Genomic DNA, 56,957 nt, shown 5'->3' with positions numbered 1-56,957 from the left:
AGGTGTCCATGACGAAGCCCATGTCGTGCTCGACCAGCAGCACGGTCGTCTCCAGCGCCCTGACGACCTCGCCCAGGCGGGCGCTCTGCCCGGCGTCCAGCCCGGAGGTGGGCTCGTCGAGCAGCAGCAGGCGGGGCCGGTCGGCCAGTGCCCTGGCCAGCTCGACGAGGCGCCGCTGGCCGACGGGCAGCGCGGCGGCGTACGCGTCGCGCAGCCCAGTGAGCCCGCACAGCTCCAGCACCTCGGCCACCCGCTCGCGCCGCTCGCGCTCCAGCCGCCGCCGGGCGGGCCAGCCGACCAGGTCGGCGGCGAGCCCGCCGCCTCCGCCGTGCCAGTCGAGGGCGGCCAGCACGTTCGCGGCGACGGTGAGCCGGCCGAAGACCTGGGTGCGCTGGAACGTGCGGCGCACCCCCGCCCTGGCCCGCCTGACCGCCGGCATGCCGGTCACGTCGTGCCCGTCGAGGAGCACCCGCCCCTCGCCGGGCCTGCGCAGCCCGGACACCACGTCGAAGAGCGTGGTCTTGCCGGCCCCGTTCGGCCCGATCACGCCGCAGACGGCGCCGCGCCCGACCTCGAACGTCACCTCGTCCAGCGCCCTGACCCCGCCGAACGCGACCGACACGCCGTCCACCGCCAGCATGCTCACCGCACCCCCAGGTAGGCGGCGGTCAGCCGCTCGCTGTCCACCTCGTCCCTGGGCCCGGCCCACGTGACCCGGCCCAGCCGCATGAACGCCACCCGGTCGGCGATGGCCAGCGCCTCGGTGGCCTTCTCCTCGACGAGCAGCAGCGCGACCCCGCGCTCGCGCAGCTCGGCGAAGACGTCGAAGATCTGCCGCACCACCATCGGGGCCAGCCCCAGCGACGGCTCGTCGGCGATCAGCACGCGCGGCGGCCGCACGAGCGCGGGCGCGAGCGTGAGGAGCTGCTGCTCGCCGCCGGACAGGGCGCCGGCGAGCACGGTACGGCGCTCGGCGAGGTGCGGCAGGCGCTCGTAGACGGGCGCGGGGTCGGGCAGCCAGGTGCGCAGGTTCTCCTCCACGGTGAGGCCGGGGAAGACGCCCCGTCCTTCGGGCGCGAGCAGGATGCCGGCGCGGGCCCTGCGGTGGGCGGGCCAGGCGGTGACGTCCTGGCCGTCGAGCAGGATCCGGCCGCCGGTGACGGGCAGGTCCCCGGCCGCCGCCGCGCACGTGGTGGACTTGCCGGCGCCGTTGGCGCCGAGCAGCGCGACGACCTCGCCGGGGTTGACGCGCAGGTCCACGCCGCGCAGCACGGTCACGTCGTCGTACCCAGCGACGACGCCCTCCATGGCGAACAGCGCGGGCTCGCGCGGCCCGGCCGCCGGCTCCTGCGCGGGCCGGACCGTCCGGCGCCGGCGCAGCTCGGCGAGCTGGGTGAGCACCCCGTCGGGATGCTTGGCCAGGATCATCCCGCCGAGCCCGAACAGGATGGCGCCGACGTGCGCGGAGACGTCCCAGGTGGCGAGCAGCTCGGGCACGGCGACCGCGACGAGCCCGCCCAGCACGGCCCCGCCGACGCGCCGCACCCCCTGCAGCACCACCACGGCCAGCCACACGAACCCGGAGAACGCCGGCAGGTCGGTCGCCGTGATCGACCCCTTGGAGATCGCGAACAGCACCCCGCCGAGCCCGGCGATGCCCGACGCCAGCACGAACAGCGTGATCTTCGTGCGGGCGGCCGACAGCCCGGACGTGGTGGCCGCCGCGGGGGCCGACCGCACGGCCAGGATCGCCCGTCCCGAGGCCGAGCGTTCCAGGTTCCGGACGAGCAGCGCCACCGCCCCGATCAGCAGGAGCAGCACGACCACCCGCACCCGGGGGTCGGAGGTGTCGGCGAAGCCGAACCCGAGCGCGGGCAGCGGCCAGCCGATCGTCCCGTTGCTGAACGCGTCGACCTGGAACAGCACCTGGTCGGCCAGCAGCGCCAGCGCGAGCGTGGCCAGCGTCAGCACCCGCCCGCCCAGCCGCAGCGCGGGCAGCGCCACCAGCGTCCCCACGGCGGCGGCGGCCAGCACCCCCAGCAGGATCGCCGCGACGAACGGCAGCCCGGACGCGAACGCCCACCCGCAGGTCAGCGCGGCCATGGAGGCGAAGGCGGCCTGCGCCAGGTTCACCATGCCGCCGATCCCGGTCACCACCACGAACGAGCAGAAGATCAGCGCCAGCACGAGCCCGTGCGCGGCGACGCCCACGTAGTACTCGGAGCCGGCGAACGCGAACGCCACCAGCGCCGCCGCCCCCAGGGCCCACGGGAGCCGGCGCCGCCACGGCGGCAGCCCGGCCAGGTGGTCGGGCGGCGGCACGTCCTCGGCCGCGCTGCCCGCCACCCGCTCGCGCGACCTGTTCAGCAGCACGAGGCCGGCGAACAGCAGGATCACCGGCACCGCCGTGCGCAGCCCGGTCACCTCTTCGAGGAAGTCGGTGTAGCCGGCGACCAGGTTCTGCACGACGCCGAGCGCGAGCCCGGCCGCGAACGTCCACGGGATCGAGCGCAGCCGCCCGAACACCGCCGCCGTCGCCGAGGCGAACAGCAGCACCGTGTACGCGGTCGCGTCCAGCCCCAGCACCGGCACGGCCAGCACGCCGGCCAGCCCGGCGAGGCCGGAGCCGAGCATCCAGGCCAGCGCCGAGGTGGCGTCGGCGTCGATGCCGCGCAGCGTGGCCAGCCGGCGGCGGTCCACGGAGGCCCGCATGCGCAGCCCGTACGGGGTGTGCCGGAGGAACGCCCACAGCCCGGCCGCCGCCACCGCCGAGACGCCGGACGTGATGGCCTGGTCGCTGTCCAGCCGCACGCCGAGCACGTCGAACGCCTGCGCCGGGTGCGGCCCGACGCCGCGCGGCAGCGCGGTCGCGTCCGCCGGGGGCAGCCCGGCCAGGTCCACGACCAGCAGGCCGAGGGCGGGCAGCGCGATCGTGAGCCCGATCGTGGCGACGATCTGCGCGGTCTCCCCCGCCTGGGCGAGCCCCCTGAACATCGCCTTGTGCAGCCCGTAGCCGAGGGCCGGGGCGAAGACCGCCACCGACAGCAGGGCCGCCGGCCACGCGGGCATCCCGGCCTGGCCGAGCTGGTAGAACAGCAGGGCGGTCAGGAAGCCGATGGCGCCGTGGGCGAAGTTGAACACGCCGGTGGCCGCGTACGAGAGCGTCAGGCCCGAGCCCATGATCGCGAAGACCGCGCCGGTGACCAGGCCGCTGAGCACGTAGTCCAGGATCATTTCAGCGGCACGTTGTCGAAGCACTTCATGCTCTTGGCCACCCGGAAGGCGCCGCCCTCCAGCTTGACCAGGGCGCCGCAGCCGTTCGGCTCGCTGTGGTCCTTGGGGAACTCGATGCGGCCGAAGCCGGGGTTCTCGTAGACGTACGAGCCGTTGGCCGTGGCCAGGAACTTCTCCCTGGTCAGGTCCTTGCCGGTCTTGTTCAGGACGTCGAGGAAGATGTCGGCGGCCCAGTAGCCGATGGCCAGGTGCTGGGTGAGCCGGGTGCCGGGGGCGACCCGCTCGACGTCCTGCTTGAGCTTGGCGATCTCGGGGGCGGTGGACTCGAACGGCTCGAACATGGGCGCGGCGATGACGCCGTCGAGGGCCTGGGCGCTGGCCTGGTCCTTGAGGATGGCGGCGTCGTAGCTGGTGGCGTCCGTGAGCACGCCCTGGTAGCCGGCCCGCTTGAGTGCGGCGTACAGGCCGACGTTGAACTTGGTGCCGGCGATCACGGAGACGACCACGTCAGGGGGACCGCCGTCGTCGGAGGTCATGATCTTGTTGACGTACGGGAGCCAGTCGGGGGGCGGGGCCGCGGCGGGCAGGCCGGAGTTGACGCCGGCCAGCTCGAAGCCGGCGGCGGTGAACGACTGGGAGATGGTGGTGCCGCCGTACTTGCTGCCGCTGGAGTCGGAGGTCTGGACGTAGACGCTCTTGCCCTCGGCACCGCCGAGCAGGTCGGCCATCTGCCTGCCCCACCACGTCTGCGACCCGGCTCCCTGCTTGGGGGCCAGGCAGCCGTTGTAGCCGAAGCCCGTCCTGGTGCCGCACCACTGGGGGCCGGTCGCCCAGCCGAACCACGGCACGCCCTGCTGCTCCAGGAACGCGGCGCCGCCGAAGTTGGGGGCGTGCACGGGGACGAGGGCGAACACCTGGTCCTTCTGCACGAGCTTCTTGGCCGCCGCGTCGCCCTTGGCGGCGTCCTGGCCGTCGTCCTCGGCGCCGACGAACTCGATCTTCCGCCCGTGCACGCCGCCCTCGGCGTTGGCCCGCTCGAACCTGGCCTTGGCGCCGATCTCGGCGTCCTTGGTGGAGTAGCCGCTGGCGCTGGTCTTGGTGAGCACGCCGCCGATCCTGATCGTCGTGCCGGTGACGCCGGCGGCGGCGCCCCGCGCCTGCCCGCCGCCCTGCTGCTGCGCCGCGCATCCGCTGGCCGCGCAGCCGGCGGCCAGCACCGCGACCACGAACGCCGCCGACTTCCTCCGCACCATGACGGCCTCCCCGCTCGCCCGGCCCCGCCTTTTTGGCCTAGCGCTCGCTTGGTTTAGCGCGAGCGTAAGTTTCGGCGCGCGGCCCGTCAACGGGCGTGATCGGATTTGCCGAACAACCGCTTGTTTGACAGAAGCGGTCCGGTTAGCGTGAGGCGCATGCTGATGCGCGCCGCCGTGCTCACCGCCTTCCACGCCCCCATGGAGCTGCGCGAGGCCCAGATCGACGATCCGGGCCCCGGCGAGGTCCGCGTGCGGATCAAGGCGTCGGGCGTGTGCGGCTCCGACCTCAAGGCCATCGACGGCAAGAGCCCCGTCGTCAGCAGGCTCCCCTACATCCTCGGCCACGAGAGCGCGGGCGTGGTCGAGTCCGTGGGCGCCGGAGTCACGGCGCTCAAGCCCGGCGACCACGTCATCATCGCCATGAGCGGGCCCTGCGGCCGCTGCCGCCCCTGCGCCGCCGGCCGCTTCCACCTCTGCTCGGGCCCCGCCCGCCTGCCCACGATCATGGGCGGCCTGCCCAGGATCACCCTCGACGGCGAGGAGGTGCGCCGCTTCATCGGCATCGGCTCGTTCGCCGAGTACGCCGTCGTCCCCGAGCTCATGTGCGTGAAGATCGCCAAATCCCTGCCGTTCGACGTCATGTGCCTCCTGGCGTGCGGCGTCATCACCGGCGTCGGCGCGGTGCTGAACGTCGCCCAGGTGCCGGCCGGGGCCACCGTCCTCGTCGTGGGCTGCGGCGGCGTCGGGCTCAACGTCGTGCAGGGCGCGGTGCTGGCGGGCGCCACCACGATCATCGCCGCCGACGTGGCCGAGCAGAAGCTCAAGCAGGCCGAACGCTTCGGCGCCACCCACACCCTGCTGGTCTCGGACCTGCCCCGGCAGGTGAGCGAGCTGGTCAAGGGCGGCGTCGACTACGCCTTCGACGCGACCGGCGCCCCCGGCGTCCTCGCCCAGGCGTTCGCCTCGACCCAGCCCGGCGGCACGACCGTCATGGTCGGCAGCCCGCCCGCCAGCCACCCCATGGAGCTGGACACGGGCCTGCTGTTCGCCTCCCGCCGCCTCATGGGCACCCAGGGCGGCGACGCCGCCCCCCACCGCGACCTGCCCATGCTGGCAGGCCAGTACCTGCGGGGCCGCCTCGACCTGGCCGGCCTCATCTCGGAACGGCTGCCGCTCGACCGGATCAACGAGGCCGTCACCCACGTCCGCCAGGGCACCGTCGCGCGGACCGTCATCACGTTCTGACGGCGGGACGGCGCGGGACGCTGGACGCGCCGCCGGAGCTGGGTTATGCGGTGATGCATGACAGAAACCACGCACGCCCGCTTCGCCGTCTCCCTCCCCCAGCAGATCCCCGACGGCGACTTCGATCCCGCCGCCTTCCGCGCCTACCTGCGCCGCGCCGAGGAGCTGGGCTTCCACAGCGCCTGGGCCCGCGAGGGCACCCTCAGCCCCGTCCCCACGCTCGGCCCGATCGAGGTCATGACGTACGCCGCCGCCTGCACCGAGCGCCTGCGCCTGGGCTGCGCCGTCTTCGTCAGCGCCCTGCACCAGCCGCTGCACCTGGCCAAGAGCCTGGCCAGCCTCGACCAGCTCAGCGGGGGACGCCTGGAGGTCGGCGTCGGGCTCGGCTCGCGGGACCTGCTCGCCCCCTTCGGCGTTCCCGCCGAGGGCATCGTGTCGCGCTTCACCGAGGGCATCGAGCTGATGCAGGCGTGCTGGAGCGAGCCGAAGCTCTCCTTCCAGGGGCGGTTCTGGCAGGTCGAGGGCGCCATGGAGCCCAAGACGTACCAGAAGCCGTACCCGCCGCTGTGGATGGGCGGCCACCAGCCCGCCGCGATCAGGCGCGCGATCCGGTACGGCACCGGCTTCGTCGGTGCGGGCGCGGCCACCACGGCGGCGTTCGCCGAGCAGGTGCGCACGCTGCGGGCGGAGCTGGAGCGAGCCGAGCGCGACCCGGCGAGCTTCAAGGTCGCCAAGCGCGTCTACATCTCGGTGGGCGACCCCCGCCGCGTCGAGACGCCCCTGACCCGCATGTACGGCAGCGCCGACATGGCCGTCACCGGCCCGCCCGACGCGTGCGCCCAGGGGCTGGACGAGGTGCTGCGGGCCGGCGCGGACCTGGTGCTGCTGGACCCGATCTCGGATGAGGCCGCCCAGCTCGAACGCCTGGCCGGGGAGGTGCTGCCCGCACTATTCTAAGCTTCTTTCGAATGTTGGAGGAGAGCCGCGCATGTCCTACCCCGAGCCCCGTTACCTCGCCGAGCACGGCGAGCACAGCGGCACCTTCGCCCTGGCCGACCGCGCCCCCGACCTGACGATCGGCACCAACACGCAGGTCCACTACCTGGCCACCGGCGGCACCACCAACGGCGCCTACGGCCTCTACCGGTGGGAGATGGGCCCCAAGCCCGGCGGCCCCAGCCCGCACTTCCACCGCACCATGACCGAGTCGTTCTACGTGCTGTCCGGCACGATCAGGCTCTACAACGGCGACAAGTGGGCCGACGGCAGGCCGGGCGACTTCCTGTTCGTGCCCGAGGGCGGCGTGCACGCCTTCCGCAACGAGTCGGGCGAGCCGGCCACCATGCTCATCCTGTTCACCCCGGGAGCCCCGAGGGAGGCGTACTTCGAGGAGCTGGCCGCGATCGCCGAGAGCGGCCGGCAGCTCACCCCCGAGGAGTGGACCGACGTGTACCTGCGCCACGACCAGTACATGGTCTGATGTTCCCCGAGGAGCCGATCTACGCGCAGCTCGCCCGCGTCGGCAAGGCACTGGCCAGCCCCGTGCGGCTGCGCCTGCTCGACGTGCTCGACCAGCGCGAGCGCACGGTCGAGGAGCTGGCGCGGGCGGCCGGGATCCCGCTCAAGAACACCTCGGCCCAGCTCCAGCAGCTGCGCGCCGCGCACCTGGTGACCAGCAGGCGCGAGGGCACGCGCGTCTTCTACCGGCTGGCCGACGAGCGGGTCTCGCGGTTCCTCGGCGAGCTCCAGGCGTTCGCGGGCGGGCGGCTGGCCGAGCTGCGCGACGCCGTGCGCGCCCGGCTGGGCGGCCTCGAAGGGGTGACCGCCGAGGAGCTGGCCGCCCGGCTGGAGGATCCCGGCACGGTCGTGGTGGACGTGCGCCCGCCGGCCGACTACGCCGCCGGCCACGTGCCGGGCGCGATCTCGGTGCCCATGGAGGAGCTGCGGGGCCGGCTGGACGAGCTGCCCGTCGGCGCGGAGATCGTGGCGTACTGCGGCGGGCCGTACTGCGTGCTCTCCCCCGAGGCGGTGCGCCTGCTGCGCGCGCACGGCTACGACGCCCGGCCGCTCGACGGCGGCCTCCTCGGCTGGCGGCGCGCCGAAAAACCATTGGCACGCTGAGCGATCGTGCGCTTACCGTGAGCAATGGACCTCACGGAAGGAGGCACGGTGCACATCAGACGAGTCACCACGGCCGGCCTGCTCACGCTCCTGGCGCTGAGCGGCCTGGCCCCCGCCGGCGCCACGCAGGCGCAGGCCAGGCGCCTGTACGACTTCGGCGCCCAGGGCGTCATCATCTGGAGCGAGCCCCGCGCCGGGTCGGGCCGCAACGGGCTCGGCTTCGCCGGCCAGGGCTTCCATTCCGACCGGTCGGAGGAGCACGGGCTCTACCGCTGCGACAACTTCGAGAGCACGTTGTGGCACCACGGCACCAACGCGACCACCGGCATCGTCGGTTGGGTCCCCGCCTGCAACCTCGCCGACCCCGACTGACGGAGGCCCGCCGTGACCACCGCAAGGACGCCGCTGACCAGCCCCACCGTGACCGCCGCAAGGACCCCGCTGGTCAGCCCCGCCGTGTCCACCGCAAGGACGCCGCTGCTCGCCCTGTCCGTCGCCGCTCTCGTCCTCACCCTGTCCGCCCCGCTGCCCGCCCGGGCGGCCGGGCTCCCCCCGATCATCGTCCCCACCTACACCTGCGACTCCGTGCGCGGCGACCCGGGCCGCACGGTGCTGTTCGGCAACTGCTCGGCCTCGCTGGGCGCCGTCACCGACGGCGACTTCGCCGGCGAGGCGATCGGCGCCGCCCGCGACGTGTCCTTGCGCATCAAGTGCGCCGACGGCGGCACGGCGGCGGTGCCCGACGAGGTCGCGCTGCAGACCTGCACCCGGACCCGCTGACACCCGTACCGCGGGAGCGCGCCCCGCGATACATTCCCCGCCACGATGCTGGTCGCCTGGCTGGGCACGCGGCGCGGTGAGGTGAGCGTCAAGGCCGGCCGCGATGACCGGTCGGTGGAGCTGACCGCCAAGGGCGTCAAGGCCGCCGACGCGGCGGGGGCCAGGGACCTGGCCGAGCAGGTGGTCCGCCTGCCGGAGGAGCCGCCCCTACACTCCTGCCGTGACCGGCTCCTCCCGCCGCACCGCCGGCGGCTCGTCCTCCTCGTGCCCCTCCACCGACAGGTTGGGCAGGATCCGGTCCAGCCAGCGCGGGCACCACCAGTTGAGCCGCCCGAGCAGCACCATCGTGGCCGGCACCAGGAACCCGCGGATGATCGTCGCGTCCACCGCGATGGCCACCGCGAGCCCCACCCCGAACGTCTTGACCATGGCGTCCGGGTAGGCGATGAACGCCACGAACACCGCCACCATGATCAGCGCGGCCGAGGTGATGACCCGCCCGGTGGAGCCCAGCCCCTCGGCCACGGCCCTGGCGTTGTCGCCGTGCCGCAGGTACGACTGCCGCACCGCCGTCAGCAGGAACACCTCGTAGTCCATCGACAGCCCGAACAGCACCGCGAAGAGCATCAGCGGCACGTAGCTCTCGATCGGCACCGAGAAGAAGATGGTCTGCACGTACGAGGAGTTGACCGGCGGGTCCATGCCGACGAGCCCGCTGCCGAGCCCGATGGAGAAGGTCATCGCCAGCGCCCCGAACGCCGCGCCGAGCGAGACGAGGTTCATCACCGCCGCCTTGATCGCGACGATCGGCGCGCGGAAGGCCAGCAGCAGGAGCAGCGCGCTGAGCAGCACGACGACGCCGATGACGAGCGGGGTGCGCTCGTTCATGCGGTCGCCGGCGTCGGTCAGGCCGGCGACCTTGCCACCGACGTGCACCTCGACCCCGGGCAGGGAGATGGCCCGGACGTCCCTGACGACCTGGGCGGAGCGTTCGTCGCTGGGCGCGTACTCGGGGATGGCCTGGAGCAGCACCGAGCGGCCGGAGGTGTTGAGCTTGGGGTCGGCGACGTACTTGACGCCGTCCACGGCCTTCACCTCGCGGACGAGGTCGTCCACGATCGGGGCGTCGGCGTCGGGCACCTTGGCGGGCAGCTCGGCGACCACGATGAGTGGCCCGTTGAAGCCGGGGCCGAAGCCGGTGGCCATGAGCTCGTAGGCGCGCCGCGACTCCGAGCCCCGCGTGCCGTACCCCTCGTCGAGCGGCCCGAGCTGCAGCGCGAGGGCGGGGGCGGCGAGCGCGCCGAGGACGACGACGCTGCCGATCAGGGTGCGCCAGGGGCGGCGGGCCACCCACGCGCCGAGCCCCGCCCAGCCGGAGCCGGCGGCGTGGGAGCCGCCGGCGCCGCGCAGGAGCGGGACCTTCAGGGAGTTGATGCGGTGGCCGAGCAGGCCGAGCAGGGCGGGGACGAGCGTGACGGAGGTGAGCACGGCGGCCACGACGGAGATGCCGGTGACCCAGCCGAGCGTGGCCAGCAGCGGGAACCCGGCCAGCAGCAGCGCGCTCAACGCGATGATGACGGTGCCGCCGGCGAAGACGACGGCCCCGCCGGAGCTGGCCACGGTCCGGCGTACGGACTCGGCGACCGGCACCCCTTCGGCGAGCAGGCGGCGGTGGCGGGACAGCAGGAACAGGGCGTAGTCGATGCCGACGCCGAGCCCGATCATCGTGGCCATGATGCCGGCCTGCTTGGGCATGTCCACGACCCAGCCGAGCAGGCCGATGACGCCGAGGCCGGAGGCGACGCTGATCAGCGCGGCGAAGATGGGGACGGTGGCGGCGACGAGCGTGCCGAACGCGAACACGAGCACCAGCAGCGCGCAGACGATGCCGATGATCTCGCTCGGGCCTGTCTTGATCTCCTTGTCGGCCGGGGTCGAGCTGTCGGCCGGCACCACTTCGAGGCCGGCCTCGCGCGCCGGGTCCGCGGCTTTCGACAGGTCCTGGGTGGTCTGGGCGATCTTGTCGCTGTCGTTGCCCTCCAGGCGGATCGTGATGAGGCCGATCTGCAGGTTGGAGGAGATGCCGCCGGCGCGGAACGGGGTCTCGACCTTGGTGACGTGCGGCATGGTCCGCAGCTCGTCCATGGCCCGCTCCACCGCCCGCTTGCGGGCGTCCTCGATGAGCGGCCCGTCGGCGGAGTAGAGGAGGAGCTGCACGGTGCCGCCGCCGGCGTAACCGGGGCCGAAGCCCTCTTTCATGAGGTCGTGGGCGCGCTGGGCGTCGGTGCCGGGGATGCTGGCGTCGCTGTTCGTGGGGCTGGGGAAGGCGAGGCTGCTCCCCATCAGGGCGCCTGCGGCGATCACCCAGGTGATCAGTACGATCCAACCGTGGCGCGCGCACCAGCCGCCCAGCCGTCCCAGTAACCGCGTCATCGCTCAGCCCCCACCTCGACGGCCGTCCTGTACGGTCGTACAGGACCTACGATAAGACGGGAGTTGTCCGGAAGGCTCGCTCCCGCAGGGAAATGAGACGATGACCACATCATCCGACGACACCCGCACCCGCATCCTCGCCGCCGCCAGGGAGCTGTTCGCCGAGCGCGGCTACGCCGCGACCTCCCTGTCCGACATCGCCGCCGCCGTCGGGCTCACCAAGACCGCGGTCGCCTACCACTTCCATCCGAAGGACCGGCTGGCGCTGGAGCTGCTGTCGCCGGTGGCGGGCGACATGCTGGCGCTGCTCGACGCCCCCTACGCGAGCCGGGCCGCGTTCGTCGAGGCGCTGGTGGAGTTCGCGGTGCGCTACCGGTCGGTGATCCGGCTGTTCATGGAGGACCTGGCCGCCGACGACGCCACGACCACCCCCGGGTCCGAACGGGACCAGATCGCCACGTTCCGCGACACGATCTACGCCAAGCTCGTCGGCGACGACCCGGGCCCCGAGATCCGGCTCAAGAGCTGGGCGCTGCTCGGGGCGCTCCAGTGGGGGGCGGTCAAGACGGCGGACCTGCCCGAGGAGCAGGTCCGCGACGTGCTGCTGGAGATCGCGAAGGCGTTCTGAAGGCCCGGGATCTCGCGTCCGGCAAGGCCGTTCCAGAGGCCCGGGATCTCGCGTCCGGCGCGATCGAAAGGCGCTCTAAAGCCCCAGGATCTCGCGTTCGGCGTGGTCGAGCGCGAGGCGCACCGCGCCGATGGCCACGCCTTCGTCCCCGAACGTCGAGGCCACCACCTCCGGCGCGCTCACGCACAGCTCGGCCAGGTGCCGGCGCAGCGGTTCGAGCAGCACGGCGCCGGCGCGCGCGTAGCCCCCGCCGAGCACCAGCAGGTCGGGGTCGATGGCCAGGACGAGGGCCGAGGCGCCGATGGCCAGGTTCTCGGCGTAGCGGTCCACCCGGCGCACCGCGTCGCGATCTCCCCCCAGCGCCGCCTCGAACACCTCCGCCGCCGAGGCGTCCTTGACCAGCTCGCGGGCCGCGTCCTCCCAGCCGACCTGGCGCAGCGTGCCGATCTCGCCCGCCGCCCCGGTGCGCCCGGGATGCAGCCGGCCGCCGATCAGGATGCCGGCGCCCGCGCGGTGGCCGATCAGGACGTACACGACGTCGGCGGCGTGCTGGGCGCTGCCGCGCCAGTGCTCGGCGAGCGCGGCGAGGTTGGCGTCGTTGGCGGCCAGCGCCGTGCAGCCGAACCAGCGGCCGGCCAGCCCCGCGAGGTCCACGCCCGTCCAGCCGGGCAGGGTGATCGACAGGGACACGCGGCCGGTCCTGTCCACGATGCCGGAGGTGCCCGCGGCCACCGTCCAGACCCGCCGGTGCGCCACGCCCGCGCCGTCCACGCACTTCAGGGCCGTACGCTCGGCGGTCTCCAGCCGCTCGTGGGCCGCGGCGTCGCCGGAGATCTCGGCCCGCTCCCAGGCGATCACCTCGCCGTTGAGGTCGGCCAGGGCCGCCACGATGGCGTCGCCGCCGACCTCCACGCCGACCACGTAGCCGGCGTCCGCCCGGAAGCCGAACCGCCGCGCCGGCCGCCCCATCACGCCCTCGTCGGGCGGCACCTCCCGGACGTAGCCGCGCTCGCCCAGCTCGTCGAGCACCGCCTCGACCGTCTGCCTGGACAGCCCGGTGACGCGCCCGAGCTGGGTCAGGGTGGCCACGCCGGCCCGGCGCAGCGCGCTGAGCGTGACCTTGGTGTTCACCTTGCGCAGCAGCGACGCGTCACCCGGCCGGAGCTCGGTCACTTATGAGACCCTTTCCCAAAACTTCCCTATTGACGACTACCAGCCCGGATCCTAGCATCGGCCGACATACGTGAATTGGTTACATAAGTGGAGGGGCTCGGTATGGTGGCGCTCGCCGTCGTCGGAGCGGGATCGCGCGGGACCTCCTACACCCGCCACGCCATCGCCGCCGGCCGGGCCACGGTGGTCGCGGTGGCCGATCCCCTGGACAGCCGCCGCGACCGGTTCCCCGGCGCCGTGCCGTACGCGGACTGGCGGGAGCTGGCCGCGCTGCCCCGGCAGGCCGACGCGGTCGTCATCGCCACCCAGGACCGGGACCATGTCGAGCCCGCCGTGCGCTTCGCCGAGCTGGGCTACGACATCCTGCTGGAGAAGCCGATGGCGGTCTCCGAGGACGACTGCCGGGCGATCGTGGCGGCGGCCGAGCGGTCGGGCGTCGTGTTCGCGGTGTGCCACGTGCTGCGCTACACCCCGTACACGCGGGCACTGAAAGCCCTGATCGACGCGGGCCGGATCGGGGAGATCGTCAGCATCCAGCACCTGGAGCCGGTCGGGTGGTGGCACCACGCCCACTCCTACGTGCGGGGCAACTGGCGGCGGGCCGACGAGTCCACGTTCATGCTGCTCGCCAAGTCCTGCCATGACCTCGACTGGCTCGTGCACCTGACCGGCAGGCAGGTCGCGCGCGTGTCCTCGTTCGGCGGGCTGCACCACTTCCGGCCGGAGAACCGGCCGGCGGGCGCCGCGGACCGCTGCCTGGACTGTTCCGTCGAGCCGGACTGCCCGTACTCGGCCCGGCGCATCTACCTGCCGCTCGCCGGCGAGCACGCATGGCCGCTGTCGGTGCTCACCGACGACGTCTCCGAGGCGGGGGTGCTGGAGGCGCTGCGCACCGGCCCGTACGGCAGGTGCGTCTACGCCTGCGACAACGACGTGGTCGACCACCAGGTGGTGAACCTGGAGTTCGAGGGCGGCACGACCGCGTCGTTCACCATGACCGGGTTCACGCCCGCGCAGCACAGGCAGACCCGGATCTTCGGCACCCGCGGCTCCATCGACGGCGACGGCGACCGCCTGACCGTCCACGACTTCGTCACCGGCCGCTCCTCCGTCGTCGAGACCCGCCCGAGCGGGGACGGCACGGCCAGGGGCGGGCACGGGGGCGGTGACGAAGCGCTGGTGGAGGCGTTCCTGACGGCGGTGGCCACGCGGGACCGCACCCCGATCCTCTCCTCGCCGGCCGAGAGCCTGCACAGCCACCTCATCGCCTGGGCCGCCGAGCGGTCCCGGCTGAGCGGCGAGACCGTTTCTCTGAAAGAAGGAACCCCCCGATGAAAGCCCTGCACGTCACCGCCGCCGCGCTGGCGCTCGGCGCGGGCCTGGCCGCCTGCGGATCGTCGCCGTCCCCTCAAGCGCCCGCCCAGGAGCGCGGGCCGATCACGTTCCTCGGTGGCAAGTTCGAGGCCGAGTCGGTGCAGAAGATCGTCGACGCCTGGAACGCCGCCCACCCGCAGGAGAAGGCGAGCGTCGTCCTGCTGCCGGAGAGCGCCGACGAGCAGCGCCGCAAGCTCATCCAGAACGCGCAGACGAAGTCCGACGCCGGTGACGTCATGCTCATCGACGCCGTGTGGACCAGCGAGTTCGCCGCGAACCGGTGGGTGGAGGAGCTCAAGCTGGACACCACCGGCTTCCTGCCCACCACCATCGAGACGGCGAAATATCGCGACAAGTTGTACGCGATGCCGGTCTTCACCGGCACCGGCCTGCTCTACTACCGCACCGACCTGGCCGAGCAGCCGCCCAAGACGTGGGCCGAGATGAAGCAGATCTGCGACGAGGTCCTGCCCAAGCAGAAGGGCATGAGCTGCTACGGCGGCCAGTTCGACAAGTACGAGGGCCTGACCGTGAACTTCTCCGAGGCCGTCGCCTCCGCCGGCGGCGAGCTCCTCGACGCCTCCGGGCAGCCCCAGCTCACCAGCGAAGCGGCGAAGCAGGCCGCCCAATTCCTGGCCGACGCCTTCAAGAGCGGGATGATCCCCAAGGAGGCGATCACGTACAAGGAGGAAGAGGGACGGGTCGCCTTCCAGGAGGGCAAGCTGCTCTTCTACCGCAACTGGGCCTACGGCTACGAGGCCGCGCAGAAGACCGACGGCTCCAGCAAGGTGGCGGGCAAGTTCGACGTCGCCCCGATCCCCGGGCTGAACGGCCCCGGCGCGGGCACCCTCGGCGGCAACAACCTGGCCGTCTCCGCCTTCTCCAAGCACAAGCAGACGGCGCGCGACTTCGTCGCGTTCATGACGAGTGCCGAGCAGATCAAGGCGTTCGCGCGGACCAGCTCCATGCCCGTGCCGCGCGCCGCGATCTACGACGATCCGGAAATGATCAAGAAGTACCCGTACCTGCCCGCACTCAAGGAGGGCATCCTCGCCGCCAAGCCCCGCCCCAAGGCCGTCCGGTACGGCGACGTGACCGCCGCCGTCCAGGAGTCCGCGTACGCCATCATCACCGGCGCCAAGCCGGTCGACCAGGGCCTGTCGGAGCTCCAGACCACGCTCGGGCCTTTGCTCAAGTGAAGGCCCGATCGTCGGGACGACTGGCCGCCGCCATGCTGTCCCCCACCCTGCTCGTGCTCGCCCTCGTCGTCTTCTACCCCCTGGTCGCCGCCGTGCGGGAGTCGTTCTACGAGAGCGGGCAGCGCCTCGACGCCGACGGGTTCGTGGTCGAGGGCGAATGGTTCGCCGGGCTGGCCAACTACGCCGGCGTCGCGCAGGAGCGCTTCATCAACGCCGCCCTCAACACCACCCTGTTCACCGTCGTCACCGTCTCCCTGGAGGTCGTGCTCGGCATGGCCATGGCGCTGGTGATGCGGCGCGCGTTCCGCGGGCGCGCGTTCCTGCGGGCCAGCATCCTCGTCCCGTGGGCCGTGCCGACCGCCGTCGCCGGCCTCATGTGGAAGTGGATCTTCCAGGCGGACGGCGTCGCCAACGCGCTGCTCGGCACCCAGATCCTCTGGACCGCCGACGGCCCCTGGGCCAAGCTCGCCGTCATCGTCGCCGACACCTGGAAGACCGCGCCGTTCGTCGGGCTGCTCGTCCTGGCCGGGCTGCAGATCATCCCCGCCGAGGTGTACGAGGCGGCGCGGGTGGACGGCGCCACCCCCTGGCAGACGTTCCGGCGGGTCACGCTGCCGCTGGTCAAGCCCGCGCTGCTGGTGGCCGTGCTGTTCCGGCTCATGGACGCGCTGCGGGTCTTCGACCTACCGTACGTGCTGGTCGGGCCGCGCAAGCAGTCGGTGGAGACCCTGTCCGGGCTCATCTGGGACGAGGCCACCCGCGTCCACTACGGGCCCGCCTCCGCCTACGGGACGGCCCTGTTCGTCTACATCGCGGTGATCGCGTTCGTGTTCGTGAAGCTGCTCGGGGCCGACCTGCTGAGTGACGTCCGGGAACGGCGGCTCAGCGGGCGGCGTGAAGGGAATGCACGTGTGGCGTAGGGCGGGAACGATCGGCATCGCGCTGTACTGCCTCGTGCCGTTCTACTGGATGGTGGTGTCGAGCTTCCGCCGCACCGCCGACATCCACGACACCACACCGCTGCCGAGCCCGTGGTCGCTGGAGAGCTACGAGGCGGTGTTCGCCGCCGACATGGGGTTCGGGCGGTCGCTGCTCAACAGCCTCGTCGTGGCCGGCGTCACCACCGCCGTGACGCTGCTGGTCGGGACGCTGGCCGCGTACGCGCTGGCCCGGCTGTCCTTCCGCGGCAAGAACGTCGTGCTCGCCCTGGTCATCGCCGTGTCGATGTTCCCCGGGGCGCTGCTCATCGTGCCGCTGCTCAAGCTGTTCACCGCGATCGGGTGGATCAACACGTACCAGGCGATGATCGTCCCGTCGATGTCGTTCGCGCTGCCGCTGACGATCTGGAACCTGACGGCGTTCTTCCGTCAGCTCCCGTACGAGCTGGAGCAGGCCGCGATGATCGACGGCTGCACCCCGTTCGCCGCCTTCCGGCGGGTCATGCTGCCGCTGGCCGCGCCGGGCGTCTTCACCACGGCGATCCTGGCGTTCATCGCGACCTGGAACGAGTTCATCATCGCGGTCACCATGGTCAACGACCAGGCGCGGCAGACGGCGACCGTACGGATCGCGCAGTTCACCGGGGCGGCCAAGTTCGACACCCCCTTCGGGACGCAGATGGCGGCCGGCGTGCTGGTCACGCTGCCGCTCGTGCTGCTCGTGCTGTTCTTCCAGCGGCGGATCGTGGCGGGGCTGACGGCGGGTGCGCTGAAGTAGCCCCCGCCGGAGGCCCGGCACCGGAATACTGGAGGGTCAGACCGCACCCCAGAGAGGGGGCCCGCGCTTGCGCACGTGGTTCGAGCCCGAGGAGACGGCACCGTACGAGGCGGCCAAGGCCATCCTGACCAGGCGCTGCCTCGCCTGGGCCGACGCGCACGGCCGCCCCGCCGACGGCCCGCTGGTCGCCGCCGCCCTCGACGCCCGCCACCACAGCCGCGACGGCCGCCTCGCCTACTGGGACGAGCCGCAGATCCGCCGCTACCTCCTGGCGTGGGTGCCGAAATACGTCGTCACCCCCAGGGACATCCTGGAGATCGCGCCCGAGATCCTGCGCACGTTCCTGCACTACCTCGCCGCCACCGGCCTGCGCGACCCGCGCGGCGCCACGCCCGCGCAGGCCGACGACGCCATCACCCGCACCCTGCCCGACTTCCGCAACGCCCTCGACGACCCCCACCTGCAAGGGCCGGCCACGTTCTGGGCGCAGACGGCGCTCGACCACGGCAGCGACCTCACCGGCCCGGGCGCGCTGCGCGACTTCGAGCTCGACCTCGACGCCGGCCGCATCCGCTACGACCGCGACCTGCTCGACCGCCTCCTGGAGGCCCGCCACACCCGCACCGACCTCGACCTCGAGGAGGAGCGCGCCTTCCCCCAACCGCCCATCGCCCTGCCCGCTCCGGACGACCTCGCCGGCGCCGCCGCACGCAGCGTCACCGTGCGCCGCCTCACCACCCTCGCCACCTGGGCGGGCGAGCTGGGCCGCCCCCTCACCCGCTCCGGCCACCTCACGCTCGCCGACGCCCGCGAGCTGTCCGCCCTGCTCGGCACCGGCGAGGCGGAGCTTCAGGTCCGCAGCTCCGCCGACCTGCCCCGGCTCCGCCTCCTGCTGGCCTGGGCCCGGCGGCTCGGCCTGGTCCGCGTCACCAAGGGCCGCCTCCTCCAGGCGCGCTCCGCCACGCTCCCGCACGACCCGGCCGCGCTGTGGGCCCGCGCCTTCGACGTCCTGCCCGAGCTCGGCGCCGAGATCAGCATGAGCGGCCGGGCCGGGGTCCTCGGCCGCTGCTTCGCCGACGTCCTGCCCGACGTGCTCGCCACCCTGTACGGCATGGACGACGTGCCCGTGGCCCGCCTGGAGGAGACCGTCTGGCCGGCCTGTCAGGAGCACGTGTCCATGGACGCGACGTCCGAGCGGACGAAGGACCTGTGGCGCCGCCGCACCGCCCTCGACCTGGAACGCGCCTTCGACGTCCTGGCCGACCTGGGTGCCGTCGACCTCACCCGCGGCCCCGCCGACGACCGCTACGCGAGCGACCTCGACGACGGGGCACTGCCTCCGGAGGCGGTCGAACGCCTGCGCGAGCGCCTCGCCTCCCCCGACCTCCTCCTCGCCCGCCTCACCCCCCTCGCCCTGCGGTCCGTCCGCGACCGCCTGCTGCGGGAGGGCCGCGACGCCCCGCTGATCGGCGAGCTGGCCACCGCACCCCCGGCGGAGCTCCTCGGCGTCCTCACCCAGCACTACCCGCCCCGCGCGGCCGCCGTCGAGCTGAACGCCTGGCTCTCCCACCCAGGCCAGGACCTCGAAGCGCTGCTTCGGGCCGCCCGCGACTGCCCGTTCCGCACCCGCGCCGCCGCCATGCTCGCCGTGCTCGCGCAGGCCCTGCCCGAGGGCCAGGCCCTCGTCCGCGACCTCCGCCACGACCCCGTCCTCGCCCCCACCGCCCTGACCCTCCTCGTGGACGCGGGCGAGATCGACCCGGCGGCACTGGACCGGCGCGAGCACCTGCTGCTGGCCGCGGAGAACTTCCTCTCACTCCTGGAGCTCGGCGGTCCCGCGGTGGTCATCGAGCAGCTACGGTCGATGGCCGGGCACGACGCCCACGACCTCGCGACGGCGCTCCTCGACTCCGGACACCACGACCTGGCCGGGCTGGAGGAGCTGCGCGAGCTGGTGGCCGGGCCCTTACGCGCCTCCCGCGACCGGCCCCTGCGCCTCATCCCCGGCACGGGCCGCGGCACCCGCCCCCTCCGCAGAAGACGCCGCCCATGACCCCTCTGGAGGGAACTCACAACAGGCCGAGATCACGCAGACTCTCGGCAGACTCCACGATCGACGTCTCGGCATCACGCGGACGCCATCCCATCCCCCGCGCCCGATCGTTGTGGATGACCGGCCGCGGCGGCTCCTCCCCCGGCGCCTCCTCAGTGGGGACGCGCGCCCCCAAGGAGCCGAGCCGCCGCCGCAGAACCTCGGCCACCTCCAGGAAGCTCCACGCGGGCCCGTCGCCCACGGCCAGGAACCGCCGGCCCGCCGCCTCGGGCGCCGCCATGACGCGCAGGTGCAGCTCCGCCACGTCCCGGACGTCGACGATCCCGAACCGCTGCCGCGGCACCACGCTCATCACCCCGCCGATCATCGCCTTGACGAGCTGCATCGAGCTGCGCAGCTCGGTCGTCAGCGTCGGCCCCAGGATGAACGTCGGATTGACCACGACCAGCTCGGTGCCACCGCCCTCACGCCGCATCAGGTCCCAGGCGGCCCGCTCCGCGATCGCCTTGGAGCGCGGGTACGGCGCCAGCCCCGGCGTATCCGGATCCGTCCAGTCGTCCTCGGTGTACTCGGCGCCCGGCTTCGGCGTGTACCCGACCGCCGCGAAGGACGACGTGAGCACCACACGCCGGGCCCCGGCGTCGCGGGCGGCACGCAGCACCCGCAGCGTGCCCTCACGGGCGGGCACGATCAGCTCGTCCGGATCCTCCGGCTGGACGGCCGGGATGGGCGAGGCCACGTGATACACCTCCGCACACCCGTCCACCGCGGCCGGCCAGCCGTCGTCGCTCATCAGGTCCGCCGCCACCACCTCCAGCCCCGCGTCATCGGCACCGCCACGACGCACCGCCGCCCGCAGATCGTCCTCCCGATCCTTGGAACGCACGGTGACCCGCACCGGCCTGCCCTCCCGCAGCAAGGCGGCGGCCAGATGCGTTCCCAGATACCCGGACCCACCCGTGACCAGAACCGGCCTCATCACAACGCCTCCAATGCCGAGACCGCCTCCATGACCCGCTGCCACGCCTCCGCCTCCGCGGCGGCGTCACCCCGGTCGCGGGCGTCCCACACCGCCGCCTTCTCCCGCAGGTAGGCCAGCCTCGTCCGCTGCGCCGCGATCTCGGCCTCGACCCGCCGCGCGTGCCGCAACAACAGGTCCCGCTGCTCGGCCGCCGCCTCCCGGCCACGCGCCCGGTTCGCCTGGTACGTCCGCATGTCCTCGATGCTCACGCCGACCGCCCGCAGGCACGCCAGAATCTCGACCTCGCTGACGTCCTCCTCCCGGTAACGGCGATGACCACTGCGCTCGTCCCGCGGGATCGGACCGATCAGCCCCACGTCCTCGTAGTACCGCAGCGTCGGCTCACTCAGCCCGCTGCGCCGGGACACATCCTGAATGGTGAAGGTGCTCACGCACGTCAGAACACCACACTTCAAGCGCTTGACGTCAAACCCCCACAACCGCCCGCTCCACGCCCCCCGCCCCTCCACCAGCACACCGCCTTCGGACGGCGCACCACCCCGAACGGCGCAAACCGTCTCCGACGGCGCAGCGGCCCGGCGACGGAGCACGGGCGGCGGCGCAGCGCGGGCGGCCGCCCGAAGGCGAGGCGCCGCAGCCCGCGGCGCAGTGCGACCAGCAGCCTCGCAGCGCGAGCGGCGGCGGGAGCGTGGCGGTTCGCGGCCGAGGCGGCCCCCGCAGGGCAGCGCCTCGGCGGTGGAGCGGGCGGGGGAACGGCGGGTGGTGGGGTTACTTGGCGAGGGCGTGGCGGAGGGCGGTGGCGAGTTCGGTGATCTGGCGTTGGGAGATCTCCGCCGACACGATCGCCTGCGACCCGTGGAACGTCCCCGGCCACTGGTGCAGCTCGACCGACACCCCCGCCTGGAGCAGGCGCAGGGCGTATTCGATGGCCTCGTCCCTGAGCGGGTCGAACTCGGCGGTGGCGATGTAGGCCGGCGGCAGTCCCGACAGGTCCTCGGCACGGGCGGGCGCGGCGTACGGGGTGACGGGCTGGGAGCCCATGTAGTGCCGCCACGCGGTGGCGAACTTGTCGCGCGTCATCCAGGGCGTGTCGGTGAAGTTCCGTGCCGACCAGGTCTGCTGCCGGTCGTCGAGGCCGGGCTGGTGGAGGAGCTGGAAGCAGATCGGCGGGCCCTGCTCGTCGCGGGCGCGCAGCGTCATGGCGGCCGCGAGGTTGGCGCCGGCGCTGTGGCCGCCGACGGCGATGCGGCCGGGGTCGACGCCGAGTTCGGCGGCGTGCTCGCTGACCCAGGTGAGCACGGTGTAGGCGTCGTCGAAGGCGGCGGGGAAGGGGTACTCGGGCGCGAGGCGGTAGCCGACGGAGATCACGGTGGCGCCGGACAGCTCGGCGGCCCGGCTGGCCCACGGGTGCTCGGTGTCGAGGTTGCCCATGACCCAGCCGCCGCCGTGCATCCAGACGATGGCTCCTTGTGCCTGGAGGGGGCGGTAGACGCGGACCGGCACGTCGGGGTCGCCGGGGATCAGGCGGTCCTCGATCACCATGTCGGGGCTGTCGGCGGGCGGTACCGCGCTGGCGAGTGCGGCGAGGCCGTCGCGGGCGGCGGCGGGGTCGCTCAGGTCGGCCGCGGGGAAGAGCGGAATGAAGGCTTCGAGTTCGGGATTCATGTCGCCCATCCTGCTGATCGCCATGTTTCCCATCATCCGCCATCTGTCGGGCGTACGCCCCGGTTCGCGCGCCGATCGGCGCATATGCTCGTTGTCATGGAGGCGTTGGCGTTACGGCTGTCGCAGCTGGATCAGCTGGCCGAGGGCGCGATCCGGGTCGTCATGTTCTACGACACGCTGATGCGGCGGCGGGTGGACCTGCCGGGGCTGGCCCGCGCTTCGGCGGTGCTGGCCGAGTGCGTGGCCGGCGTCCGGCTGCACGGCACGGGCCAGGTGATCCGCATGGCGCCGGGCGGTACGCGGGCGCCGGACCCGGCGCTGCCGGCGTCCACGGCGACGGCGATCACGCTGGACGACGAGGAGATCGGCACGGCGTGGCTGGAGCGTCCTGGCCCGCCGAGCCCGCTCGACGAGCTGCTGCTCGACCGGCTGGCCATCGCGGCCGCCGCCGTCGTCGAGCGGTACGGCCCGGCCCGCACCACCATGGCCGATCCCGCGCTCGTCGAGCTGGCGATCAGCGCCGAGGCCGACGAGGCGGCGCGGGCGCGGGCGCTGCGGCTGCTGGGTTTCGCGGCGGGGCTGCCCGTACGGGTCGTCGCCGTCCGCTCGCAGCCACCTCTCGACCAGGCAGGCACCACACACCCACAGCCGCCCCTCGACCAGGCAGGCGCCACACGCTCGCGGCTGCCGCTCGACCAGGTCGGCGCCCTGATCTGCCCGGCCCGGCCGGTGAAGGCGGCGCCGCTCGGCGACACGGGCGTCATCCTGGCCACCACCGTCGACCAGTCCGCCTTCCCGGCGGGCGTGCACGCCGGCGTCGGCCCGGCGGGCAGCCCGCACCTGTCGTGGCGGCAGGCCCGCACCGCGCTGCGCTTCACGACCCCGCGCGAGCCCGTCGTCCGTTACGACGACCTGGGCGCGCTGGCCCTCCTGGCCGAGATCCCGCAGGACGTCGCCCAGGACAACGCCGACGTGGCGGCCATCGCCCGCATGGCCGGCAGCCCCGAGGACCTGGAGACGCTGGACGTCTACTGCGCCACCGGCTCCCTGCGCCGCGCCGCCGACCTCCTCCACCTGCACCACAGCAGCGTCGCCCGCCGCCTGGAGCAGATCGGCAGGACGCTCGGCATCGAGCTCACCGAGCCCACCGGCCTGACCCGGATCAGGCTCGCCCTGACGGCGTGGCGGCTCCTCCAGGCGTGACCGTTCGGGTCTTCGGCGAGCCGGCCGCTCAGAGGGCGCCCAGCGCGCGCTTGGCCACGACCGCGCGCATGCCGGGCACGACCTCGGCCGCCTCCGCCGCCACGATGTCGTCGCCGCTCACCAGGACGGGCGGGACGCCGGCGTGGGCGGCGAGTGCGGCGTCCACGCCGCCGTGCAGCCCGGCCATCATCCCGTACGGCTTGGGCGTGCCGCGCAGCAGCTCGGCGCGCCGGTCCAGCCGCTCGGGCAGGAGGTTGCGGAAGTGGGCGTGCGCCTCGGTGACCAGCACCTGGGCGCGGGGCTCGAAGGCGTGGACGCCGCGGACGGCCGCGTTGGTCTCCGCCGTGAGCGCACCGGGATCCCACCTCTCCAGAAACCCTGCGCCCCGGCTCAGGCGGGAGCGAGCTCGATGACCACCTTGCCGAACGGCGAGCCCTCGCGGTAGTACCGGTAGGCCGCGTGCGGGTCGGTGAAGGTGCGGTCGATCACGGGCCGCAGCTCGTGGGCGGCGACGGCGGCGCACAGGCTCTCCAGCTCGGCCCGGTTGCCGACGAAGACGCGGCGCAGCGTGGCCAGGCTGGAGGCGTACGCCTCGTTGGTGATCTCCAGGCGGTCGCTCGTGGCGTCGCGGGTGATGAGGACGGCCACCTCGCCGTAGAGCGCGGCGGCCCGTACGGACTGGTCGATGGTGGCCGGGCCGGCCGTGTCCACGACCAGGTCGGCGCCCTGCCCGCCGGTCAGCTCGCGCACCCGGCGGCCCCAGTCGGGGGTGGCCGGGTAGTCGATCACGTGGTCGGCGCCGAGTGCCTTGAGCCGGTCGGCGTGGTCCATGCGGGAGGTCGTGACGATCACCCGGCAGCCGAGGAGCCGGGCGAGCTGCACGGCGAACAGCGACACCCCGCCCGTGCCGAGCGTCACCACCGTCGCGCCGGGCAGCAGCTTCTGCCCGCCGGTCAGCGAGACCCAGGCGGTCAGCGCCGCGCACGGCAGGGTGGCCGCCTCGGCCCAGCTCAGGTGCTCCGGCACGGCCACCGCCGCCTGCTCGCCGAGCAGCGCGTACTCGGTCAGCATGCCGTCCAGGGTGCAGCCGGGCTGGTCGATCAGGTCGGCGCGGAGGCGGCCGTCGTGCCAGCGCGGCCAGTACGACCCCATCACCCGGTCCCCGACGCCGAACCTCGTCACCCCCGGCCCGGCCGCGACCACCTCTCCGGCGCCGTCGCTCAGCGGGATCACGCCCGGCCGGGCGGGCAGGGGGTAGGTGCCGTCCAGGATGAGCAGGTCGCGCTTGTTGAGCGCGGCCGCGTGCACCCGCACCAGGATCTCCCCCGGGCCCGGCTCCGGCACCGGCTCGTCCTTGAGCGCGATCTCAGGGCGTTCCACTCGATATGTACGCATGCGGCGATCCTCCAGAGGGGCCCGTGTTCCCGGCAATTCCCCCCGGGGAATGGCCGGGGAGCCGGGCCTAGGCCACCGCCTTGACGGCCGGGGCCTGCTCGCGCGTGACGCGGCGGCGCCGGGCCGGCATCCCGTACGTCGGGTTGGTGACGCCCCAGGCGGCACTCTTGCAGATGAGCTCCTTGTAGACGGCCGCCAGCCGGCCGGTCAGGGCCGCCGGGACGGCGCGGTCGTCGGCGGTGACGTACTGGATCAGGCCCTGCTTGCGGCCCAGCGAGATGCACTGGTTGAAGTAGCCGGGCGCACCCTGCGGCAGCTTCCCGCCGGTCAGCCGGGCCACGATCGCGTCGGCGGCGCGCTGGGCGGTCGGGATGCCCGAGGCGCACGACATCCGCAGCGGCTTGCCGCCCCGGCCCATCGCGAGGGCCGCGTCGCCGATGGCGTACACGTCGGGGTGCGAGACCGAGCGCATGGTCTCGTCGACCACGATCTGGCCGCTGGCGCCGAGCCGCAGGTCCGTCGCCTGCGCGATGGGGTGGACGGCGAAGCCGGTCGTCCACACGGTGACGGCGGCCGGGATCGCCGTGCCGCCGGCGACGGTGATCCGGTCGGGCTCGACGGCGGTCACCTCGGTGCGCTCGTGCACGGTGATGCCGAGGTCGCGCACGACCTTCCGCAGGTGCGCGCGGCCCTTCGGGGCGAGCCAGTCGCCGAGGTCGCCGCGGGCGACGAGGGCGACGTCGAGGTCGGGGCGGGCTTCGGCGATCTCGGTCGCGGCCTCCACGCCGGTGAGCCCGCCGCCGACGACGACCACGGGCTGCCCGGCGCCGAGGCCGGCCAGGCGCTCGCGCAGGCGCAGCGCGCCGGGGCGGCCGGCGATCTCGTACGCGTGCTCGGCGGTGCCGGGGACGCCCTGGGTGTTCCAGGCGCTGCCGAGGGCGTAGACGAGCGTGTCGTAGGCGAGCTCGGCGGCGGGGCCGCCGGGCCGGCTCGGGTCGGTCACGGTGACCGTCTTGCGCTCGACATCCACGCCGGTGACCTTGCCGAGCTTGAGCTCCACCCCGGTGCCCGCGAACATCTCGCTGAACGGCCGGGCCTTGAGGTCCTGGCCGGCCGCGACCTGGTGCATGCGGACCCGCTCGACGAAGTCGGGCTCGGCGTTGACGAGGGTGATGGCGACGTCCTCGGGGTGGAGCCGGCGGGCGAGACGGCCGGCGGCGAACGCACCGGTGTACCCGGCGCCGAGGACGACGATGCGGTGCTGCATTTCCGTGCTCCTGTCTTGCGGGGTGTTGTGCCCTTTGAACCGGGCAGCTCGCCGATTCCTGACAGGATCAGAATGTGAAGCGCGTCACATCTCTCGCATAGCTGTCACAACGCCGTCAGCAGCGGTTCCCCGTGGTCGCCCGCCGCCCACTGCGCGGTCGCGCGGGCCAGCTTGTCGGGGTTGACCTGGTTGCGGAAGGCGGCGATGCCGTCGGCGGTGATCTCCAGGCACATGATGGCGACGACCCGGCCGTCCACCACGCCCACCACGGCGGGCTCGCCGTTGGCGGTCGTGAAGTAGATCTCCGGCCGGCCGCCGACCATGGCCCGCTTGGCCTCCGCCGGCTTGAACAGGCCGCGCAGGAACGTCGCGACCGCGAGCGGCCCCTCGAACGGCTTGACCCGGGCCGGGATCTTCCCGCCGCCGTCGCCGACCGAGATGACGTCGGCGGTGAGCAGGCGTACGAGCGGCTCGGTGCGGCCACTGGTGGCGGCGGCCAGGAACTCCTCGACGATGCGCCGCGCGGTGGCCTCGTCGATCTCGGTGCGGGCCTTGCCGTCGGCCACGTGCTTCTTCGCGCGGTGGAAGAGCTGCTGGCTGGCGGCCTCGGTGATGTCGAGGATCTCGGCGATCTCCCGGTGCGGGTAGTCGAACGCCTCGCGCAGCACGTAGACCGCCCGCTCGTTCGGGGACAGGCGCTCCATGAGGGTGAGGACCGCGTACGAGACCGACTCGCGCTGCTCGGCGGTGTCGGCGGGGCCGAGCATCGGGTCGCCCTCCAGCAGCGGCTCGGGCAGCCAGCGGCCCACGTACGTCTCGCGGCGCGCCCGCGCGGAGGTGAGCTGGTTGAGGCACAGGTTCGTCAGCACCTTGGTCAGCCACGCCTCGGGCACCTCGACGCGATCGAGGTCGGCGGCCTGCCAGCGCAGGAACGTCTCCTGCACCGCGTCCTCGGCCTCCGAGGCCGAGCCGAGCAGGCGGTAGGCGATGGCCTCCAGCCGCGGCTTGAAGGCCACGAACCGGTCGACGTCGTTCACGGTCAAGGACATGGCCCCGATCCTAAGCGGCCCGGTTCGTCCGCGTCCGTGGGGGCTGCCCCGGCGAAAAAGCCCGCGTCCGCGGGGGCCCGCCCCGGTGCAGCTCGCCGTCCGCGTGGGCGGGGCCTACCTTCGTGCGGACGTCCTCGGGCCGCCCCCTCGGACGGTGCGGGAGCGGTGGCCGACGTGCGCGCTCTCCCGCTCCGCCTCGTACGCGCGCCGGCGGCGCTTGCGGCGGGCCAGGAGCCAGCCGGCGGCCAGGGCGGCCAGGCCGAGCGGGGTGCCGGCCAGGCGGCGGGCCACCAGGACCTTGAACAGCTTCTTCATGGGGACGCCCCTGCCCGCGCAGGCCCGGGTCAGTCGCCGGGGACGGACTCGGTGGCGGTCGGCACCGGCGGGCTGTCCTGCGGGTCGGGGCTCGGCGGCGCGGCCACCCCGACCGTGAGGGTGATCTGCGTGCCGGACCCGGCGCAGCCCCCCGGCTGGACGCTCTGCGCGAGGACGGTGCCCACGCGGGCCTCGTCCTCCACCGTCTGCTGCCGCGTCTGTACGCCGAAGCCCGCCGCGGCGAGCTCGGCACGGGCGTCCTCACCGGACCGGCCCACGACCGAGGGGACGGGGGCGCCGTTGCGGGCCACGGTGAGCGCGACCGGGGTGCCGCCCTCGACGCGGGTGCCCGCCTTGGGCCGGGTGGCCAGCACTTGGCCGTCCGGCTCCGGGGAGCAGGAGCGGGTGATCGGGCCCACCTTGAGCCCGGCGCCGGTGAGCGCCGCCGCGGCGGCCTTGCGCCGCAGGCCGGTCAGCGCCGGCACGGGCAGGCCGGCCGAGACCTGGAGCGTGACCTTGCTGCCCTGGCTCACGACCGTGCCGGGAGCCGGCCTGCTGGTGAGGACCTGGCCGATCTTCTGGGGGGCGTCGCGTTCGGTGACGGGGCCGACGGTGAGGCCGGCCCGCTTGAGCGCCTTGGTGGCGGCCGGCCGGTCCAGGCCGGCCAGGGGCGGGACGGCCACGGTGGCCGGGCGGACCACGGTGGGCGGGTTGTTCAGCGCCGGCTCCTGGGGGCCGCGGGACTGCTGCGCGGGCGGGTCGCCCGTCGAGGGCTGCCGCGTCGGCGGGGCGGTGGAGGCGGCCTGGGAGGTGAGGGGGCCGTCGCCTGCCTGGGGGGCGGCGGTTTCGGTGTTCCTCCTGGACATCGTGGGGATGATCACGATGAGGAGGACGGCGGCGGTGGCGAGCAGGGCCGCGCAGACCGCGATGGCCGCCCTGGGCCACCCCCGTCCACGCGCCGCGCCGTCCGCCGCCACCGGCCCCTCGGGGGGAGCCGGGCCGGACCCGCTCCGTAAGGGAGCACCGCCCTGCCTCGGCGCGGAAACCCCGGTGGTGGCGGGTGCGGCGGTGTCCGGAGGCGGGCGGTAGGCGTCGGCCGGCGGGGTGGCGTCCGGGGGGAGGCGGTAGGCGTCGCCCGGTGCGCCGGTCGTTTCCGGCTCGGCCATCGGCGGCCAGGTGGGCGGCGGCTCGTCGCTGGAGCGGTGCGTCTCGGGCGAGCGCTGCTCCGGCACCAGCGGCGGCGGCACCGCCCGCAGGACGTGCGGCGGCGGCGAGCGCAGCACCTCGGGCGGCACGCCCTCGGCCGAGTCCCCCAGCAGCTCGTACAGCAGCTCCCGGCTGCTGGGCCGGTTGCGGGCGTCCTTGTCCAGGCAGGACGCCACCAGCACGCGCAGCCGCCCGTCGAGCCGCCCCAGCTCGGGCGGGGCGGTCAGGATGCGGTGCAGCACCGGCGCCACGGAGTCCTGGCCGAACGGGGCGGTGGCGTTGGCGGCGAAGCACATCGTCGCACCCCACGAGAAGACGTCGGCCGCACCCGTGACCGCCGACGCCGTGATCTGCTCGGGGGCCATGTACGCCGGCGTGCCCACCCCGCGCCCGCTCACCGTGGCCGCCGCGTCCAGCACCTTGGCCAGCCCGAAGTCGATGACGCGCGGCCCGTCGGAGCCGAGCAGCACGTTCTGGGGCTTGAAGTCACGGTGGACGATGCCCGCCCGGTGGATGGCCGCCAGCGCCGTCGCCGTGCTGACCGCCAGCCGCTCCAGCGCGCCGTCGCGCCGGGGCCCGGTGAGCGCGACCTCCCTGGCCAGCGAGGGGCCGTCCACGTACTCGCTGACGATGTACGGCCGCCCCTCGTCGAACCCGGCGTCGACCACCTGCGCCGTGCAGAACCTGGCCACGTGCTTGGCCAGCTCCACCTCCCGCAGGAACGCCGCCCGCTCGTCCCCCACGGGCCCGTGCAGCAGCTTGACCGCGTACGTCTCCCCGCCCCTCGAACCGAGGAACACCGCGCCCTGCCCGCCTTCACCGAGACGCCCGGTGAGGGCGTACTCCCCCAGTCGCTGCGGGTCCCCCGTTCTGAGCGGCTGCGCCGTTGGCACGGGCGCCTCCCCTCGCCGCCACTCTTTCTGCTCTCTACTGAAAGCAACGGGCCGCGAACAGTCAACGGTGCTCAGGCCAATCGCCGCCTGAACGTGACACAGCAAGTCAGGACGTCCGCGCGACCTTGCCCGAATACGTCACTTCGTCCTTACCGTCGCGGGTGACCTTGATGGCCATCTGGTTCGCGTCGGAGGTGGGGGACATCCGGAGCGTTCCCGGATAGCACTCCTCGCCCTGCACCTGGTCGAGCAGGAAGACGGGGCCGCTGCCCGTTCGGGCGAGGCGGCCCGAGCAGTGCAGGTCGGCCCCCCAGCGCATCGCGCCGCCGTCGTCGCCGGTCAGGCGCAGCTCGACGGGGAAGACGCGGCCGGCGCTGAAGTGCTCGGCGGAGCCCGTCCACGTGCCCGCCAGCCCTTCGGCGGCGCCGCGCGTCCAGAGCAGGAGCCCGCTCGCGGCGGCCGCCACCCCCACCGCCACCACGACCGCCTGCCAGGGCCGGATCCGCCTTCGCCCGGGTGCCGGACGGTCGCGGGCCTTCGCCTTGGCGCGGGCCGCGATCAAGGGGGCGGTGATGGCGGGGAAGCTCGTGGTCGGGTCGGGATCGGTGATCACGCCGGGCGCGGCCTCGGTCGCTCCCAGTCCCACGACAGCGCTCAAGCGCGCGCTGCCGGCCCGGCCCGTTCCACCGGCCCGTTCACGACCGCTCCCGGTATCCCGCTCGCGGCCATCGCGGGTATCCCGCTCGCGGCCGTCACGGGTATCCCGCTCGCGGCCGTCACCGGCCTCCCGCTCGGGACCATCACCGGCCTCCCGCTCGGGACCGTCACCGGCGTCCGGCTCGCGGCCGGTCCCGCCGACGGCGAGCATCGCCGCCGTGGGCAGCAGGTCGCCCACCCCGGCCGCCTCCTGCCCGAGCAGCAGCCGCAGCACCTCCTCGGCGTCCGGCCGCTCCCCCGGCTCGGCGGCCAGGCACGCCTCGACGATCTCCCGCAGCCGCCCGCCCAGCGCCCCGAGGTCGGGCTTGCCGTACAGGACGCGGGCCAGCACCTCCTGGTGCGTGCCCGCCGTGTACGCGTGCCGCCCCGTCGCGGTGTACGCCACCGTCAGCCCCCAGGCCCACATGTCGGCGGCCGGCCCGGCGCTCTCGCCCTTCATCCGCTCGGGGGCCATGTAGGCGGGCGTGCCCACGGGCAGGTGCGTCGTGGTGACGGCGGCGTCCATCAGCCGCGACACCCCGAAGTCGATGACGCGCGGCCCGTCGATGCCGAGCAGCACGTTGCCGGGCTTGAAGTCGCGGTGCACGACCCCGGCCCGGTGGATGGCGCCGAGGGCGGTGGCGGTGCCGATGGCCAGCCGTTCGAGTGAGCCGCCCCGCCGGGGGCCCTCCTCGACGACGAGCTCGCGCAGGGAGGGGCCGTCGACGTACTCGCTGACCAGGTAGGGCCGGTCGCCTTCGAGGTCGGCGTCGAGGAGCTGCGCCGTGCAGAACGCCGCGACCTTCCTGACGGCCTCGACCTCGCCGAGGAAGCGCCGGCGCGCGTCCTGGTCGGCGGACAGGCTGGCGTGCAGCAGCTTGACGGCGACCGGCGCGCCCTGCGGCGATGCGCCCAGATAGACGACGCCTTGGCCGCCCTGACCGAGCCTGCGTGTCAGCCGGTACGCCCCCAACTGCCGTGGGTCATCGGCACGTAGCTCGGACATATCATTCCATTATGCCGCCCGGACCAGGATGCGAGCGGCATACCGAGATCAAGAGCCGCGGGAGACCTTCCCCGCGTACGTGACCTCGTCCTGCCCCTTGCGCGTCACGGTGACGGCGGCCCGGTCGGGGTCGGCGGACGGGACGAAATGCAGCGTCCCCGGGTAGCACGCCGCGCCCTTGACCTGGTCGAGCGTGAACACCAGCGGGTTCCCGCCGGGCTTGAGCCGCCCGGAGCAGTGCAGGTCGGCGCCCCAGCGCATGGTGGACGTGCCGCCGGCCCGCAGGCGCAGCTCCACCGGGAAGACCCGGCCGGCCGTCGGATGCTCGGCCGACCCCGTCCACGTGCCGTCGAGGCTGGGCGCGGCGTCGCGGGTCACGGACGCGGAAGGCGTACGGGAAGGAGGGGTCGCCTGCGCGGGACCGGCCGCCACCGGCTCCCGGCTCGCGGCCCACCACAGCACGCCGCCGGCGACCGCCACGGCCACCCCGACGGCCGCCGCCACCACGACCTGCCGCCCCCGCCACCACCGCCGCCGGGCGGGCGTCTCGGTGCGGGCCTCCGCGTCGGGGCTCGGAGCGGTGTCGTCCCCAAGGCCCGCAGGCGCGGGGCCGACGGCGGCGAGGGCGCCGGTCGTCAGGACGTCGCCCGCCCCCGGCTCGTGGCCCAGCAGCCACCGCAGCACCTCCTCCGCGTCCGGCCGCTCCCGTGGATCATGACGCAGGCACGCCTCCACGACCTCCCGCAGCGGCCCGCCCAGGGTGCCGAGGTCGGGCTTGCCGTACAGGATCCTGGCCAGCACCTCCTGGTAGGTGTCGGCCCGGTACGCGTGCCGCCCCGTGGCGGTGTAGGCGACGGTCAGCCCCCACGCCCAAAGGTCGGCCGCGGGCCCGGCGGTCTCTCCCTGCACGCGCTCGGGCGCCAGGTAGGCGGGGGTGCCGAGGGAGACGCCGGTGGTGCTGGCGGCGGCGTCCATGAGCCGGGAGACCCCGAAGTCGATGACGCGCGGCCCGTCGATGCCGAGCAGCACGTTGGGGGGCTTGAAGTCGCGGTGCACGACCCCGGCCCGGTGGATGGCGCCGAGGGCGGTGGCGGTGCCGATGGCCAGGCGGTGCAGGGACCCGCCGGAGCGCGGCCCCTTCTCGGTCACGTGCTGGGCGAGCGAGGGGCCGTCGACGTACTCGCTGACCAGGTAGGGGCGGTCGCCGTCGAGGTCGGCGTCGAGGAGCTGGGCGGTGCAGAACGCGGCCACCCGCCGCACGGCGTCCATCTCACCGAGGAAGCGCCGCCGCACGTCGGGGTCGCCGGAGAGCCGGGCGTGCATGAGCTTGATCGCGACGAGTGACCCCTGCGGCGACTCGCCGAGGTAGACGACCCCTTGGCCGCCCTGGCCGAGGCGGCGCAGGACACGGTAGTTCCCCAGCCGGGAGGGGTCGTCAGCGTGGGGCATAGGGCGTCATTATGACAGCAACCTCAGGCGTCACAGCAGTGCCGCGTACTCGTCCAGCAGGGGCAGCACCACGTCGGCGGGCGCGCTGGGCAGGTTGGCGACGACCTGGGTGATCCCCAGCGAGGCGTAGTGGTCGAGCTTCTCCCTGGTGGGCAGGGTGGCGAACGGGATCACCTCCGCCGCCGGCCGCCCGGCCTTCTCGCAGGCCTCGCGCAGCGCCGGCAGCGCCGCCTTGATGCCCCGTCCGCCGATCGGCATCCATCCGTCGGCGTACTCGGCGACGTGCGCGAACAGCTTCGGCCCGGCAGCCCCGCCCAGATGGACGGGCGGCACCTGGACGGGCTTGGGCCAGGACCAGGAGGGCTCGAAGCCGTCGAAGGAGGCCACCTCGTCGCGCCACAGCGCTTGCATGGCCAGGACGTTGCGCCGGGCCACCTCGCGCCGCTCGCGATAGGGGACGCCGTGGTTCTCGATCTCCTCCACGTTCCAGCCGAACCCGACGCCGACGACCACCCGCCCGCCGGACAGGTGGTCGAGCGAGGCGATCGCCTTGGCGGTGACGATGGGGTCGCGCTGGGCGGCGAGCAGGATGCCGGTGCCGACGCGCAGAGTGCGGGTGGCAGCCGCCGCGTAGGACAGGGCGACGAGGGGGTCGAGCGTGCGCTTGTACTCCTCGGGCAGCTCCGCCCCGCTGGGGTGCGGGGTGCGGCGGGAGACGGGGATGTGGGTGTGCTCGGGGACGTACAGGGAGTCGAAGCCGCGCTCCTCCAGCGCCCTGGCCAACTCGTGGACGGGCATGGCCAGGTCCGTGGCGAACATCGTGACCCCGAGCCTCATGCGACACTCCCTACGGCGAACCAAGCGATTGCTCGGTTAAGATTTCCAGAGTACCTTGCAGAAGACCATCCCGCGGAAAGAGGTCCCCGGTGAAGTTTTCTATCTTCCTGAATCCGCAAATTCCAGGCTCTGGTTACGCCGCCGAGGAGAACGCCAGGGCCAAGCGGCCCATCGGGCGCGACACGGAGTCGTACCAGAGGTTGCTGCACGAGGTACGGGAGATAGCCGTCCACGCCGACCAGGTCGGGTTCGACGCGCTGATGATGACCGAGCACCACTTCCACTCGGAGGGCATGGAGTTCTCGGTCAACCCGCTGATGTTCCTCACCGACCTCGCCGCCAGGACCGAGCGCATCCTGCTCGCCCCGCTCGGCCTCGTGCTGCCCGCGTGGGACCCGATCAGGGCGGCCGAGGACGTGGCGCTGCTCGACCAGTTCTGCAAGGGCCGGCTGCGGCTCGGCGTGGCCCGCGGCTACCAGAACCGCTGGATGAACGTGCTGGGCCAGCGCTGGCACGCCGCCGCCGCCCGCTCCGACGGCTCGGCGTCCGACACGCGCAACTTCGACGTCTTCGGCGAGGTGCTGAAGATCATGAAGATGGCGTGGACGCAGGAGACGGTCCGTTACAAGTCAGACGTGCTCGACTACCAGGTGCCCTACCCGTACGAGGGCATCGAGGGCTGGCCCGCCCAGGAGTGGACCCGCACGTTCGGCTCCCCCGAGGAGATGGACGAGAACGGCACCATCAAGGCCGTCTCCGTCTGCCCCCGCCCGTACCAGAACCCGCACCCGGAGCTGTGGCAGCCGTTCACGATCTCCGACCGGTCGGTCATCAGGGCCGCCCAAGAGGACATCCTGCCGTGGATGTTCACCCCCAACCCCGACGACCACGCCCAGAAGGCGAAGCTGTACCAGGAGGAGTCGGCCAAGCAGGGCCGCCACTACAAGCTGGGCGAGCACACCGGCATCCTCAAGATCGTCGGCATCGCCGACACCACGGAGGAGGCCATCAACACCTTCGGCCGCAGCATCCCGAAGGACTTCGCCGCCTTCTTCGGCCCCTTCGGCTACCTGGAGGTGCTGCGCAAGAAGGAGGACGAGAAGCACCAGCCGATCTCCCCCGAGAAGGGCGACGCCAGGCGCATGAACGACGTCGAGATGGCGCTGTTCGGCACCCCCGACGACGTCAAGCGCGGCATCCAGCGCATGCTCGACCGCATGCCCGACCTGGAGTGGTTCGGCCTCTACATGCAGGGCCAGCAGGGCGTGCTGCCGCTCGACACGGTCAAGCGCAACCTGGAGCTGTTCGCCACCAAGGTCGCCCCGGAGTTCCGATGAGGTACTGGCTGGGGGCCTCGTTCGTCGACACCGGCCAGTTCGTGGAGCTGGCGCGGGCGGCCGAGCGGTGCGGCTTCGACACGCTGACGCTCTCCGACCACCTCTTCTACGCCGACTTCGCCTCGCCGTACCCGTACTCGTCGTCGGGCCGGCCCCGCTGGGACGCGAGCACGCACTGGCCGGACGTGTGGGTGACGATCGGCGCGATGGCCGCCGTCACCACCACCCTGCGCTTCTCCCCGAACGTCTACATCGCCCCGGCCCGCGACCTGTTCACCGTGGCCAAGCAGGTCTCCACGGCCGCGGTGCTGTCGCACGACCGGGTGACGTTCGGCGTGGGGGTGGGCTGGTGCGAGGAGGAGTTCGTCGGCACCGGACAGGACTTCCACACGCGGGGCCGCCGCCTCAACGCGATGATCCCCGTGCTGCGCGAGCTGTGGGCGGGCGAGACGGTCACCGTCGAGGGCCTGCCGCCGCTGTCGATCTGCCCCACGCCGGAGCGGCCGATCCCGGTCCTCGTGGGCGGTGACAGCGAGGCCGCCCTGCGCCGGGCCGCGCGGCTGGGCGACGGCTGGATCGGCAACCGCATCTACACCGAGGAGCAGTTCGACGACGTTCTCGCCGCCCTGCGCCGCCATCTCGACGCCAACGGCCGGTCGCTCGACGGCTTCGAGGTCATCGCCCCGCTCGCGGTGCTGCCGGACGCGGACACGTACCGGCGTTTCGAGGCCAAGGGCGTGACGGGCACGATGGCCGCCCCGTGGTGGCTGGCCACCGACGAGGAGAAGGCCAGGTACGGCACGGGCTCGCTCGACCTCAAGATCGTCACCATGGAGCGCTTCGCCGAGGAGGTCATCGCGAAGACCTGAGCCCGAGCTCGGCCATGGCGGCCTCGACGAGCGCGGCGGGCATCTCGTCCATGACGCCGACCCGGATCAGGGCCGCCAGCCCGAGGTAGGTCGCGTAGCCGGCCAGCACCCGCCGTTCCGCCTCTTCCGGCGGCTGGCCGGCCGCCTCCAGGCACGCCCGCATGTACGCCAGCCGCCGCTCGCTCACCCGCCGGGCCACCTCCCGCACGAGAGGGTCGTCGGCCTCACTGATCAGCCGGAACGAGACGGCAGCGTCGTGCCGGTCACCGAAGGCCCGCCCCAGTAGGGCCCGCATGCGCGCCACCGGCTCGCGTACCGTCTCCAGCTCCGCGATGACTTCTTCGGTCGCGGCCTCCCACCGCCGCAGCGCCGCCTCCAGGAGCGCCTGCCGGTTGCGGAAGTGCCAGTAGAAACTGCCCTTGGACACACCCAGCCGTACCGCGACCGGCTCCACGGCGACCGCGGCCGGCCCACCTTCCGCCAACGCCTCCAGCGCCGCCCGCGCCCAGTCGTCCGCGTTCAACCGTCTCACCCGCTCAGCCTTCCATACGAGATCGTATGGAAGGCTCCGCAGCGAGGGCTTCAGTATGTGGGCCGCGTCCGGAGCGCGGCCACCCTTTGCACGTGGGCGCAAAGGGTGGACACGCCCTACCGGCCCGACGACAGTAGGGTGCGCCCCAGCGGGGTCATCACGTGCAGGACGGCCGTGCCGTGGCGGTGCGTCTCGATCAGGCCGGCGTCGCGCAGCACCCGCGTGTGGCGGCTGACGGAGGCGGGCGACGTCGCGGCCCGCTCGGCGAGCTGCGTGGTGGTGGCGCCGCCGTCGATGGCGGCCAGCACCGTCGCGCGGGTCGCGCCGAGCAGCGCGACCAGCGACTCGGTGCGGTTCGACTCCCAGTGGGAGTGCCGGTCGATCGGGTACACCAGCGTGGGCGGCAAGGCCGGGTCCGCCAGCGCGACCGGGACGCGCCGGCAGAAGTACGACGGGATCAGCAGCAGCCCGCGCCCGCCGAGGTGCAGGTCGCGGTCAACGTCGTAGTCGACCTCCAGCAGCGGCGGGCGCCAGCGCATGAGCGGCGCCATCCCGCGCAGCAGCCCGTCGGGGCCGCCCTCGGTCAGGTCGCGCCTGCGGCGGGTCGTCTCGGCCGCGATGGCCGCCTCGATCGTGTCGCGGTAGGGCTCGATGGCGATGGCGTGGTAGGCCCGCAGCGTGGCCGCCAGGTTCATCAGCGTCGCCGTCTCCCCCTCGGCCAGCCGCCGGCCCCAGCCGGGCAGCGGCGACGTGCGGGCCAGCGTGCCCAGCTCGCGGCGCAGCCGCGCGCGCGGCGTGCTCAGGAGCGCCTGCAGACCGGCGTCGAGCCCCTGGAGCCCTTCCACGGGCGTGATGAAGTCGGGGAAGTAGGGGCCGAACGGCGTCAGCGCCGACACCACCCGCTCGTAGCGGTGCAGCCGGTCGCCCTCGCGCCGCATCTCCGTCAGCCAGGGGCGCAGGGTCGCCGGTGGCGCGGGGTCGGCGAGCCGGTGCCTGGTGAACACCATCTCCCAGAAGGGATCCGCGGTCTCCGCCAGTCGGGTGCGCCGTAAGTCGTCGCCGGTGAAGTGAATCCTGAGCATCGATCCCTCGATCCCCTCATCGGCCCCACTCTACGATGGCCCGCCACCGTCCGACAGGTTCGTCCCGATCAAGGCAGGCGATAGCCTCGTATGGTGCTGGAAAAGATCGCGGCGACCCGCTACGTCACCCCGCTGCGGGAGGGCGGGTCGCTGCCCGGCGTCGTCGAGGCCGACGACCTGGGCACGTACGTCGTGAAGTTCCGCGAGGCCGGCCAGGGCAGGCGGGTGCTCGTCGCCGAGATCATCTGCGCCGAGCTGGGCCGCCACCTCGGCTTCAGGACACCCGACCTCAAGCTCATCGACCTCGACCCGCAGATCGGCGTCAGGGAGCCCGACTACGAGGTGCAGGAGCTGCTCAAGGCCAGCGCCGGGCTCAACCTCGCGGTCGACTTCCTGCCGGGCGCGCTCGGGTTCGAGCCGCTGGCGTGGGTGGCCGATCCGCTGTTCGCGGCGCGGGTGCTGTGGTTCGACGGGCTCATCCACAACATCGACCGGAGCTGGCGCAACCCCAACCTGCTGGTCTGGCACCGCGACACCTGGCTGATCGACCACGGGGCCGCCCTGTGGTTCCACCACAACTGGCGCACCGCCGACCCGCAGCGGCCGTTCGACGCGAGCGACCACGTGCTCGCGCCGTACGCGGGCGACGTCGGCGCGGCGGGCGCGGAGCTGGCCGGCCGGATCACGCGGGAGCTGCTGGAGGGCGTGACGGCGCTGGTGCCGGACGAGTGGCTGGCCGGCGAGCCGGGCTTCGGCTCCCCCGGCGAGGTGCGCGAAGCGTACGTCGATCATCTGCTGCGGCGGGCGCACGGGCCGCGCGAGTGGCTGAGGTTCGAGCAGCCCAAGGCCCCCAAGGCGGGCCCCGGGTCGGTCGGCGAGTTCTGGCGGGGAGGCGGCGGCCGGTGAGCAGGGACGTCTACGAGTACGCGGTGATCCGCGTGATGCCCAAGGTCGAGCGGGGCGAGCTGATCAACGCGGGCGTGCTGCTCTACTGCCAGCCCCGCGACTACCTGTGCGCCAAGGTCGAGCTGGACCCCGGGCGGCTGCGGGCGCTCGATCCGCAGGCCGACGTCGACGGGGTCCGCCGGGCGCTCAGCGCGTACGAGCTGGCCTGCGGGGAAGAGTGCGGGCCGCTGGCGGGAGAGCCGCTCGGCGGCCGGTTCCGCTGGCTGACCGCGCCGCGCAGCACGATCGTGCAGGCGGGCCCGGTGCACGCGGGCCTCACCGCTGATCCCGGCACCGAGCTGGCCCGGCTTTTCGATAAGCTTGTCCGAATTTAGCCCCTTGACCAGCGTCGATGCTGGGTAAGAGGTGCGAAAGGGAGGAGGGCCGGTAGTGGGAGAGGCGCGGCAATGCTCGAAGCAGCACTGCTGCCGGTTCCGGGACCTCACCCACGCCGGCACGTACGTCGTGGACGACCGCGGCCGGATCATCGACGTCAGCCCCCGAGCCGAGCACCTGCTCCGCCGCAGCGCGGCGGAGCTGCTGGGCCGCGACGCCCACGACGCGCTGCACCGGGGCAGGGGCGGCGAGCCGCTGCCGCGCAGCCTGTGCGACATGCGCCAGCCCCTCCTCGAAGGCGTCACGGCGAGCGGCGAGGACGCGTGGCTGGAGCGTGGCGACGGCTCCCTCATGCAGATCTCCTGGATGGTCACCCCGTGCGGCACCGAAGGCGACGGCGGCGCGAACGCGCTGGTCATCTTCTACGAGACCGGCTCCTCCGAGCCCGGTGAGTGGGTGCGCACGCAGGCCCCCACGACCATGACCGAGCTCGACCGGCTGGCGCTGCTCGCGGAGACGACCACGACGCTCACCTCCAGCCTCGACAGCGACGAGACGATCCGCCACCTGGTGCGGCTGGTGGTCCCGCTGCTGGCCGACTGGGTGGTCATCGACCTGCTCACCGAGGAGGGCGAGGTGGTCCGCAACACCGTCGTCCACCACGAGAACGGCGTCCTGACCCACCGGGAAGACCTGGAGCGGCTGATGCCGCCGCTGTCCATGGAGTCCCCGATGCCGCTGTCACGGGCGCTGCGCGGCGTCACCGCGACGCTCGTCGGCCCCGAGCACTACCAGGGCCCGCCCGACTCGGGCATCGCGGTCGCGCAGCGCGAGCTGTTCGAGGCCACCGGCATCCACTCGGCGTGCATCGCGCCGATCCGCGGCGTGCGCGATGTGGTCGGCGCCATGACGCTCGGCCGCGCGGGGCAGCCCCACCCGTTCTCCACCAACGACCTCCTCCTGGTCGAGGACATCGCCCGCCGCGCCGGGCTGGCGCTCGACAACGCCCGCCTGTACGAGCGGCAGCGCCGCGTGGCCGAGACCATGCAGCGCCACCTGCTGCCCCGGCTGCCGTCCGTGCCCGGGCTGGAGATGGGCGCCTGCTACCTGCCCGCGCCGCGCGCCTCCCAGGTCGGCGGTGACTGGTACGACGCGTTCGTGCTGTCGGGCGAGACGACCGGCCTCGTCATCGGCGACGTCGTCGGCCACGACCTCGACGCCGCCTCCGGCATGGCGCAGGTCTGCAACATGCTGCGCGCCTATGCCGGGGAGCTGGAGGAGCCGCCCAGCGCCGTCATGGAGCGGCTCGACCAGGCGGTGGTCCGCATGGCCGAGGCCACGATGGCCACCGCCGTGTTCGCCCGCGCCGAGCGCTCCGGCGACGGGTGGCGGCTGCGCTGGACCAACGCGGGCCACCCGCCGCCGCTGCTCATCGAGGAGAACGGGCGCACCCGCTACCTGGAGGAGGCGAGCAGCATGCTCCTCGGCACCGGCTTCGCGCCCGCCAGGAAGGACGCCGTGGTCGAGCTGCCGCCGCGATCCACCTTGCTGTTCTACACCGACGGGCTGATCGAGTCGCCCACCCACTCGCTCGACGACGGCCTCGACCGGCTGCGTGAGGAGGCGGCCGCGCTGACCCGGCACCCGCTCAGCACCTACTGCGACCGCCTGCTCAGCCGCGTCCGCCCCGCCGACAACGACGACGACGTCGCCATGCTGACGTTGCGCGTCCCCGGTTAGCGCTGGGCCCGCCTGGGGCGGGCCCGGTCAGCGGCGGAACGCATCGGCGTTCGCCTGGGCCCACTCCTCGAACGTGCGCGGCGGGCGCCCCGTGACCCGCTCGACGGTCGGCAGCACCGCCGACTCGTCCAGCTCTCCCCGGGCGAAGAACCCGTAGAACGCCTCCGCGTACGCCTCCGGCATACCGCCGGCCAGCATCTCGGCCCTGGCCTCCTCATCGCTCAGCCCCTCGAAGCGCAGTTTCCTGCCCAGCGCCGCCCCCAGGATCTCCACCCGCTCCGCCGGCCGCAGCGCCCGCGGGCCCGTCAGCCCGTACACCTGCCCGTCGTGCCCCTTCTCCAGCAGGGCCGCGGCGGCCACGGCGGCGATGTCGAGCGGGTCGACGGTCGCCACCGCCACGCCCGGCCAGGAGTCGCGGACGACGTCACCGGCCTTGACCTGATCGGCCCAGCGCAGCGTGTTCGACATGAACGTGCGCGGGCGCAGCACCGTCCACGGCACCCCCGACGCGCGTACCAGCGCCTCCGACTCCACGTGGTACTTCGAGACCGGGTTGCTCACGTCGGCGGCCTCCGCCGCGCTGGCCGACAGCAGCACCACGTGCTCGACCCCGGCGCGCGCCACGGCCGCCAGCGTCTCGTCCATCCGGTCGTAGCCGGCCAGCAGGAACACCCCGCGCACGCCGGTCAGGGCGCCCGCCACCGACTCGGGATCGTTCAGGTCTCCCAGAGCCACCTCGGCGGGCAGCTCCACCTCGCGCCGCACCAGCGCGCGTACCGGCTCGCCCGCCTCGGCGAGCGTGCGCACCAGCGCGCCGCCCGCGTTTCCCGTTGCACCCGTGACAAGGATCATGCCTAGAACAATACGGACATGAACGTGTCGATCTCCTGGAACCCCACCTTCCGGTAGACGGCCCGGGCGGCGTGGTTGAAGTCGTTGACGTAGAGCGAGACGACCGGCGCGAAGCAGCTCATCGCCGCCTCCACCACCGCCGCCATGCCCGCCACCGCGTAGCCTCTGCCGCGCAGCTCGGGCGCCACCCAGACGCCCTGGATCTGGCAGGCCTGCGGGGTCACGGCCCCCACCTCGGCCTTGAACACCACCCGGCCGTCGTCGATCCGCGCGTACGACCGCCCGATCCTGATCAGCTCGGCCACCCGCGTGCGGTAGAGGGCGCCGCCGTCACCGAGGTTCGGCGAGACGCCGACCTCTTCGGTGAACATCGCCACGCACGCCGGCAGCAGCACGTCGAACTCCTCGGGCCGCACCCGCCGCACCAGCGGGTCGGCCGCCACGTCCGGCTTGCTGGAGGTCGCCATGACGGGCTGCGCCCAGCGGATCGCCCGCGCCCGCCCCCAGTGCGGCTCCAGCCGCTCCCACAGCAGCGAGACGGCATCGACCGGGCCCACGATGGACGAGCAGCGCCGCCCCTGCTTGCGGGCACGGTCGGCGAACGCGTGCACGGCCTCGGGGCCGGCGTTGACCGGCACCATGTTGGCTCCGGCGTAACAGAGTGACACGAGGCCACCGCGCGGCCCGAACCCCCACATCTGCCCACCGAGCCTCGCCGGGTTGAGTCCGACGGCCCGCACCCGAGAGGACACGAAGACATTGGCGACCGGATCGGTGTCCAGGAGGGCGAGGACTTCGTCCCGGTCGTTGTCGTCGAGCACGCGCGACGCCGATGTACGCAGCATCACATGGTCAGACTACGCGAAGGGTTACCGAATCCGGCATCCGGCACTGCCCACGGTAACCCTTTCTTGACGTCAGCCGGATCTCGCGACGTCAGCGGAGGCGGTCCTCACCCGATGGGCAGCCCCTCCAGCACGCCCAGGATCCCGAGCAGGCCCGCTCGCTTCGGGTCGCCCGACGTCATGTGCGCGGCCGGACGCGGCTCCGGCAGGGCCGGGCAGGTCGTGTCCCGGCGCGGCAGCGTGCCGTCCCGCAGGTACGCGGCCAGGTATCCGTCCAGGCACTTGTTGCCCGCCAGCGACACCCCGTGGTTGCCGCCGCCCTCCAGCACCATGCGGGCGCGCGGGAAGCTCCGTGCCATCTGCAGGGCCCCCTGGTACGGGGTCGCCGCGTCGTGCCGCGACTGCAGCATGAGGAACGGCGGCAGCTTCCGCGACGCGTGCACCTTCACCGGCGTGCCGCCCCGCACCGGCCAGAACGCGCAGGGCGCGTTGAACCAGGCGTTCGGCCAGGTCAGGAACGGCGCCTCGCGGTGCAGGGCCTTCATGTCGGCCCGCCACGTGTCCCACTTTCGCGGCCAGCGGGCATCGCGGCACTGGACGCCCAGGTAGATGGCGTAGCCGTTCTCGTCGGCCGCGTCGTTCTTGCCGTGCTTGTTGTAGATCTCCACGAGCCCCCTGACGTCGCCCTGCCGCACGTACGAGGACCACGCCTGGGCGAACTGCGGCCACACCTTGTCGCTGTAACCGGCCACCGTGAAGGTGTCGTCGAGCTCGCTCGGCCCCACCACGCCCCCGGCCGGCTTCGCGCGCAGCCGGTCACGCATCGCGTAGTAGGCGAACGAGGTCTGCTTCTGCGTCGCGCCCAGCTTGTAGGCGTCGTGGTGCCGCGCGGTCCAGGCCAGGAACTGGCGGTGCCGGTGCTCGAACGCGCGGTCCTGCTTGAGGTTCGAGTCGTACCAGACGCCGGTGGGATCGACGGAGCTGTCCATCACCAGGCGCTTGACGCGCGTCGGGAAGAGGGTGGCGTAGACGGCGCCGAGGTAGGTGCCGTACGAGTAGCCGAGGTAGCTGATCTTCTCCTCGCCCAGGGCGGCGCGGATGGCGTCCATGTCCCGGGCGGAGTTCTCGGTGGTCAGGTGCGGCAGGAACCATGACCAGAGCTGGCCGCAGCGGGAGGCGTACCCGGCGGCGCGGGCGAGCAGCGCCTTCTCCTCGGCCTTGCCGTGCGGCACCGCGTCGGGCCTCGGGGCCTTGTAGTACGTGGCCGGGTCCACGCAGTGCACGGACGGCTGGCTCGCGCCGACACCTCGGGGGTCGAACCCGATGATGTCGTAGCGTTCGGACACGTCCGCGGGCAGCGACGTGGCCACGTACTCGGTCAGGTCCCGCCCCGACGAGCCCGGCCCGCCCGGGTTGACGAGCAGCGTCCCGAGGTGGTTGGCGTCCCTGGAGACCTTGGCCCTGATCCGGTTGAGCGCGATCTTGATCTGCTGCCCCATGGGCTCGCGGTAGTCGAGCGGCACGCGTACGGTGGCGCACTCCAGAGCCGCCGAGGCCGTCTTGCCCGCCACCTTCGGGCAGGCCCCCCACACCACAGGCGCCTTCCTGCCGGCCACCGCCGTCCCGTCCGCAGTCGCGACCCCGGCGACGAGCATCACCAGCCCGGCGACAACCCCCATAACCCGCTTCACCGAGTCCCCTTCCTTGTCATAGGCCTTGAGATGCTCCCGCGAGCGACGGGGTCGTGACGGTGAGTATGGGGAAATGCTTGCCGTTCCGTGATGCCGCCATGGCTCGGTGCCTTCTTTCACCTAATTTCCGATACTTTCGGCGCTCCACCCGCTCATCACCACAGCACACGGGCGTGCCGCTCGTCCGTGACGCCGAAAGTTTCGAGAAATCATTGACATATTTCGAGGGCCTTCTCAGACTGATCGCCAGCACCCCACCTCTCGGAAGGGAGAGCGCCGTGATGATCGGCCGGGCCCGCACCAAACTCCGCACACTGGCCATGGCGACGACACTCTCGATCGCCGTCTTCGGCGCGACGACCGTCGCGACCACCCGGGCCGCCACGGCGGCGGCAGGAGTCGAGGACGAGGGCGCCGACTGCGCCGTGCCCGCCCTGCCCGACGCGGGCTCCTTACCCACCGTCTCCCGGCTCCCCGACCCCTTCACCAGGCTGAACGGCACCCGCATCACCGCCAAGGCCGACTGGCGCTGCCGCCGCCAGGAGATCAAGAAGCTGGCGGAGAAGTTCGTGTACGGCGAGAAGCCCGCCAAGCCGGCCAGCGTCACCGGCACGGTCTCCAGGACCGGCATCACCGTGAACGTCTCCCACAACGGCCGCAGCGCGAGCTTCTCCGCCGGGCTGGACCTGCCGAGCGGCACCGGCCCGTTCCCCGCCGTGGTCGTCCTGGGCGGGCTCGGCGCCGACACCGCCACCATCAAGGCGGCCGGCGCCGCCGTCATCAGCTACGACCCGCTCGCCGTCGGCCGCGAGGGCACCCCGCGTACCAGCAAGCAGGGCGCCTTCTACACCATCTACGGCGCCTCCAGCAGCACCGGCATCCTGGCCGCCTGGGCGTGGGGCGTCAGCCGGATCATCGACGTCATCGAGCAGTCGGGCGGCGGCGTCCTGCGCGCCGACGCCACCGGCGTCACCGGCTGCTCCCGCTACGGCAAGGGCGCCTTCGTCGTCGGCGCCTTCGACCAGCGCATCGCCCTGACCATGCCCATCGAGTCCGGCAGCGGCGGCGTGGCCGCGTTCCGCTCCATCCCCGGCGAGAGCGGCGCCCAGCCCCTGAGCAGCGCCTACTCGGAGCAGCCGTGGCTCGGCGACGCGTTCGGCTCCTTCACCGGCAGCCCCGGCCGGCTGCCCGTGGACACCCACGCGGTCATCGGCATGATCGCCCCGCGCGGCCTGTTCATCATGGACAACCCGCACATCGACTGGCTCGCCGCCCGATCCGCGAGCGTCGCCGCCCTGGGCGGCGCCGAGATCTACAAGGCGCTGGGCGCCGGCGGCAACATCACGTACTGGTCGGACGTCCAGGACGGCACCCACTGCGCCACCCGCCCGGAATGGCGCACCCCCCTCCAGCAGAACATCCAGAAGTTCCTCCTGAACACCGGCGCCGCCACCGGCACGATGCGCATCGCGTCGAGCAAGAGCGGCAACCTCGCCGAGTGGCGCGACTGGACCACCCCCACCCTCACCGACGGCGGCACCGACACCACCGCCCCCACCGCGCCCGGCACCCTCACCGCCTCGGCGACCACCTCCACCAGCACCACCCTCACCTGGACCGCCTCGACAGACGACACCGGCGTGACCGGCTACGACATCCTCCGCGCCCCCGGCACGACGGGCGGCACCTTCACCCAGGCAGGCACCTCGACCACCACCACGTACACCGACACCGGCCTCGCCCCGAACACCGCCTACCGCTACCAGGTCAGAGCCCGGGACGCCGCCGGCAACACCTCCCCCGCCTCCCCCACGACCCAGATCACCACCCAGCCCGGCCCCGCGACCGGCACCTGCACCGCCACCGGTACCGTCCAGACCCAGTGGCCGACCGGCTACGTCATCCAGCCCCTCACGATCACCAACACCGGCACCTCCCCCATCACGAGCTGGACCGTCACCTTCACCCTCCCGGCCGGCCACACCCTGACCGGCTCCTGGAACGGCACGGTCACCACCAGCGGCCAGACCGTCACCATCAAGAACGTCGCCCACAACGGCACGATCGCGGCGGGCGCCGCCAACAGCACGGCCGGTTTCCAGGTGTCCCGCCCCAACGGCACCACCTCACTCCCGTCCGGCTACACCTGCGCCTGACGCCGACCTCCCGGCCCGCCTCCTCGATCAGGTCACAGAGCCCCGGGCCCAGCTCATCCCCGCCATGCGCAACGCGAGCTCGGCCCGGGAGTCGAGGACGAGAGGCGGCACCCGGCCGAACACCTGGGCGCGGCCGGCGAGCAATGCCCGTATGCGAGTGACCGCCGCGACATCGCTGCCCCTGCGCCGCGGCGACGACCCGCTCACGCTCGTCGGGATCCCGAGCCTCGGGCTGATGGACGGATCCCCGTTACTCCGCCCTCTGTTGTTGTCTCGGGCCGCGGCACGTGCTGCGGGCAGCGCCGCCCCCGGTGGCTCGCCGCCCAGACCGAAGTGGAGGGGACACAAGGGGTGGGCCCGGGTTCGGGCCCACCCCAGCGGGTGCGGCTAGCCGACCGTGACCGTGGGGCCGGTGGGCTCGTCGTCGAGGTCGACCTCGACGCCCATCTCCTCCGCCAGCCGCAGCGCCTCTTCGATCAGCGTCTCGACGATCTGCGACTCGGGGACGGTCTTGATGACCTCGCCCTTGACGAAGATCTGGCCCTTGCCGTTGCCGGAGGCGACGCCGAGGTCGGCCTCGCGGGCCTCGCCGGGGCCGTTGACGACGCAGCCCATGACGGCCACGCGCAGCGGCACCTTCATGCCCTCCAGGCCGGCCTGGACCTGGTCGGCGAGGGTGTAGACGTCGACCTGGGCGCGGCCGCAGGACGGGCAGGAGACGATCTCCAGGCCGCGCTCCCGGAGGCCGAGCGACTCCAGGATCTGGGTGCCGACCTTGACCTCCTCGACCGGCGGGGCCGACAGGGAGACGCGGATGGTGTCGCCGATGCCCTCGGCGAGCAGGGCGCCGAAGGCGACGGCGGACTTGATGGTGCCCTGGAAGGCCGGGCCGGCCTCGGTGACGCCGAGGTGGAGCGGGTAGTCGCACTGGGCGGCGAGCTGGCGGTAGGCGTTGATCATCACGACCGGGTCGTTGTGCTTGACCGAGATCTTGATGTCGCGGAAGCCGTGCTCCTCGAACAGGGAGCACTCCCACAGCGCCGACTCGACCAGCGCCTCGGGGGTGGCCTTGCCGTACTTCTCCAGCAGGCGCTTGTCGAGGGAGCCGGCGTTGACGCCGATGCGGATGGGGATGCCGGCGTCGGAGGCGGCGCGGGCGATCTCGCCGACCTTGTCGTCGAATTTCTTGATGTTTCCGGGGTTGACCCGGACGGCGGCGCAGCCCGCGTCGATGGCCGCGAACACGTACTTCGGCTGGAAGTGGATGTCGGCGATCACGGGGATCTGCGACTTCTTGGCGATGATGGGCAGCGCGTCGGCGTCGTCTTGGGACGGCACCGCCACCCGGACGATCTGGCAGCCCGAGGCGGTCAGCTCGGCGATCTGCTGCAAGGTGGCGTTGACGTCGGCGGTGACCGTCGTCGTCATCGACTGCACCGACACGGGGGCGTCGCCGCCCACGGGCACGCTGCCGACCATGATCTGGCGGGAGTGGCGGCGTTGGGCGAGCGGCTTGGGGCGTACCGTCGGGATGCCGAGAGCTACAGAAGTCATTTCAACCCTTACTGTGACGACGCTTTCCAGTTTAGGTAGCTAGCGGGACTGCCCGGCTGTGAGTTCGGCCGCACGGGCGCGAGCCCAGGCGTCGGCCGCCAGCACCTCTTCGACGGAGTCGGCGGGAGTCACCTGGTGCTCCTCGACGACCTTGGCCACGGTGTCGACGATGGCCAGGAACGGCAGCCCGCGCCGAAGGAACGCGTCGAGGCAGACCTCGTTGGCGGCGTTGTAGACGGCGGGTGCGGTGCCGCCCTCGCCGCCCACGTGCCTGGCCAGCGCGACCGCGGGGAACGCCAGGTCGTCGAGCGGCTCGAACGTCCAGGTGTGCGCCTTGGCCCAGTCGATGGGCCGCGCGGCGCCCGGCACGCGCCTGGGGTGGCTGAGCGCGAGGGCGATCGGCAGCCGCATGTCGGGCGGGCTGGCCTGGGCGATGGTGGAGCCGTCGACGTACTCGACCATGGAGTGGATGATCGACTGGGGGTGGACGACGACTTCGATGCGGTCGAAGCCGAGATCGTAGAGCAGGTGTGCCTCGATCACCTCGAGGCCCTTGTTGACCAGGTTCGCGGAGTTGACCGTGATGTAGGGGCCCATCGACCAGGTGGGGTGGGCCAGGGCCATCTCGGGGGTGACGTCGGCCATCTCCTCGCGTTTCATGCCCCTAAACGGCCCGCCGCTGGCGGTGATCACGAGCTGCTTGACGCTCGACGGGTCGTAGCCCTCGGGCCCGGCGGCCCACAGGCACTGCAGCACCGCCGAGTGCTCGGAGTCGACCGGGAGCAGCTGCCCCGGCCGGGCCAGCCGCTTGACCAGCGGCCCGCCGATGATCAGCGACTCCTTGTTGGCCAGCGCCAGCGACCTGCCCGCCTCCAGGGCGACGAGCGTGGAGGTGAGGCCGAGCGCGCCGGTGATGCCGTTGAGCACCACGTCGCACTGCCACGCGGCCACCTCGGCGACCCCCTCCGGGCCGCCCAGCACCGTGGGCGCGACGCCGTGCGCGGCCAGCGCGTCCTTCAGCGCGGGGACGGCCGTGGCGTCGGCCACCGCCACCGCCTCGGCGCCGAACCGCGCCGCCTGCGCGGCCAGCAGCTCGACCCTGCCGCCCCCCGCCGCGAGCGCGGCGACCTTGAAGCCGCCGGGGTTGCCGGCGATGACGTCGAGGGCCTGGGTGCCGATCGAGCCGGTGGAGCCGAGCACGACGACGGAGCGGAGGGTCTGTTCATGCACGTGTCCATTGTCCCCGCTGTACGGCGCACTCGGGCACGCGGGACCCGTCGCCGCAAAATTCCCCCACTTTTGTGACGCCCGGGAATGCAGGGAGTTTATGCCGGAATATCGTCATATCGGCATGCGCGTATCTTGAGATATTCGCATATTGCGGCAGCCATCCTCCGGCTCCCACCTGCGGGTTTGGGAGGTTCGTAATGCCGCGAGCGCCGGCGCGTGAACGCACTCCGCCAAAGCGCCCCCGGGCGCGGCGCGAGCGCCGGCAAGCCGATCGGTCGCGCCACCCATAATTCAGTGAACGGCTTCAATCACCACAAACCGCCCATGCACCCCGAGCAATTTACCGAAAGTAGTCACAAGAACACAACTCGTGGTGCACACTCGGGGGCCATGACCTTGAGCACCCCCCTGCTTGCGGCGGCGCCGCTCCTAGCGGGGCTGATCGGCCCCACGCTTCTCGGCGCGGCACCCGGCCGCCAGCAGGCCGACCCACCGGCCGCCCCCGTGCACACGGCGGCCCGGCGGAGTGACATCGTCGAGCATGTCGCCGCGCGTACCGCCGCCGACCACCGGCGCGTGCTCGACTACTGGACGCCCGAGCGCATGGCCAAGGCCCTGCCGATCGGCCTGCTCGGCATCGTGACCGACGTGACCGACGTGACCGACGGCGGCGACCTGCTGGGCGGCGTCACGGGCGGCCAGGGCGTGCGCACCGCCCCGAGCCTGACGGGCAAGAAGGCCGACCTGTCGCTGCCGCGCAAGCTCATGGGCTCGCACCACCTGACCGCGGCCAGGCCCGACACCAGCACGATCGGCTCCCGGTGGATCACCGGCGGCGCCGTGGCGCGCACCACGGGCCGGGTGTTCCTGACGGTGGCGGGGGCCGACTTCGTCTGCTCGGCGAGCACGGTGCGCAGCGCCAACAAGGACGTCGTGGTCACCGCCGGCCACTGCGTCAAGGACGGCGCCGGCGAGTGGGCGGCGAACTGGACGTTCGTCCCCGGCTACGGCACCAGTGGCCTGCGCCCGTACGGCCAGTACACGGCCCGCCGCATGTTCGTGGCCGGGCCCTGGTCGCGCAGCGGCGACGACAACTACGACGTCGGCATGGTCGCCCTCGGCACCTCGCACGGCAGGCACGTGGCCGACGTGGTGGGCACGCAGGAGATCGCCTTCAACGGCGGCCGGGGCGGGCAGGCGTTCGGCTTCGGCTATCCCGCCGACCCGCCGTACGACGGGGACCACCTGGTCTACTGCGCGGGCCGCCTGAAGAACGACCCGTACGGCCAGACCCGCGACCAGGGCCTCGGCTGCGACATGACGGCGGGCGCCAGCGGCGGGCCGTGGATGACGGGGTTCGACACGGCCGGCGGCAAGGGCACGATCACGTCGCTGAGCAGCTTCAAGTACAGCGACGACCAGCGCACGATGTACGGCCCGTACTTCGGCGACGCGATCAAGGCCCTCTTCGAGACGGCACAGCGCGCCTGACCGGAGACGGCGCAGCGCGCCTGACCGTCAGTGAGCCCGGGCGTCCTGAAGACCGCAAGACGCCCGGAGCCGTTTCAGAGCGTCAGACCGGTCAGCACCATGACCTTCTCGTAGGTGTAGTCCTCCATCGCCGAGCGCAGCCCCTCGCGGCCGATCCCGGAGTCCTTGACCCCGCCGTACGGCATCTGGTCGGCCCGGTACGACGGCACGTCGCCGATGATCACCCCGCCCACCTCCAGCTCCCGGTTGGCGCGGAAGGCGGCGTCGAGCGACCGGGTGAACACGCCGGCCTGCAGCCCGTACTTGGAGTCGTTGACCATCGCGTACGCCTCGTCGATCGAGGCGGCCGGCTGCAGAATCATGACGGGCCCGAACACCTCCTCGCACGCCACCTTGGCGTCGTGCGGGACGTCGGCCAGCACGGTCGGGGCCACGGTGGCGCCCTGCCGGGTGCCGCCGGCCAGCACCTTGGCGCCGGCGTCGACGGCTTCGCGCACCCACTGCTCGACCCGCTCGGCGGCGGCCTCGGAGACCAGCGGGCCGACCTGGGTCTTCTCGTCGGCGGGGTCGCCGGTGACGAGGGCGGACACGGCGGGCAGCAGGCGCTCGACGAACGCGTCGTACACGGGCCGCTCGACGATCACCCGCTGGACGGCGATGCAGCTCTGCCCGGCCTGGTAGTTGGAGTAGAGGGCGATGCGCTGGGCGGCCCAGTCGAGGTCGGCGTCGGCGAGCACGACGGCGGCGGCGTTGCCGCCCAACTCCAGCGTGACGTGCTTGCGCGGCACCTGGTCGGCGATGGCGTAGCCGACGGGCGCGGAGCCGGTGAACGACACGACCGGCAGCCGCGGGTCGTGGACGAGGGCGGAGGCGCGCTCGTTCTCGATGGGCAGCACCGAGAACATGCCGGCGGGCAGGTCGGTCTCGGCGAGGATCTCGCCGAGCAGCAGTGACGACAGCGGCGTGGCGGGGGCGGGCTTGACGATGACGGGGGCGCCGACGGCGATGGCGGGGGCGACCTTGTGGGCGACCAGGTTCAGCGGGAAGTTGAACGGGGTGATCGCCAGCACGGGCCCCTTGGGGACGCGGGAGACGTAGGCCAGGCGCCCGGCGGCGGCCGGCTCGGTGTCGAGCCGCTGCACGCCGCCGGACCAGCGGCGGGTCTCCTCGGCGGCGAAGCGGAAGGTGGCGACGGCGCGCGCGACCTCGCCGCGGGCCCACACGATGGGCTTGCCGTTCTCGGCGGTGATGAGGTGGGCGATCTCGTCGGCCCGCTCGGCGATCCGGCGCGAGACGTGGGCGAGGGCCTCGGCCCGTACGTGGACGGGCAGCGCGGCGGCCTGCCCCGCGACGGCTGCGGCGGCGGCGACGGCCTCCTCGATCTGCGCGTCGGTCGGCACGGAGTGCCTGCCGACCTCGCGGCCGTCGTGGGGGTTGGTGACGGTGAGCTCGGTGTCCCCGGTCGCGGCGCGGCCGGCCAGCCAGAAGGTACGCACGTCCATGTCACCGACGTTATGCCAAAGCGTGGACCGGGGATTCACACCACGATGCACAACACTCCCGCGAGGGCTCACCGTTAAGTACAAGCCCCGTTGTATACCCATGATGTAACAGAAGTAGACCCAATTCGGGATGTTTACCATGCGGAGTGGTTTGAGCGATCTCCGCTATGGCTAAGTCACCGGGTGCGGGTCTCCAGCGCGGCGGGCCCCCGATCAGAAAGGCGTGGGCCCCGTGACCGAACAACGTGAGGTCACAAGGACGCAGAGTTCCTTGGCCACCAGGGAGGTCTCATGACCTCGGCGCCTCTGGGGCTGCAGGGCGCCTACCTCATGGGTGAGCGCGCCGGCCACGACGAGCTGCGCTCCCGCCTCCTCGACGTCGCGGTCAACCTGCTGCGCACCGACGGCCCCGAGAGCCTGACCATGCGCCGCATCGCGGCCGAGGCGGGCTGCACGACGACCGTCATCTACACCATGTTCGGCAACAGGGAGGGCCTGGCGGAGGCGCTCTATCTGGAGGGGTTCGAGCGCTTCCGCCGCTTCCTGGAGGCGGTGCCGCAGCGCCGCGACCCGCTGGAGCAGTTGCACGCGTTGGGCCCCGCCTACCGGCAGGCGTGCCTGTCGGAGCCCGGCTACTACAGCCTCATGTTCGAGCGCGCGATCCCCGGCTTCGAGCCCAGCGAGCGCGCCCGGACGCTGGCCCGCGCCGCCCTGAACATCCTCGACCGCGTCATCGCCGACTGCATCTCGGCCGGCTACCTGATCCCGACCCAGCCGCGCAAGATCGCCGACGCGCTGTGGGCGGCCGCCCAGGGGGCGATCTCCCTGGAGCGGGCCGGGCACCTGCGCGACGGGCGCACGTACGAGGCGGTGACCACGGCGGTCATCTGCTGCTACCTCGTCGAGAAGCAGAAGTAGCCGAGCCTCTGGCCACCTCCAGCGCCAGCCACAGCTCCGCGCGCGTGCCGGGGTCGTCGAGGTCGCGGCCGAGCAGCTCGGCGACGCGCCGCATCCGGTAGCGCAGCGTGTGGCGGTGCACGCCGAGCTGCTGCGCCGCCGCGTCCCAGTGGCCGTTGCTGTCCAGGTACGCGTGCAGCGACGCCACCAGGTCGGCCCGGGAGCCGTACGTGGTGAGCGGGGCGAGGACGGCGGCCGCGAACGCCTGGGCGGCGGCCGGGTCCAGCAGGCCGAGCAGGCCCTGCCCGCTCAGCTCCCCGAACCTGACGAGCCTCCCCCTGCCGCGGGTGCGGCCCCGTGCCGCTTCCAGGGCACGCCCGGCCTGGTCGAGCGCGTTGCCCAGGCCGGTCGCGCCGAGGTCGCACGGCAGGCTGACGCCCACCGGCGCCCGCGCGCCCAGCGCCACCTCCTCGGCCGCGCTCTCGGGCACGAGCGCGACGGCGACCTCCTCGGCCCGCCCTCCGTACGGGCCGAGCAGCGCGGCGAAGGCGTGCGTGCCGAAGGCGTCGAGGGCCGGCGGGTCCGCGGCGAGCGCCACGACCGGCGGCTCGGGCAGGCGCCCGCCCAGCGCGCCCAGGACGGCGCCGGCCGGCTCGCGCTCCCCCGCCAGCAGCAGCTCCAGCACCGCCGTGCGGACGTGGCGCTCGGCGGCGAGCTGGGCCCGGCCCTGCTCCATGGCCAGCGTGAGGAGGGAGCCGGCCGCGTTGATCACGGTGTGGGTGACGGGGGTGAAGGCGTGCGGGGCGCCGACGGCGAAGAAGCCGCGCGGACGCGCCCCGCCGCCGAGCGGCTGCACCACGACGTGCTCCCCGGGCCCGGAAAGCGCCAGACTGGCCGGCAACCGGTCTCCACCGCCGACGTCCGAAGGGCGGCCGCGGCGGCGCGCGAGCTCGGCCGCGACCAGGGCCGTGTTCGCGCCGTGCGTCGCGTGCCGGACCTCACCGGACTCCTCCAGCAGCGCGGCCCAGCCGCCGACCTCCTTGGCGAGCCGGTCGATGACGGCGTGCACGCCCTCCGGCCGCAGGGCCGCCCGCGTCAGCCGGCCCTGGGCGGCGAAGGCGCGGCTGATCTCCTCGTACTGCTCGGCCGCCAGCAGCTCGCTGACCGCCTTGCCGACCGCGATGAACGGCGTCTCGCGCGGCACCTCGAACAGCGGCAGCCCGGCCGACTCGGCGGCCTCGGCGAGGGCGGGCGGCACCTCCTCGTGCGAGACGCCGACGCCGAACCCGAGCCCGGCCACCCCCCGGTGCACGAGGCGGCCCACGTAGCCGGTCAGGTCGCCCTCCATCCGCAGGCCGGTGGTGAGCAGCAGCTCCCCGCCTTCGAGGTACGGTGTCGGGTCCGAGAGCTCGCTGACCGCGACCCAGCGCACGGCGGCGTCCAGCACCCCCGGGCGCGTGGTGCCGGCGACCGGCCGGAGGCTCATGCGGCGCGCGACGGTCTGGAGCGAAGGCGGCATGAGAAGTTTGTCCATTCCGGCAAAGATGAGTACTCCCAGTGTGACATATCGACGTATCGGACCTGGTGGGAGGCCGCCGTACCGTCGGAGCCATGAGCATTCCCCAGGAGCGGCGCGTCGTGACCGCGATCCCAGGCCCGAAGTCCCAGGAATTGCTGGCCCGCAAGCAGGCGGCCGTCCCGCCCGGCATCGGCACCACGCTGCCGGTGTTCGTCACCCGCGCCGGCGGCGGCGTGGTGCAGGACGCCGACGGGAACTCGCTCATCGACTTCGGCTCCGGCATCGCCGTGACGAACGTGGGCAACGCCGCCCCCAGGGTCGTCGAGCGCGTCCAGAAGCAGGTTGCCGACTTCACGCACACCTGCTTCATGGTCACGCCGTACGAGTCGTACGTGCAGGTCTGCGAGAAGCTGAACGAGCTGACGCCGGGTGACCACGACAAGCGCACGTTCCTGGTGAACTCGGGCGCCGAGGCCGTGGAGAACGCCGTCAAGATCGCCCGGCACGCCACCGGCCGCCAGGGTGTCGTGGTGTTCGACCACGGCTACCACGGCCGCACGCTGCTCACGATGACGCTGACGGCCAAGAACATGCCGTACAAGCAGGGTTTCGGCCCGTTCGCGCCGGAGGTCTACCGGGTGCCGCTGGCCTACCCGTTCCGCTGGCCGACCGGCCCGGAGAACTGCGCGGAGGAGGCCGCCGAGCAGGCCATCGACCTGATCACCAAGCAGATCGGCGCCCAGAACGTGGCCGCCGTGGTGATCGAGCCGATCGCGGGCGAGGGCGGCTTCATCGTGCCGGCCAGGGGGTTCCTGCCGCGGATCGCGGAGTTCTGCCGGGCGAACGGGATCGTGTTCGTGGCCGACGAGGTGCAGACGGGCTTCGCGCGGACGGGGACGCTGTTCGCCTGCGAGGACGAGGGCGTCGTCCCGGACATCATCACCACCGCCAAGGGCATCGCGGGCGGCCTGCCGCTGGCCGCTGTGACGGGCCGCGCGGAGATCATGGACAGGGTGCACGTCGGCGGCCTCGGCGGCACGTACGGCGGCAACCCGCTCGCGTGCGAGGCCGCGCTGGGCGTGCTGGAGACGATCGAGGCGGAGGACCTGGTCGCCAAGGCACGCCGGATCGGCGAGGTCATGCTGCCCCGGCTGGAGGCGCTCAAGGAGCGTTTCGACGTGATCGGCGATGTGCGCGGGCGCGGCGCGATGATCGCGATCGAGCTGGTCGAGCCGGGCACCAAGGAGCCGAACCCGACCGCCGTCCAGGAGGTCGTCAAGCGCTGCCACGCGGAGGGCCTGCTGGTGCTGACGGCCGGCACGTACGGCAACGTGCTGCGCTTCCTGCCGCCGCTCGTGATCCCGGAGCACCTGCTGGAGGAGGGTCTGGGGATCCTGGAGAAGGCGATCGCCGAGCTCTAGGCGGCACTAGGTGAAAACCAACCAAACGGGCATCCAGCTTGGGCTGGATGCCCGTTTTTGTGGTGTAAACGGCCCCATCCGGGTAGAGAATTCACCCTGACTTGACGCTCAGCTGGACGCTCACGGCCTCGGTCAGGGTTATAACGGTTGCGACATACGGTGGGGCGATGGCAGCTGGGAGCGTGATGAACTGGGGTCCGACCAGATCGGCGCGGAGTATGTTGACGTTCGACCCTGAGGGCCTGACCTGGGCCCAGCGCGACGGCGACGCCTGCGTCGTCTGCCACAAGAGGTGGCCGCGGCCACGCGTGCGCGTGGGCCGCCTGCCCGACGACTCCGCGGTGCTCGCCTGCGCCGACTGCGCCGAGGCGCTGCTGCCCGAGCCCATGGCCACGGTCGTGGCCTTCCCTTCCCGGTAGACGGCCCCTCCCGCCGGCGGACGCGGCGGCGCCCCGGGACCGGGGGGAAGGCCCGGGGCGCCTCTCGACGGCCACGCCCGGCGGGGGGACGGACGGGCCCGTGGCATCAGCTCCGCGCGGACCGGTTCACTTGCGCAACGCGTTCCACCTATCGGCCCAGACGCGATAATCAAGACATTCCCCGTCCTCGGCCCCGCAACCCCCGGGCGGCCGCACGGCGAACTCCACCCGGTCGAGCCGCTTCGGCTCCCCCACCCCGTACGTCTCGCACATCGCCCTGGCCCGCCCCTTGCACGCCTTGGAGTTGGCGGGCGCCATGCCCACCCACGCGGCGGCGTCACGCTGCGCGTTGGCCGCCGTCACCCAGTTGAGCCACCGGTAGGCACAGGTGGTGTCGGGGACGTGCGCGCCCAGCAGCCACGAGTCGACCCAGCCGGTCGCGCGCGGCGCCGGGAAGGTCTTGACCGGGATGCCGGCCTGCTGCAGGAGCAGGCGATAGTACGGGGTGACCTGCGCGTAGTCGAGCGCCCCCGTGGCGAACCCCTTGACCAGGTCGATCGGGTTCTGCCAGTAGACGCGCTCCTTGTTGCGCTCCAGCAGCGCCATCGCCTTGCCGAGCGCGGCCTCGTCCAGCTCGTACGGCTCCTTCGCCGACCCGTCGGCCAGGGCCGCGTCCGCGATCGTCAGCGGCGTGTCCTTGAGCGCGGCCCGCGGGGAGGAGAAGACCTGCTCCAGCCCGCCGCCCCTGACCCGGGAGGAGTCGTAGACGAACTCGTGGTAGGCCCACAGGTACGGCACCCCGTACGCCTTGCCCGACACCGTCGTCATGTCGCGGAAGCGCTCGGCGAGGTCCTTGTAGTCGCTGACCTTGGCCGGGTCGATGGGCTGCACCTGCTTGGCCGCGATCAGGTCGGCGGCCAGCACGGGCCCGGCGGTGATGACGTCGTACTGCCGCTGGGTGACCCTGGTGGCCATCTCCTCGGCGGTCTGGACGGCGTCGAGGCGGGCGATGCGGCAGCCCGTCTCCTTCTCGAAGTTGCCCACCCAGTTGACCTTGGGGCTGACGCCGCCGTACTCGGCGTAGCCCCGGTAGGTGAGGATCTGCAGCGTGCCGTCGCTCTGCGTCGCCGTCGGGGTGGGCGTGGGCGTGGGCGTCGGCTTCGGCGTGGCCGAGAGCTTGACCGTGAGGGTGGGCCGTGGCTCGGAGGTCGCCGACGGCGCCGGGTCCGTCACCGCACCGGTGCCGGCCACCAGCGCCGTCGCGGCGAGCGCCAGGGCGAAAGTACGGCGGCGATTCACGTTGTCCCCCCTTGTCCGTCTGCTGGAGCTTACCGGTGTCAGGACCTGGGGGGACGCCGCCCGCGCTC

General features: G+C 73.0%; 50 protein-coding genes (1 of these 50 running past the window's edge). 23 read left to right on the top strand and 27 right to left on the bottom strand.

The window, feature by feature from the left end; genetic code table 11:
- The 3 genes in view from HCN51_RS34065 to HCN51_RS34055 are tightly spaced (at most 2 nt apart) and all read right to left on the bottom strand, a layout consistent with a single transcriptional unit that may run on beyond the window.
- Window positions 1-640: the 5' portion of an ABC transporter ATP-binding protein gene (locus tag HCN51_RS34065; RefSeq protein WP_168015400.1), read on the bottom strand. Its footprint begins 101 nt before the window's first position; 640 of the gene's 741 nt are visible here — the first part of the coding sequence; it begins with the start codon at window positions 638-640; its stop codon lies off the left edge, out of view.
- Window positions 641-642: 2 nt separating this feature from the next.
- Window positions 643-3,234 carry an ABC transporter permease subunit gene (locus HCN51_RS34060; RefSeq protein ID WP_168015247.1) on the bottom strand — a complete coding sequence of 864 codons (2,592 nt, stop codon included), beginning with the start codon at window positions 3,232-3,234 and terminating at the stop codon, window positions 643-645.
- Window positions 3,231-4,487, bottom strand: coding sequence for an ABC transporter substrate-binding protein (locus HCN51_RS34055; RefSeq protein WP_168015245.1), 1,257 nt, complete (start codon window positions 4,485-4,487; stop codon window positions 3,231-3,233). The genes HCN51_RS34060 and HCN51_RS34055 overlap by 4 nt, the downstream gene beginning before the upstream one ends.
- 156 nt (window positions 4,488-4,643) lie before the next feature.
- On the opposite strand from HCN51_RS34055, the gene HCN51_RS34050 reads away from it, so the two are divergent.
- The 6 genes from HCN51_RS34050 to HCN51_RS34025 are packed head-to-tail and all read left to right on the top strand — an operon-like array spanning window position 4,644 to window position 8,633.
- Window positions 4,644-5,732, top strand: coding sequence for an alcohol dehydrogenase catalytic domain-containing protein (locus HCN51_RS34050; protein WP_168015243.1), 1,089 nt, complete (start codon window positions 4,644-4,646; stop codon window positions 5,730-5,732).
- 57 nt (window positions 5,733-5,789) lie between these two features.
- Window positions 5,790-6,689 (top strand): LLM class flavin-dependent oxidoreductase, encoded by a 900-nt coding sequence (locus tag HCN51_RS34045; protein WP_168015241.1) that lies wholly within the window; start codon window positions 5,790-5,792, stop codon window positions 6,687-6,689.
- Between the two features lie 31 nt (window positions 6,690-6,720).
- Window positions 6,721-7,212, top strand: a complete 492-nt coding sequence (locus HCN51_RS34040) for a cupin domain-containing protein (protein ID WP_080042211.1) — start codon at window positions 6,721-6,723, stop codon at window positions 7,210-7,212.
- A complete protein-coding gene (locus tag HCN51_RS34035; RefSeq protein ID WP_168015239.1) occupies window positions 7,212-7,853 on the top strand; it encodes an ArsR/SmtB family transcription factor in 642 nt (213 codons plus the stop codon). The genes HCN51_RS34040 and HCN51_RS34035 overlap by 1 nt, the downstream gene beginning before the upstream one ends.
- A 48-nt stretch (window positions 7,854-7,901) precedes the next feature.
- Window positions 7,902-8,225, top strand: coding sequence for a hypothetical protein (locus HCN51_RS34030; RefSeq protein ID WP_168015237.1), 324 nt, complete (start codon window positions 7,902-7,904; stop codon window positions 8,223-8,225).
- 12 nt (window positions 8,226-8,237) lie between these two features.
- Window positions 8,238-8,633 (top strand): hypothetical protein, encoded by a 396-nt coding sequence (locus tag HCN51_RS34025; RefSeq protein WP_168015235.1) that lies wholly within the window; start codon window positions 8,238-8,240, stop codon window positions 8,631-8,633.
- Window positions 8,634-8,840: 207 nt separating this feature from the next.
- On the opposite strand, the gene HCN51_RS34020 is transcribed toward HCN51_RS34025, so the two are convergent.
- Window positions 8,841-11,066, bottom strand: coding sequence for an MMPL family transporter (locus tag HCN51_RS34020; protein WP_168015232.1), 2,226 nt, complete (start codon window positions 11,064-11,066; stop codon window positions 8,841-8,843).
- 100 nt (window positions 11,067-11,166) lie between these two features.
- Between HCN51_RS34020 and HCN51_RS34015 the strand changes: the two genes are divergently transcribed.
- Entirely contained in the window at window positions 11,167-11,694 is a 528-nt protein-coding gene (locus HCN51_RS34015; RefSeq protein ID WP_168015230.1) for a TetR/AcrR family transcriptional regulator, read from the top strand.
- A 75-nt stretch (window positions 11,695-11,769) separates the two neighbouring features.
- Here HCN51_RS34015 and HCN51_RS34010 read toward each other — a convergent pair whose 3' ends face one another.
- Window positions 11,770-12,867 (bottom strand): ROK family protein, encoded by a 1,098-nt coding sequence (locus HCN51_RS34010; RefSeq protein WP_168015228.1) that lies wholly within the window; start codon window positions 12,865-12,867, stop codon window positions 11,770-11,772.
- 102 nt (window positions 12,868-12,969) lie between these two features.
- Between HCN51_RS34010 and HCN51_RS34005 the strand changes: the two genes are divergently transcribed.
- The 5 genes from HCN51_RS34005 to HCN51_RS33985 all read left to right on the top strand — a co-directional run bounded on the left by HCN51_RS34005 (window position 12,970) and on the right by HCN51_RS33985 (window position 19,209).
- Window positions 12,970-14,202, top strand: a complete 1,233-nt coding sequence (locus tag HCN51_RS34005) for a Gfo/Idh/MocA family protein (protein ID WP_168015226.1) — start codon at window positions 12,970-12,972, stop codon at window positions 14,200-14,202.
- Window positions 14,199-15,440, top strand: a complete 1,242-nt coding sequence (locus HCN51_RS34000) for an ABC transporter substrate-binding protein (protein WP_168015224.1) — start codon at window positions 14,199-14,201, stop codon at window positions 15,438-15,440. The genes HCN51_RS34005 and HCN51_RS34000 overlap by 4 nt, the downstream gene beginning before the upstream one ends.
- Window positions 15,437-16,360: a carbohydrate ABC transporter permease gene (locus HCN51_RS33995; RefSeq protein WP_346433885.1), complete on the top strand. Its 924-nt coding sequence runs from the start codon at window positions 15,437-15,439 to the stop codon at window positions 16,358-16,360. The genes HCN51_RS34000 and HCN51_RS33995 overlap by 4 nt, the downstream gene beginning before the upstream one ends.
- The gene (locus HCN51_RS33990) at window positions 16,350-17,156 is read left to right on the top strand and encodes an ABC transporter permease subunit (protein ID WP_206068204.1); all 807 of its coding nucleotides are present in this window, start codon (window positions 16,350-16,352) and stop codon (window positions 17,154-17,156) included. Before HCN51_RS33995 ends, HCN51_RS33990 begins: the two co-directional genes overlap by 11 nt.
- A 67-nt stretch (window positions 17,157-17,223) precedes the next feature.
- A complete protein-coding gene (locus tag HCN51_RS33985) occupies window positions 17,224-19,209 on the top strand; it encodes a hypothetical protein (protein ID WP_168015220.1) in 1,986 nt (661 codons plus the stop codon).
- Between the two features lie 16 nt (window positions 19,210-19,225).
- Here the strand turns inward: HCN51_RS33985 and HCN51_RS33980 are convergent, their stop codons facing one another.
- From HCN51_RS33980 to HCN51_RS33970, 3 genes are all read right to left on the bottom strand, one after another.
- Window positions 19,226-20,188 (bottom strand): NAD-dependent epimerase/dehydratase family protein, encoded by a 963-nt coding sequence (locus tag HCN51_RS33980; RefSeq protein WP_168015218.1) that lies wholly within the window; start codon window positions 20,186-20,188, stop codon window positions 19,226-19,228.
- The gene (locus HCN51_RS33975; protein WP_168015216.1) at window positions 20,188-20,622 is read right to left on the bottom strand and encodes a MerR family transcriptional regulator; all 435 of its coding nucleotides are present in this window, start codon (window positions 20,620-20,622) and stop codon (window positions 20,188-20,190) included. Before HCN51_RS33975 ends, HCN51_RS33980 begins: the two co-directional genes overlap by 1 nt.
- 337 nt (window positions 20,623-20,959) lie before the next feature.
- Window positions 20,960-21,880: an alpha/beta hydrolase gene (locus HCN51_RS33970; protein ID WP_240973526.1), complete on the bottom strand. Its 921-nt coding sequence runs from the start codon at window positions 21,878-21,880 to the stop codon at window positions 20,960-20,962.
- 72 nt (window positions 21,881-21,952) lie between these two features.
- On the opposite strand from HCN51_RS33970, the gene HCN51_RS33965 reads away from it, so the two are divergent.
- Entirely contained in the window at window positions 21,953-23,059 is a 1,107-nt protein-coding gene (locus tag HCN51_RS33965; protein ID WP_168015214.1) for a helix-turn-helix domain-containing protein, read from the top strand.
- A 28-nt stretch (window positions 23,060-23,087) separates the two neighbouring features.
- Here the strand turns inward: HCN51_RS33965 and HCN51_RS33960 are convergent, their stop codons facing one another.
- The 9 genes from HCN51_RS33960 to HCN51_RS33910 all read right to left on the bottom strand — a co-directional run bounded on the left by HCN51_RS33960 (window position 23,088) and on the right by HCN51_RS33910 (window position 33,172).
- Complete coding sequence (locus HCN51_RS33960; RefSeq protein WP_240973534.1) at window positions 23,088-23,432, bottom strand: M55 family metallopeptidase; 345 nt, start codon at window positions 23,430-23,432, stop codon at window positions 23,088-23,090.
- A 17-nt stretch (window positions 23,433-23,449) separates the two neighbouring features.
- Window positions 23,450-24,454: a zinc-dependent alcohol dehydrogenase family protein gene (locus HCN51_RS33955; protein ID WP_168015212.1), complete on the bottom strand. Its 1,005-nt coding sequence runs from the start codon at window positions 24,452-24,454 to the stop codon at window positions 23,450-23,452.
- 67 nt (window positions 24,455-24,521) lie between these two features.
- Window positions 24,522-25,721: an NAD(P)/FAD-dependent oxidoreductase gene (locus HCN51_RS33950; protein WP_168015210.1), complete on the bottom strand. Its 1,200-nt coding sequence runs from the start codon at window positions 25,719-25,721 to the stop codon at window positions 24,522-24,524.
- Window positions 25,722-25,825: 104 nt separating this feature from the next.
- On the bottom strand, window positions 25,826-26,770 hold the full coding sequence (locus HCN51_RS33945; protein WP_168015208.1) for an RNA polymerase sigma-70 factor: 945 nt from the start codon (window positions 26,768-26,770) through the stop codon (window positions 25,826-25,828).
- A 114-nt stretch (window positions 26,771-26,884) separates the two neighbouring features.
- Complete coding sequence (locus HCN51_RS33940; RefSeq protein WP_168015206.1) at window positions 26,885-27,085, bottom strand: DUF6203 family protein; 201 nt, start codon at window positions 27,083-27,085, stop codon at window positions 26,885-26,887.
- Window positions 27,086-27,114: 29 nt separating this feature from the next.
- Window positions 27,115-29,184, bottom strand: a complete 2,070-nt coding sequence (locus tag HCN51_RS33935) for a protein kinase domain-containing protein (RefSeq protein WP_168015204.1) — start codon at window positions 29,182-29,184, stop codon at window positions 27,115-27,117.
- A gap of 106 nt (window positions 29,185-29,290) precedes the next feature.
- The gene (locus tag HCN51_RS33930; RefSeq protein ID WP_168015202.1) at window positions 29,291-30,886 is read right to left on the bottom strand and encodes a serine/threonine-protein kinase; all 1,596 of its coding nucleotides are present in this window, start codon (window positions 30,884-30,886) and stop codon (window positions 29,291-29,293) included.
- Between the two features lie 48 nt (window positions 30,887-30,934).
- Window positions 30,935-32,335: a serine/threonine-protein kinase gene (locus tag HCN51_RS58325; RefSeq protein WP_206068202.1), complete on the bottom strand. Its 1,401-nt coding sequence runs from the start codon at window positions 32,333-32,335 to the stop codon at window positions 30,935-30,937.
- Window positions 32,336-32,365: 30 nt separating this feature from the next.
- Window positions 32,366-33,172 (bottom strand): TIGR03619 family F420-dependent LLM class oxidoreductase, encoded by an 807-nt coding sequence (locus tag HCN51_RS33910; protein WP_168015198.1) that lies wholly within the window; start codon window positions 33,170-33,172, stop codon window positions 32,366-32,368.
- Between the two features lie 89 nt (window positions 33,173-33,261).
- Between HCN51_RS33910 and HCN51_RS33905 the strand changes: the two genes are divergently transcribed.
- Both HCN51_RS33905 and HCN51_RS33900 read left to right on the top strand, forming a co-directional pair.
- Window positions 33,262-34,509, top strand: a complete 1,248-nt coding sequence (locus tag HCN51_RS33905) for an LLM class flavin-dependent oxidoreductase (RefSeq protein WP_080042235.1) — start codon at window positions 33,262-33,264, stop codon at window positions 34,507-34,509.
- On the top strand, window positions 34,506-35,378 hold the full coding sequence (locus HCN51_RS33900; protein WP_168015196.1) for a TIGR03619 family F420-dependent LLM class oxidoreductase: 873 nt from the start codon (window positions 34,506-34,508) through the stop codon (window positions 35,376-35,378). The genes HCN51_RS33905 and HCN51_RS33900 overlap by 4 nt, the downstream gene beginning before the upstream one ends.
- Here HCN51_RS33900 and HCN51_RS33895 read toward each other — a convergent pair.
- Both HCN51_RS33895 and HCN51_RS33890 read right to left on the bottom strand, forming a co-directional pair.
- On the bottom strand, window positions 35,362-35,910 hold the full coding sequence (locus tag HCN51_RS33895) for a TetR family transcriptional regulator (protein WP_168015194.1): 549 nt from the start codon (window positions 35,908-35,910) through the stop codon (window positions 35,362-35,364). The two genes, HCN51_RS33900 and HCN51_RS33895, sit on opposite strands and share 17 nt — an antisense overlap.
- A 116-nt stretch (window positions 35,911-36,026) precedes the next feature.
- Window positions 36,027-36,992 (bottom strand): ArsR/SmtB family transcription factor, encoded by a 966-nt coding sequence (locus HCN51_RS33890; RefSeq protein ID WP_168015191.1) that lies wholly within the window; start codon window positions 36,990-36,992, stop codon window positions 36,027-36,029.
- A 90-nt stretch (window positions 36,993-37,082) separates the two neighbouring features.
- Between HCN51_RS33890 and HCN51_RS33885 the strand changes: the two genes are divergently transcribed.
- Genes HCN51_RS33885 through HCN51_RS33875 form a run of 3 tightly spaced genes read left to right on the top strand, consistent with a single transcriptional unit; the run spans window position 37,083 to window position 40,013 of the window.
- A complete protein-coding gene (locus HCN51_RS33885; protein WP_206068201.1) occupies window positions 37,083-37,898 on the top strand; it encodes a HipA family kinase in 816 nt (271 codons plus the stop codon).
- Window positions 37,895-38,272: a DUF3037 domain-containing protein gene (locus HCN51_RS33880; protein ID WP_168015189.1), complete on the top strand. Its 378-nt coding sequence runs from the start codon at window positions 37,895-37,897 to the stop codon at window positions 38,270-38,272. The genes HCN51_RS33885 and HCN51_RS33880 overlap by 4 nt, the downstream gene beginning before the upstream one ends.
- A gap of 55 nt (window positions 38,273-38,327) precedes the next feature.
- Window positions 38,328-40,013, top strand: a complete 1,686-nt coding sequence (locus HCN51_RS33875; RefSeq protein ID WP_346433884.1) for a SpoIIE family protein phosphatase — start codon at window positions 38,328-38,330, stop codon at window positions 40,011-40,013.
- 27 nt (window positions 40,014-40,040) lie between these two features.
- Here the strand turns inward: HCN51_RS33875 and HCN51_RS33870 are convergent, their stop codons facing one another.
- The 3 genes from HCN51_RS33870 to HCN51_RS33860 form a co-directional block, all read right to left on the bottom strand.
- On the bottom strand, window positions 40,041-40,865 hold the full coding sequence (locus tag HCN51_RS33870) for an NmrA family NAD(P)-binding protein (RefSeq protein WP_168015185.1): 825 nt from the start codon (window positions 40,863-40,865) through the stop codon (window positions 40,041-40,043).
- Between the two features lie 2 nt (window positions 40,866-40,867).
- On the bottom strand, window positions 40,868-41,710 hold the full coding sequence (locus HCN51_RS33865; RefSeq protein ID WP_168015396.1) for a GNAT family N-acetyltransferase: 843 nt from the start codon (window positions 41,708-41,710) through the stop codon (window positions 40,868-40,870).
- Between the two features lie 107 nt (window positions 41,711-41,817).
- A complete protein-coding gene (locus tag HCN51_RS33860) occupies window positions 41,818-43,389 on the bottom strand; it encodes an alpha/beta hydrolase (protein WP_168015183.1) in 1,572 nt (523 codons plus the stop codon).
- Between the two features lie 293 nt (window positions 43,390-43,682).
- On the opposite strand from HCN51_RS33860, the gene HCN51_RS60085 reads away from it, so the two are divergent.
- Entirely contained in the window at window positions 43,683-45,557 is a 1,875-nt protein-coding gene (locus HCN51_RS60085) for a glucuronyl esterase domain-containing protein (protein WP_168015395.1), read from the top strand.
- A gap of 387 nt (window positions 45,558-45,944) precedes the next feature.
- On the opposite strand, the gene ispG is transcribed toward HCN51_RS60085, so the two are convergent.
- Window positions 45,945-47,111 carry a flavodoxin-dependent (E)-4-hydroxy-3-methylbut-2-enyl-diphosphate synthase gene (gene ispG, locus HCN51_RS33850; RefSeq protein WP_168015181.1) on the bottom strand — a complete coding sequence of 389 codons (1,167 nt, stop codon included), beginning with the start codon at window positions 47,109-47,111 and terminating at the stop codon, window positions 45,945-45,947.
- Between the two features lie 39 nt (window positions 47,112-47,150).
- Entirely contained in the window at window positions 47,151-48,341 is a 1,191-nt protein-coding gene (dxr, locus tag HCN51_RS33845; RefSeq protein WP_168015179.1) for a 1-deoxy-D-xylulose-5-phosphate reductoisomerase, read from the bottom strand.
- Window positions 48,342-48,731: 390 nt separating this feature from the next.
- On the opposite strand from dxr, the gene HCN51_RS33840 reads away from it, so the two are divergent.
- Window positions 48,732-49,832, top strand: coding sequence for a trypsin-like serine peptidase (locus tag HCN51_RS33840; RefSeq protein WP_206068200.1), 1,101 nt, complete (start codon window positions 48,732-48,734; stop codon window positions 49,830-49,832).
- A gap of 74 nt (window positions 49,833-49,906) precedes the next feature.
- On the opposite strand, the gene HCN51_RS33835 is transcribed toward HCN51_RS33840, so the two are convergent.
- Entirely contained in the window at window positions 49,907-51,334 is a 1,428-nt protein-coding gene (locus tag HCN51_RS33835; protein ID WP_168015177.1) for an aldehyde dehydrogenase family protein, read from the bottom strand.
- Between the two features lie 291 nt (window positions 51,335-51,625).
- Between HCN51_RS33835 and HCN51_RS33830 the strand changes: the two genes are divergently transcribed.
- A complete protein-coding gene (locus tag HCN51_RS33830) occupies window positions 51,626-52,252 on the top strand; it encodes a TetR/AcrR family transcriptional regulator (RefSeq protein ID WP_080042249.1) in 627 nt (208 codons plus the stop codon).
- Here the strand turns inward: HCN51_RS33830 and HCN51_RS33825 are convergent.
- Entirely contained in the window at window positions 52,218-53,765 is a 1,548-nt protein-coding gene (locus tag HCN51_RS33825) for a PucR family transcriptional regulator (protein WP_346433883.1), read from the bottom strand. The two genes, HCN51_RS33830 and HCN51_RS33825, sit on opposite strands and share 35 nt — an antisense overlap.
- Window positions 53,766-53,842: 77 nt before the next feature.
- Between HCN51_RS33825 and gabT the strand changes: the two genes are divergently transcribed.
- Together gabT and HCN51_RS33815 are read left to right on the top strand one after the other, a co-directional pair.
- Window positions 53,843-55,171: a 4-aminobutyrate--2-oxoglutarate transaminase gene (gene gabT / locus HCN51_RS33820; protein ID WP_168015175.1), complete on the top strand. Its 1,329-nt coding sequence runs from the start codon at window positions 53,843-53,845 to the stop codon at window positions 55,169-55,171.
- Window positions 55,172-55,389: 218 nt separating this feature from the next.
- Window positions 55,390-55,590: a hypothetical protein gene (locus HCN51_RS33815; RefSeq protein WP_080042252.1), complete on the top strand. Its 201-nt coding sequence runs from the start codon at window positions 55,390-55,392 to the stop codon at window positions 55,588-55,590.
- Between the two features lie 126 nt (window positions 55,591-55,716).
- Here HCN51_RS33815 and HCN51_RS33810 read toward each other — a convergent pair whose 3' ends face one another.
- Window positions 55,717-56,889, bottom strand: a complete 1,173-nt coding sequence (locus HCN51_RS33810; RefSeq protein ID WP_168015173.1) for an extracellular solute-binding protein — start codon at window positions 56,887-56,889, stop codon at window positions 55,717-55,719.
- Window positions 56,890-56,957: the final 68 nt, after the last annotated feature.

Origin of the sequence: Nonomuraea composti (assembly GCF_012034275.1) — a bacterium.
Lineage (GTDB): Bacteria > Actinomycetota > Actinomycetes > Streptosporangiales > Streptosporangiaceae > Nonomuraea > Nonomuraea composti.
Note: the sequence above shows the minus strand (reverse complement) of the source record. Positions and strands in the feature narration are given on the sequence as shown.

Coding starts and splice junctions, on each gene's coding strand:
- HCN51_RS34015 (WP_168015230.1), top strand. CDS start 11,167: ATGACCACATCATCCGACGACACCCGCACCCGCATCCTCGCCGCCGCC.
- HCN51_RS34035 (WP_168015239.1), top strand. CDS start 7,212: ATGTTCCCCGAGGAGCCGATCTACGCGCAGCTCGCCCGCGTCGGCAAG.
- HCN51_RS58325 (WP_206068202.1), bottom strand. CDS start 32,335: ATGCCCCACGCTGACGACCCCTCCCGGCTGGGGAACTACCGTGTCCTG.
- HCN51_RS33930 (WP_168015202.1), bottom strand. CDS start 30,886: ATGTCCGAGCTACGTGCCGATGACCCACGGCAGTTGGGGGCGTACCGG.
- ispG (WP_168015181.1), bottom strand. CDS start 47,111: ATGACTTCTGTAGCTCTCGGCATCCCGACGGTACGCCCCAAGCCGCTC.
- HCN51_RS33860 (WP_168015183.1), bottom strand. CDS start 43,389: ATGGGGGTTGTCGCCGGGCTGGTGATGCTCGTCGCCGGGGTCGCGACT.
- HCN51_RS33835 (WP_168015177.1), bottom strand. CDS start 51,334: ATGGACGTGCGTACCTTCTGGCTGGCCGGCCGCGCCGCGACCGGGGAC.
- HCN51_RS33830 (WP_080042249.1), top strand. CDS start 51,626: ATGACCTCGGCGCCTCTGGGGCTGCAGGGCGCCTACCTCATGGGTGAG.
- HCN51_RS33955 (WP_168015212.1), bottom strand. CDS start 24,454: ATGCGTACATATCGAGTGGAACGCCCTGAGATCGCGCTCAAGGACGAG.
- HCN51_RS34005 (WP_168015226.1), top strand. CDS start 12,970: ATGGTGGCGCTCGCCGTCGTCGGAGCGGGATCGCGCGGGACCTCCTAC.
- HCN51_RS33815 (WP_080042252.1), top strand. CDS start 55,390: ATGTTGACGTTCGACCCTGAGGGCCTGACCTGGGCCCAGCGCGACGGC.
- HCN51_RS33890 (WP_168015191.1), bottom strand. CDS start 36,992: ATGCTCAGGATTCACTTCACCGGCGACGACTTACGGCGCACCCGACTG.
- HCN51_RS33885 (WP_206068201.1), top strand. CDS start 37,083: ATGGTGCTGGAAAAGATCGCGGCGACCCGCTACGTCACCCCGCTGCGG.
- HCN51_RS33910 (WP_168015198.1), bottom strand. CDS start 33,172: ATGAGGCTCGGGGTCACGATGTTCGCCACGGACCTGGCCATGCCCGTC.
- gabT (WP_168015175.1), top strand. CDS start 53,843: ATGAGCATTCCCCAGGAGCGGCGCGTCGTGACCGCGATCCCAGGCCCG.
- HCN51_RS34040 (WP_080042211.1), top strand. CDS start 6,721: ATGTCCTACCCCGAGCCCCGTTACCTCGCCGAGCACGGCGAGCACAGC.
- HCN51_RS34055 (WP_168015245.1), bottom strand. CDS start 4,487: ATGGTGCGGAGGAAGTCGGCGGCGTTCGTGGTCGCGGTGCTGGCCGCC.
- HCN51_RS34020 (WP_168015232.1), bottom strand. CDS start 11,066: ATGACGCGGTTACTGGGACGGCTGGGCGGCTGGTGCGCGCGCCACGGT.
- HCN51_RS34060 (WP_168015247.1), bottom strand. CDS start 3,234: ATGATCCTGGACTACGTGCTCAGCGGCCTGGTCACCGGCGCGGTCTTC.
- HCN51_RS33940 (WP_168015206.1), bottom strand. CDS start 27,085: ATGAAGAAGCTGTTCAAGGTCCTGGTGGCCCGCCGCCTGGCCGGCACC.
- HCN51_RS34050 (WP_168015243.1), top strand. CDS start 4,644: ATGCTGATGCGCGCCGCCGTGCTCACCGCCTTCCACGCCCCCATGGAG.
- HCN51_RS34045 (WP_168015241.1), top strand. CDS start 5,790: ATGACAGAAACCACGCACGCCCGCTTCGCCGTCTCCCTCCCCCAGCAG.
- HCN51_RS33980 (WP_168015218.1), bottom strand. CDS start 20,188: ATGAGGCCGGTTCTGGTCACGGGTGGGTCCGGGTATCTGGGAACGCAT.
- HCN51_RS34000 (WP_168015224.1), top strand. CDS start 14,199: ATGAAAGCCCTGCACGTCACCGCCGCCGCGCTGGCGCTCGGCGCGGGC.
- HCN51_RS33870 (WP_168015185.1), bottom strand. CDS start 40,865: ATGATCCTTGTCACGGGTGCAACGGGAAACGCGGGCGGCGCGCTGGTG.
- HCN51_RS33950 (WP_168015210.1), bottom strand. CDS start 25,721: ATGCAGCACCGCATCGTCGTCCTCGGCGCCGGGTACACCGGTGCGTTC.
- HCN51_RS33865 (WP_168015396.1), bottom strand. CDS start 41,710: ATGCTGCGTACATCGGCGTCGCGCGTGCTCGACGACAACGACCGGGAC.
- HCN51_RS33900 (WP_168015196.1), top strand. CDS start 34,506: ATGAGGTACTGGCTGGGGGCCTCGTTCGTCGACACCGGCCAGTTCGTG.
- HCN51_RS60085 (WP_168015395.1), top strand. CDS start 43,683: ATGATCGGCCGGGCCCGCACCAAACTCCGCACACTGGCCATGGCGACG.
- HCN51_RS33825 (WP_346433883.1), bottom strand. CDS start 53,765: ATGGACAAACTTCTCATGCCGCCTTCGCTCCAGACCGTCGCGCGCCGC.
- HCN51_RS33970 (WP_240973526.1), bottom strand. CDS start 21,880: ATGGCGATCAGCAGGATGGGCGACATGAATCCCGAACTCGAAGCCTTC.
- HCN51_RS33965 (WP_168015214.1), top strand. CDS start 21,953: ATGGAGGCGTTGGCGTTACGGCTGTCGCAGCTGGATCAGCTGGCCGAG.
- HCN51_RS33840 (WP_206068200.1), top strand. CDS start 48,732: ATGACCTTGAGCACCCCCCTGCTTGCGGCGGCGCCGCTCCTAGCGGGG.
- HCN51_RS33945 (WP_168015208.1), bottom strand. CDS start 26,770: ATGTCCTTGACCGTGAACGACGTCGACCGGTTCGTGGCCTTCAAGCCG.